This is a genomic window from Botrimarina hoheduenensis (genome assembly GCF_007859815.1).
Classification (GTDB): domain Bacteria; phylum Planctomycetota; class Planctomycetia; order Pirellulales; family Lacipirellulaceae; genus Botrimarina; species Botrimarina hoheduenensis.
The window spans coordinates 1-57,671 of the sequence record NZ_SJPH01000001.1; the positions used below are offsets into that span (position 1 = coordinate 1).

45 protein-coding genes and 3 tRNA genes (1 of these 48 running past the window's edge) are annotated in these 57,671 nt (G+C 62.9%); 25 read left to right on the forward strand and 23 right to left on the reverse strand.

The window, feature by feature from the left end; genetic code table 11:
* The 5 genes from Pla111_RS00005 to Pla111_RS00025 all read right to left on the reverse strand — a co-directional run.
* The coding region (locus tag Pla111_RS00005; RefSeq protein ID WP_146570183.1) for a pentapeptide repeat-containing protein at positions 1 to 515 on the reverse strand (515 nt) is incomplete at its 3' end.
* A 428-nt stretch (positions 516 to 943) separates the two neighbouring features.
* Positions 944 to 1,017 (reverse strand) — tRNA-Arg (locus Pla111_RS00010).
* Between the two features lie 28 nt (positions 1,018 to 1,045).
* Positions 1,046 to 1,234 carry a hypothetical protein gene (locus Pla111_RS00015; RefSeq protein WP_146570185.1) on the reverse strand — a complete coding sequence of 63 codons (189 nt, stop codon included), beginning with the start codon at positions 1,232 to 1,234 and terminating at the stop codon, positions 1,046 to 1,048.
* A gap of 128 nt (positions 1,235 to 1,362) precedes the next feature.
* Positions 1,363 to 1,995, reverse strand: a complete 633-nt coding sequence (locus Pla111_RS00020; protein WP_146570187.1) for a DUF6677 family protein — start codon at positions 1,993 to 1,995, stop codon at positions 1,363 to 1,365.
* A 92-nt stretch (positions 1,996 to 2,087) separates the two neighbouring features.
* Complete coding sequence (locus Pla111_RS00025; protein WP_146570189.1) at positions 2,088 to 3,134, reverse strand: NAD-dependent epimerase/dehydratase family protein; 1,047 nt, start codon at positions 3,132 to 3,134, stop codon at positions 2,088 to 2,090.
* 169 nt (positions 3,135 to 3,303) lie between these two features.
* Here Pla111_RS00025 and Pla111_RS00030 point away from each other — a divergent pair, with 169 nt between their 5' ends.
* Entirely contained in the window at positions 3,304 to 4,437 is a 1,134-nt protein-coding gene (locus tag Pla111_RS00030) for an N-acetyltransferase (protein ID WP_231930497.1), read from the forward strand.
* On the opposite strand, the gene Pla111_RS00035 is transcribed toward Pla111_RS00030, so the two are convergent.
* On the reverse strand, positions 4,434 to 5,480 hold the full coding sequence (locus Pla111_RS00035) for a fatty acid desaturase family protein (protein ID WP_197524619.1): 1,047 nt from the start codon (positions 5,478 to 5,480) through the stop codon (positions 4,434 to 4,436). The genes Pla111_RS00030 and Pla111_RS00035 overlap by 4 nt on opposite strands.
* 413 nt (positions 5,481 to 5,893) lie before the next feature.
* Between Pla111_RS00035 and Pla111_RS00040 the strand changes: the two genes are divergently transcribed.
* Positions 5,894 to 7,162, forward strand: coding sequence for a beta-ketoacyl-[acyl-carrier-protein] synthase family protein (locus Pla111_RS00040; protein WP_146570193.1), 1,269 nt, complete (start codon positions 5,894 to 5,896; stop codon positions 7,160 to 7,162).
* 64 nt (positions 7,163 to 7,226) lie between these two features.
* Here Pla111_RS00040 and Pla111_RS00045 read toward each other — a convergent pair whose 3' ends face one another.
* Positions 7,227 to 7,649, reverse strand: a complete 423-nt coding sequence (locus Pla111_RS00045) for an RrF2 family transcriptional regulator (protein WP_146570195.1) — start codon at positions 7,647 to 7,649, stop codon at positions 7,227 to 7,229.
* A gap of 51 nt (positions 7,650 to 7,700) precedes the next feature.
* Positions 7,701 to 8,480, reverse strand: coding sequence for a phosphoadenylyl-sulfate reductase (locus tag Pla111_RS00050; RefSeq protein ID WP_146570197.1), 780 nt, complete (start codon positions 8,478 to 8,480; stop codon positions 7,701 to 7,703).
* Positions 8,481 to 8,830: 350 nt separating this feature from the next.
* Between Pla111_RS00050 and Pla111_RS00055 the strand changes: the two genes are divergently transcribed.
* The 12 genes from Pla111_RS00055 (at position 8,831) to Pla111_RS00110 (ending at position 25,090) form a co-directional block, all read left to right on the forward strand.
* Positions 8,831 to 8,915: transfer RNA gene (locus Pla111_RS00055), tRNA-Leu, on the forward strand.
* A 441-nt stretch (positions 8,916 to 9,356) separates the two neighbouring features.
* On the forward strand, positions 9,357 to 10,571 hold the full coding sequence (locus Pla111_RS00060; protein WP_146570198.1) for an argininosuccinate synthase: 1,215 nt from the start codon (positions 9,357 to 9,359) through the stop codon (positions 10,569 to 10,571).
* Between the two features lie 196 nt (positions 10,572 to 10,767).
* Positions 10,768 to 12,420, forward strand: a complete 1,653-nt coding sequence (locus tag Pla111_RS00065) for an ABC transporter permease (protein ID WP_146570200.1) — start codon at positions 10,768 to 10,770, stop codon at positions 12,418 to 12,420.
* Positions 12,421 to 12,549: 129 nt separating this feature from the next.
* Entirely contained in the window at positions 12,550 to 13,338 is a 789-nt protein-coding gene (gene yaaA, locus Pla111_RS00070; RefSeq protein ID WP_146570202.1) for a peroxide stress protein YaaA, read from the forward strand.
* A gap of 126 nt (positions 13,339 to 13,464) precedes the next feature.
* Positions 13,465 to 14,892 (forward strand): matrixin family metalloprotease, encoded by a 1,428-nt coding sequence (locus tag Pla111_RS00075; protein WP_146570204.1) that lies wholly within the window; start codon positions 13,465 to 13,467, stop codon positions 14,890 to 14,892.
* Between the two features lie 80 nt (positions 14,893 to 14,972).
* On the forward strand, positions 14,973 to 16,241 hold the full coding sequence (locus tag Pla111_RS00080; protein ID WP_197524620.1) for an aspartate/ornithine carbamoyltransferase family protein: 1,269 nt from the start codon (positions 14,973 to 14,975) through the stop codon (positions 16,239 to 16,241).
* A gap of 36 nt (positions 16,242 to 16,277) precedes the next feature.
* A complete protein-coding gene (locus tag Pla111_RS00085; RefSeq protein WP_146570206.1) occupies positions 16,278 to 17,108 on the forward strand; it encodes an NYN domain-containing protein in 831 nt (276 codons plus the stop codon).
* 296 nt (positions 17,109 to 17,404) lie between these two features.
* Positions 17,405 to 20,116 (forward strand): hybrid sensor histidine kinase/response regulator, encoded by a 2,712-nt coding sequence (locus Pla111_RS00090; RefSeq protein WP_197524621.1) that lies wholly within the window; start codon positions 17,405 to 17,407, stop codon positions 20,114 to 20,116.
* Positions 20,117 to 20,141: 25 nt separating this feature from the next.
* Positions 20,142 to 20,615, forward strand: a complete 474-nt coding sequence (locus tag Pla111_RS00095) for a chemotaxis protein CheW (protein ID WP_197524622.1) — start codon at positions 20,142 to 20,144, stop codon at positions 20,613 to 20,615.
* Between the two features lie 96 nt (positions 20,616 to 20,711).
* Entirely contained in the window at positions 20,712 to 23,060 is a 2,349-nt protein-coding gene (locus Pla111_RS00100) for a methyl-accepting chemotaxis protein (RefSeq protein WP_146570210.1), read from the forward strand.
* 54 nt (positions 23,061 to 23,114) lie between these two features.
* Complete coding sequence (locus Pla111_RS00105) at positions 23,115 to 24,242, forward strand: protein-glutamate methylesterase/protein-glutamine glutaminase (protein WP_146570212.1); 1,128 nt, start codon at positions 23,115 to 23,117, stop codon at positions 24,240 to 24,242.
* Positions 24,239 to 25,090, forward strand: coding sequence for a CheR family methyltransferase (locus Pla111_RS00110; protein ID WP_146570214.1), 852 nt, complete (start codon positions 24,239 to 24,241; stop codon positions 25,088 to 25,090). Before Pla111_RS00105 ends, Pla111_RS00110 begins: the two co-directional genes overlap by 4 nt.
* Positions 25,091 to 25,098: 8 nt before the next feature.
* On the opposite strand, the gene Pla111_RS00115 is transcribed toward Pla111_RS00110, so the two are convergent.
* The 4 genes from Pla111_RS00115 to mnmG all read right to left on the reverse strand — a co-directional run bounded on the left by Pla111_RS00115 (position 25,099) and on the right by mnmG (position 29,535).
* Positions 25,099 to 25,701 carry a hypothetical protein gene (locus tag Pla111_RS00115; protein ID WP_146570216.1) on the reverse strand — a complete coding sequence of 201 codons (603 nt, stop codon included), beginning with the start codon at positions 25,699 to 25,701 and terminating at the stop codon, positions 25,099 to 25,101.
* Complete coding sequence (locus Pla111_RS00120; protein ID WP_197524623.1) at positions 25,698 to 26,459, reverse strand: sensor histidine kinase; 762 nt, start codon at positions 26,457 to 26,459, stop codon at positions 25,698 to 25,700. The genes Pla111_RS00115 and Pla111_RS00120 overlap by 4 nt, the downstream gene beginning before the upstream one ends.
* A gap of 135 nt (positions 26,460 to 26,594) precedes the next feature.
* Entirely contained in the window at positions 26,595 to 27,176 is a 582-nt protein-coding gene (locus tag Pla111_RS00125) for a response regulator (RefSeq protein ID WP_197524624.1), read from the reverse strand.
* Positions 27,177 to 27,621: 445 nt separating this feature from the next.
* Complete coding sequence (gene mnmG / locus Pla111_RS00130) at positions 27,622 to 29,535, reverse strand: tRNA uridine-5-carboxymethylaminomethyl(34) synthesis enzyme MnmG (RefSeq protein WP_146570222.1); 1,914 nt, start codon at positions 29,533 to 29,535, stop codon at positions 27,622 to 27,624.
* Between the two features lie 154 nt (positions 29,536 to 29,689).
* Here mnmG and Pla111_RS00135 point away from each other — a divergent pair, with 154 nt between their 5' ends.
* Positions 29,690 to 30,268: a DNA-3-methyladenine glycosylase I gene (locus tag Pla111_RS00135; protein WP_146570224.1), complete on the forward strand. Its 579-nt coding sequence runs from the start codon at positions 29,690 to 29,692 to the stop codon at positions 30,266 to 30,268.
* Positions 30,269 to 30,358: 90 nt separating this feature from the next.
* On the opposite strand, the gene hisC is transcribed toward Pla111_RS00135, so the two are convergent.
* The 3 genes from hisC to Pla111_RS00150 all read right to left on the reverse strand — a co-directional run bounded on the left by hisC (position 30,359) and on the right by Pla111_RS00150 (position 34,390).
* Positions 30,359 to 31,438 (reverse strand): histidinol-phosphate transaminase, encoded by a 1,080-nt coding sequence (hisC, locus tag Pla111_RS00140; RefSeq protein ID WP_146570226.1) that lies wholly within the window; start codon positions 31,436 to 31,438, stop codon positions 30,359 to 30,361.
* A 144-nt stretch (positions 31,439 to 31,582) separates the two neighbouring features.
* Positions 31,583 to 32,938, reverse strand: coding sequence for a histidinol dehydrogenase (gene hisD, locus Pla111_RS00145; protein WP_146570228.1), 1,356 nt, complete (start codon positions 32,936 to 32,938; stop codon positions 31,583 to 31,585).
* 216 nt (positions 32,939 to 33,154) lie between these two features.
* On the reverse strand, positions 33,155 to 34,390 hold the full coding sequence (locus tag Pla111_RS00150) for a Glu/Leu/Phe/Val family dehydrogenase (RefSeq protein WP_146570230.1): 1,236 nt from the start codon (positions 34,388 to 34,390) through the stop codon (positions 33,155 to 33,157).
* A gap of 327 nt (positions 34,391 to 34,717) precedes the next feature.
* On the opposite strand from Pla111_RS00150, the gene Pla111_RS00155 reads away from it, so the two are divergent.
* Together Pla111_RS00155 and Pla111_RS00160 are read left to right on the forward strand one after the other, a co-directional pair.
* Entirely contained in the window at positions 34,718 to 35,944 is a 1,227-nt protein-coding gene (locus Pla111_RS00155; protein WP_146570232.1) for a hypothetical protein, read from the forward strand.
* Positions 35,945 to 36,046: 102 nt separating this feature from the next.
* Positions 36,047 to 38,128, forward strand: coding sequence for a hypothetical protein (locus tag Pla111_RS00160; protein WP_146570234.1), 2,082 nt, complete (start codon positions 36,047 to 36,049; stop codon positions 38,126 to 38,128).
* Positions 38,129 to 38,163: 35 nt separating this feature from the next.
* Here Pla111_RS00160 and aroF read toward each other — a convergent pair whose 3' ends face one another.
* Positions 38,164 to 39,165 (reverse strand): 3-deoxy-7-phosphoheptulonate synthase, encoded by a 1,002-nt coding sequence (gene aroF / locus Pla111_RS00165; RefSeq protein WP_231930501.1) that lies wholly within the window; start codon positions 39,163 to 39,165, stop codon positions 38,164 to 38,166.
* A 464-nt stretch (positions 39,166 to 39,629) separates the two neighbouring features.
* Here aroF and msrA point away from each other — a divergent pair, with 464 nt between their 5' ends.
* Both msrA and msrB read left to right on the forward strand, forming a co-directional pair.
* Complete coding sequence (msrA, locus tag Pla111_RS00170) at positions 39,630 to 40,226, forward strand: peptide-methionine (S)-S-oxide reductase MsrA (protein ID WP_146570238.1); 597 nt, start codon at positions 39,630 to 39,632, stop codon at positions 40,224 to 40,226.
* 80 nt (positions 40,227 to 40,306) lie between these two features.
* A complete protein-coding gene (gene msrB, locus Pla111_RS00175) occupies positions 40,307 to 40,810 on the forward strand; it encodes a peptide-methionine (R)-S-oxide reductase MsrB (RefSeq protein WP_146570240.1) in 504 nt (167 codons plus the stop codon).
* Between the two features lie 150 nt (positions 40,811 to 40,960).
* Here the strand turns inward: msrB and Pla111_RS00180 are convergent, their stop codons facing one another.
* The 5 genes from Pla111_RS00180 to Pla111_RS00200 all read right to left on the reverse strand — a co-directional run bounded on the left by Pla111_RS00180 (position 40,961) and on the right by Pla111_RS00200 (position 46,959).
* Entirely contained in the window at positions 40,961 to 41,164 is a 204-nt protein-coding gene (locus Pla111_RS00180) for a dodecin family protein (RefSeq protein ID WP_146570242.1), read from the reverse strand.
* Positions 41,165 to 41,241: 77 nt separating this feature from the next.
* A complete protein-coding gene (locus Pla111_RS00185; protein WP_146570244.1) occupies positions 41,242 to 41,967 on the reverse strand; it encodes a heme-binding protein in 726 nt (241 codons plus the stop codon).
* Positions 41,968 to 42,117: 150 nt separating this feature from the next.
* On the reverse strand, positions 42,118 to 45,873 hold the full coding sequence (gene metH, locus Pla111_RS00190; RefSeq protein WP_449240183.1) for a methionine synthase: 3,756 nt from the start codon (positions 45,871 to 45,873) through the stop codon (positions 42,118 to 42,120).
* Positions 45,874 to 46,123: 250 nt separating this feature from the next.
* Complete coding sequence (locus Pla111_RS00195; protein WP_146570248.1) at positions 46,124 to 46,570, reverse strand: SET domain-containing protein-lysine N-methyltransferase; 447 nt, start codon at positions 46,568 to 46,570, stop codon at positions 46,124 to 46,126.
* Positions 46,567 to 46,959, reverse strand: a complete 393-nt coding sequence (locus Pla111_RS00200; RefSeq protein ID WP_146570250.1) for an S-adenosylmethionine decarboxylase — start codon at positions 46,957 to 46,959, stop codon at positions 46,567 to 46,569. Before Pla111_RS00200 ends, Pla111_RS00195 begins: the two co-directional genes overlap by 4 nt.
* A 570-nt stretch (positions 46,960 to 47,529) precedes the next feature.
* Between Pla111_RS00200 and Pla111_RS00205 the strand changes: the two genes are divergently transcribed.
* The 6 genes from Pla111_RS00205 to Pla111_RS00230 all read left to right on the forward strand — a co-directional run bounded on the left by Pla111_RS00205 (position 47,530) and on the right by Pla111_RS00230 (position 55,510).
* Positions 47,530 to 47,603, forward strand: a tRNA-Thr gene (locus Pla111_RS00205).
* A gap of 196 nt (positions 47,604 to 47,799) precedes the next feature.
* The gene (locus tag Pla111_RS00210; RefSeq protein WP_146570252.1) at positions 47,800 to 49,128 is read left to right on the forward strand and encodes a DNA-directed RNA polymerase subunit alpha C-terminal domain-containing protein; all 1,329 of its coding nucleotides are present in this window, start codon (positions 47,800 to 47,802) and stop codon (positions 49,126 to 49,128) included.
* A 166-nt stretch (positions 49,129 to 49,294) separates the two neighbouring features.
* Positions 49,295 to 50,419 carry a tRNA guanosine(34) transglycosylase Tgt gene (tgt, locus tag Pla111_RS00215; protein WP_146570254.1) on the forward strand — a complete coding sequence of 375 codons (1,125 nt, stop codon included), beginning with the start codon at positions 49,295 to 49,297 and terminating at the stop codon, positions 50,417 to 50,419.
* A 75-nt stretch (positions 50,420 to 50,494) separates the two neighbouring features.
* Positions 50,495 to 50,935, forward strand: a complete 441-nt coding sequence (yajC, locus tag Pla111_RS00220; RefSeq protein ID WP_146570255.1) for a preprotein translocase subunit YajC — start codon at positions 50,495 to 50,497, stop codon at positions 50,933 to 50,935.
* Between the two features lie 191 nt (positions 50,936 to 51,126).
* On the forward strand, positions 51,127 to 54,339 hold the full coding sequence (secD, locus tag Pla111_RS00225; protein WP_146570257.1) for a protein translocase subunit SecD: 3,213 nt from the start codon (positions 51,127 to 51,129) through the stop codon (positions 54,337 to 54,339).
* A 124-nt stretch (positions 54,340 to 54,463) separates the two neighbouring features.
* Entirely contained in the window at positions 54,464 to 55,510 is a 1,047-nt protein-coding gene (locus tag Pla111_RS00230; RefSeq protein WP_146570259.1) for a tyrosine-protein phosphatase, read from the forward strand.
* Positions 55,511 to 55,546: 36 nt separating this feature from the next.
* Here the strand turns inward: Pla111_RS00230 and Pla111_RS00235 are convergent, their stop codons facing one another.
* Together Pla111_RS00235 and Pla111_RS00240 are read right to left on the reverse strand one after the other, a co-directional pair.
* On the reverse strand, positions 55,547 to 56,683 hold the full coding sequence (locus tag Pla111_RS00235) for a glycoside hydrolase family 10 protein (RefSeq protein WP_146570261.1): 1,137 nt from the start codon (positions 56,681 to 56,683) through the stop codon (positions 55,547 to 55,549).
* Positions 56,680 to 57,671, reverse strand: the 3' portion of a protein-coding gene (locus tag Pla111_RS00240; RefSeq protein WP_197524625.1) for a family 10 glycosylhydrolase. 652 nt of this gene lie beyond the right edge of the window; the window shows 992 of its 1,644 coding nt (coding positions 653-1,644); the start codon falls outside the window, past its right edge; its stop codon occupies positions 56,680 to 56,682. The genes Pla111_RS00235 and Pla111_RS00240 overlap by 4 nt, the downstream gene beginning before the upstream one ends.

Genomic DNA, 57,671 nt, shown 5'->3' on the forward strand with positions numbered 1-57,671 from the left:
AGGTGGATCCCGGTCGCGTCGAAGTTCTTGCCGAGCTCCGCTTGACGGAAGAGCACGTTGCCCAAGCTGCCTGCGCGCTTGAGCATCGTCTCCCCCGCCACGTGCAGACGGACGGCGTACACCGCCGCCGCGGGGTAGTCGTCCTCCAATCCGTAGCGAACGAGGTCTTCTCGGGGGGTGAGTCCCGGACGCCGGAACCACGAAGCCCCCAGGTCGAGGGGCCCCTCGACGCGCGCGTCGGACAGATCGAGCCCGCGACGGAAGTAGCAGCCGCGCAGCACCAGGACCCCTTCGATCCGGGTCCGCGCGAGTCGCACCGGCTGGTAGAAGCGACAACGCGTGAAGCGGAGTCCGGCGGTCGCGCGCAGACCGGTCAGATCAACGGCTACCGTAAACCGGCAGCGGTCGATCTCGATCGGGTTGCCCGCCGCGGCGGCTGCCTCCACATCGTCAACGAACCGCTCAATGTTGGCGGCACCGATCTCTTGCTGCTCAAAAGAAACGGGGCGGGGCATCGGCGTCTCCGGGAGGCACGGGCGGGCGTCTGCACGCGGAGAGTCGACCTTGGGACCGCAGACGACCCTGGGACCGCAGACGACCCTGGGCAGCAGTCACCCAGGGCAGCAGAGTAGTCGCCGCCCCCGCGGGAAGCAATCAACAACGCATGCCGGCGGCAGCCCGCAAGAAGCCGTGCTGCGGGGCAAGCATGGAGGCGGTTGCGAGCGGGTCGCACCAACGTGTCGCGTCAGCAGCGTTGAGCATCACGACCGTTGAGCATCAGGACCAGTGTACCGCGATAAAGACGCGACGGCTCTCGGAAGCGTGCGGGCTGGGCTCAAGCAGCCTGCCGGGATCGACCGACGGTGGCCCGACCAACCCCCAACGGCCAACTGCCTCCACACGATCGGCAAGCACCCTACGAAGAAAGCCTGAATTCTCTGAGCGCCCCGGGCAGGACTCGAACCTGCAACCCTCGGTTTCGAAGACCGATATTCTATCCAATTGAACTACCGGGGCGTGCTTCGCGCGTTGCGTGTCGCGCTCGCTACTGCAAATAAGCTAACACCTCCAGCACCGCCGCTACAGCGCCCATGATCAGCACCAAGGTAACGGCACACGTTGTCGTGTGACGCAGGATCGACCGCAGGTCTTCGTGACGGGTGCCCGCGTAAACGACGCTCACGCCCACGATCAACAGCGGCGCGAACCACAGCCGATTGATCGCGGACAGCACAAGCAGCGAGGTGATAAACGGTTCGATCGTGAAGCCTCGCTAGTGGGATCGGGTGAGGAACAGGGGCGATGGGGGCAAGCGGTTTGTTAAGACAACTTCCGGGACGCTGCCGGCGTTGAGGGCCCGCATCACGCCAGCTTGTTACTTGCCGAATCGTGGGGGGGATCGTTATCGGGCCCGTTATCGGACTGGTCGCGAGGCGGCGTGAGCTGCACAAGGGGCCCTGAATACGCGTCGTACACCACGAGCAGGTTCAGCAGTCCGGCGACCACGGTATAGATCGTACCAAGTTCAAAGTAGTAGCCGTATTCGTAATGCCACTGAGCCAGTTCGTCGGGGTGGGTGACCGTGTTGCCTGCGGTGTCACGCGATTCGATCTTGGGTCCGCGGGCGGCCCGTTCACCGGTGCGCGGCGGATAAAAGGCCCCGCCCAGCAGAGGGCCTTCGCCAGCGTTGTAGCGTGCGCGCTCCATCAGCGCGGGGATCGCCACCGCACCGATGCCTGCCTGACACGGAAACGGCCAGCGCTCCATGACGAACCGAACAGGCGACGGCAGCACGGGGCCGGTGGCGGCATACGCGACCCGTCCGCCGCCGACGACAAAGCCGAAGACAAACAGCGCGACAATCGCCACGCCAAAGAGCACCCCTTTGGCGATTCGGCCTTGGTACAGGTGCCCCAGCCCCGGGAACAACCACGCCAGCAGAGCCGCCCGGCCCGGATTCTTGAGCTGCAGCGGCGAGAGGGGGTCGGGGTTCATGCGGGGGGCGACTGAGGTCGGCGTCGATCGAGCGGGGGACAGGGCGGCACCGGTCGGGGCGTTCACTATGGTACCGCGCGGGCGTAACGGAGCTAGAGCCAGCCCGCTTCGCGATACCATTGGGCGGTTTCTCGGTAGCGCTGCGCAGCGGGGGCTGCTGGGGCCCATCCGAGCATGCTGACGATTTTCTCGCTCCGACAAAGCCACCCGCTTGCCGAGGCTTCGCGTAGCTTGTCGCTGCCGAGAACGACGGGCTTACCGGTGAACCAGCCGTAAAAATCGCCGGCAAGCGCCGCGGGCAGCAGCGGATACTTGCGGCGGCAGAGCACCCAGACGCGGCGCTCGAGCGCCGCAGCCGCCATCCGGCCGATCTGGGCATAAGAAGAATCGACGGGATCGGCGGCGAAGTAGACGCCGCGGGAGTCGTTCGGCGCGCTCTGGGGGTCCGCGGCAACACTGTCCCTACAGCGTTCTCCCCGCTCCGCGACGGCCAGAAGCGCTGCGACAAGATCGTCGGCATAAATGAGCGATAGCGGCAGACCCTGCAGCTGTGGCACAAAGTGGATCCCCAGCGCGCGGATCGCTTTGAACAGCATCAGTCCGTCGCGATCGCCCGGTCCAAAGACCAGCGGCGGACGGACAATCGAGATCGGAGCTTTTCCGGCCCAGCGACGCGCCGCCCGCTCAGCGGCGAGCTTGCTCTGTCCGTACAGCGAGATGGGCCGACAGGTCGTAGTCTCGTCATGGGGCATACCGGGGGCCGACGGGCCAACCGCGGCGAGCGAGCTAACCACGATGACAACCGGCGGTGTCGGAAGTGCTGTGGCGGCTTCGCAGACGGCGGCGGTCCCCCGCTCGTTGACCGCCAGGAACTCAGCAAGCGTGCGGCCATGGACCCGACCTGCCAGATGGTGAACCACCTCGACCGGGTTGCCGTCGAAAGCAGCGCGGTAGGCCTGCAGTAGCCCGGTCGCTTCTTCCAGCGGTGCCCGCACGAGTCGCACGCCAAGCCGCTCCAGAGCCACGGTTTGCGAGGAACTACGCACCACGCAGGCTACGTCATCGCCCCGGGCGACAAGCCGCTCCACGAGCCGCTGGCCGATAAAGCCTGTCGCGCCAGTAACCAAGGTACGAGCCAAGACGGGGCCGCAAAAAACGGGGGAACGGGCAGCGGGACGGGGGCGGTACGGTTGGGCGTGCTCGCCCGATCGCGTTAGACTCTCAGCCTACGCGAAACGGAGCAAGCCACGTTCGGAGGGCCGCTTCTTTGATCGCCCGCTGTCGCCGCCCTTTTTTCCCCGTCACGCCGTGTCTGTGCTACGTATCGAACCGGTCCGCACCCGCCGGCAGCAGAAGGTCTGGCTCTCGCTGCCGTGGCAGATGAACGCCGGCGATCCGTGCTGGATGCCCCCGCTGAGACACTCGCAGAAGCTGCTAGCAGGCTTTGGGAAGCACCCCGTTTATGAGTACGCGGATGCCGAACAGTGGCTCGCGACACGCAACGGCAAGCCTGTGGGCCGGATCGCCGCGATTCACAATCGGGCCCACAACGAGTGCCATCGCGAGAATCTGGGGTTCTTCGGCTTCTTCGAGTCCGAGAACCAGCCCGAGACCGCGGCGGCACTACTGGGCGCCGCCGAGGCGTGGCTTGCGGAGCGGGGGCTCAGCGCGTGTCGCGGACCGGTCAGCCCCACGATCAACTACGAGCTGGGGACGCTCATCGATGGTTTCGAGACGCCCCCCTACATGCTCCTGCCTCATAACCCGCCGTACTATCAGGCGCTGATCGAAGGGTGTGGCTACGGCAAATCTCAAGACCTGTATGCGTATCGGGCCGACACGTCGCACCTGGGGGACATGAAGCGCGACACGAAGATGGAATCGCTCGACAACATGGTCCGCGAGCGTTTCGGGGTCACCGTGCGTCCGATGAACCGTTCGCGGTTCAAAGAGGAAGTGGCGATGTTCCTGGACATCTACAACCTGGCGCTCACCAAAACCTGGGGCTACGTGCCGATGTCGCCGGCCGAGGTGCAGGCCATGGCGAGCGACCTGAAAGAACTGATAGTTCCTGAACTGGCACGCATCGCCGAGGTCGAAGGCAAGCCGGTCGGCGTGGTCTTCGGCTTGCTGGATTTCAACCCCCGCATCAAAGCCATCGATGGCCGCTTGTTCCCGTTCGGATTCATCCGGCTGCTGTGGAACAAGCGGGCGATCAACCGCATTCGCATCGTGAGCACCAACGTGCTGCCCGAGTACCAGAGCTGGGGCGTCGGGGTCTCGCTGGCGCGGAGCTTGCTCCAGCCGGCGCTCGATCACGGCGTTACCGCTTGCGAGTTTAGCTGGGTGCTCGAGACGAACACCCTCTCACGCAAGACGGTCGAGAAGGGAGGTGCCAAGCGTTACAAGACGTGGCGCGTCTTCGAGAAATCGCTGGTCTAGCCCCCCGGCTGCTCGGCACGCCGGCCCGCGTGGCGCAGCAGTTGGCCAACCTCGTGCAACAAGCTCTGCCCCGTAGTTTTCCGATACGGAGAGTCCGCCGGCAGCCCCGCCATCAACCGCCGATGAGCTGTTTCCAGCGCATGGTACGGCAGCGAGGGGAACAGATGATGCAGCGCGTGATAACGCGTACCGATCGGTCCCCACAGGATCGAAGCCCACGCGTGGTTCGGATAGTTGACCGAATCAAGCAACTGCTCGACGAACGTCATCGGACGGTCGTGGTTGGCGTCGGCGTCGTTGACGTAGCGATGGGCCCCCAGCGTTCGCACGGCATTAAGCGTCACGATCGCCACCGCGGTCGCGTACAGCTGCGGCAAAAACCAAGGATCAAGGAATCCTTGACCGTACAGGCTACGAACCACGCCGAACGTCATCGCGGCGAGAAACAGAAAGCAGCCAAGCTCTTGGTAACGGATACCGCGTAGCGCTTTCCTGCTCGGCAAGGGTCGCAAGTAGCGCGGGTCAATAATCATGGACGACGCGTGCCGATGCACCCAGTCGCGCGTCGGGCCGCTGATCCAAGTCAGCGGCGTCAACAGCCCAAAGCGGATAATCGCGAGCAGCGGAATCACCAGGCTCTGCGCAACGTAGCCGATCGCATGCCACACGGGTCGATTCAGCAGGGGCAGATACTCACCGTCGTGGTTGGTTCCATAGTGCTTGCGGCGGTGATGATCCAGGTGCGTCTGATAGACAAACGTGGGGATCAACATCGGGATGCCGCACAGCAGATTCCACACGAACCGGAACGCCCGGAACTCGCGCTGTGGCAGGTGCGCCAGCTCGTGGATAAACAGCGCGCACCGGTACAGCAGCAGACAGCTGACAACAAACGCCAGAACGCGCAGCGGCACCCCCAGCGAGCCAATCTGCACCGCCTTGAAGGTCACCATGGCCCCCGACCAGCTCAGCACGAGATCGGTCCAGTAGACCCAGGGCTTCGGACGCAGGTCGTCTCCCAACAGCGCCCGGGCTTCGCGCAACGAAAATTCGGGGCGGGGAACTTTTTTGGGGCTCTTTTTGCCCGGGACGGGTTCCGCCGGCCTGGTCAAACGCGGGGAGCGCGGTAGCTGAGGTCCCGGCGAAAAAGCCCCGTTCTCCAGGACGGTCCCTGTCGCGGCGGCGGGCAAGCTGGTCGTCGTATCGAACGGCATGGGGCCTCCAGAGCGGGGGCCACCTGCTGGCCCTTGCTTGGATCGGCCCGAATTAGGTGCCGACATCGGCATGTCCCTCGGGAGGCGCTCTTGCGCGGCGTACTGAAAAAGGCTCAAGCCCACGACGCCGATCGCCGAGGACCGCAGCGGACGCCGCTGTCTGGGGTTACACTTGGTACTTCGCTAACACAAGAATAGTTCGTCCGCCCGCCATAGAAACCTTCCTCCGCCTTGCTGCGCGAATGCAAGATGTGCTGATCACCGGTATCGGGATCGTCTCGCCGATCGGCATCGGTGTTGACGAGGTCGCGGCGTCGCTCCACGGGCGCCGTACGGGTATCCACGCCGTTGAGGAACTCGAGCGAATCGGCTGGATCGCCCCGTTCGGGGGGCAGGTCGCCGATTTTGACCCCAAACAATACGTCACGCCGCGTAAGAGCCTTAAGGTCATGGCTCGCGAGATCCAGTTGGGCTTTGCCGCGGCCGAGCTCGCCTGGTCCGAAGCGCGCCTGGACGATTTTGAGGTCGAGCCGTCACGGCTGGGCGTGGTGGGGGCCGCGGCCATGCAGTACTGCCCGCTCGACGAACTGGCCCCGCCGTTTGCTGCGTGCGGTGCCGGGCAGGCCTCGGAGCGCGCCTGGGCCGAACGCGGCATGAGCGAACTCTTTCCGCTCTGGATGCTCAAGTACCTGCCCAATATGGGTTCTTGCCATGTCGGCATCCGCCGTGATGCCCACGGTCCAACCAACACAATCTCATTGGGCGACGTGTCGGGCCTGATCGCCCTGGGCGAGGCCGCCTCGATCATCCGGCGCGGTGCCGCGGACATCATGCTGTGCGGCGGGGCGAGCTCAAAAATCGACCTCACCGATCTGCTCTGGCATGCCGGTGCCGGGCTCTCACGCCGCGCCGCCGATCCCGAACGTGCCTGCCGACCGTTTGATGCCGATCGAGACGGTGCCGTGATGAGCGAAGCCGCCACTTATCTGGTTATCGAGAGTCGAGATCACGCCGAACGCCGCGGGTTCTTCCGCCGGGGAGGGACCGCCTGGGGCACTGTCGAGGCAGTCGTCTGCCGCAGCGAGCCCGCCATCGGCCCGTTGCTGGCTACCGGCCGCGCGATCGGCCAAGCCGCCCAAACCGCGTTGAAACAAGCCGGTCTCAAAGCCTCCGATCTCGCGCTGGTCAAACCGCACGGCGAGTCGCGCAAGGACCTCGACGCGATCGAAGCCCAGGCACTGCAAGCGGTTGTCGGTGACGTGCCCGCCACGGCACCCACTAGCTACTTGGGCTCGAGCGGCGCGGCGCGGGGCTTGGTCGAGCTCGCCGCAACGCTCATCGGTTGGCGCAACGGTGTCGTCAACGCCACGCTCAACTACGACACGCCCGATCCCGCTTGCCCGCTGAACCTTTCCGCCGTCGAGCGGCCCGCGAAGGGATCGTCGCTACTGGCGCTCAACCACTCCCCCAGCGGACAGGCGGTCGCCGCGATCCTCAACGCCCCCGATTGACCTCGAAGGACAGCCGGACGAGCGCTCGATGGCGGGCGCATGACTGCCAAGCGGGACGGATCCTTCAGATGTAATACATGCCGGCATGCTCCGGCGCGGCCCGGTCGGCCAGCTCGGCGAGCGTCACGCTTTCGAACATCGCCCGCTGGGCTTGCTGCGCCTCGTCGCACAGGTCGGTCAGCACGCAGGCGAGGGGCGTTGGCGTGGCCAACCGACTCGGCTTGTCCGCCGGCCCTTCGAGCATTTCTAGAAGCTCGCCAACGGTGATTTCTTCCGGCGGCGAGGTGAGCCGATAGCCCCCAGCCGCTCCGCGGACGCTGGTCACCAAACCGCAACGCTTGAGTTGCTGCAAGATCTGCGTCAGGAAACCCTCGGGGATGCCCTCCTCAGCGGCCAGACGACGCCCTTGCAGCGGTAACCCTCCTGCGTACTCCACCGCCAGTCTGAGCAGCGCGAGACAAGCGTACTCGGTTTTCGCGGAGAACATCGAAACAAGCTTGTTGGAGAGGATTGAAGTAAACGGGCGCAGGGGTGCCGTTCAGATACCGCTGCCGTCAGCTTCGAGCGTGTGCAAACCGCACTCGGTCTTCTGCTTGCCGACCCACCGTCCGGCACGCTCGTCTCCCTCGCCATCGGCTTTCTGCGTGCAGGGCCAGCAGCCGACGCTCGGGTACCCTTCATCGTGCAACGGGTTGTAAGGGACTTCTTCGCGAAGGATGCGTGTCCACACGCTCTGCTTGGTGGCGTTCGCGAGTGGGCTGATCTTCACCAGGCCGAACTTCCGATCCCAAGCAACAATCGGCTGCTTCGCGCGCACCGGGCTCTGATCGCGGCGGATGCCGCTCATCCACGCCGTGCGTCCGACCGCAGCGCGCTGCAGAACCTTGATCTTCCGATCATGGCAGCATTGATCCGGGTTGCTCGTGTACAGCGGCCCGCCATGCTTGGCTTCGTACTCAGGCACGCTCAGTTCGGGCTGGAGCATCTCGACTTCGACGCCGTACTTGGCAGCGATGCGGTCCCGCAGATCGAGTGTCTGCTGAAATTGGTACCCGGTATCCAGATTGAACACGTAGGTCGTCGGTGCGAGTGTGGGCAGCAGCGACAGCATCAGGCAGCCTTCCGGTCCGAAGGCGGTTCCCATCGCCAGCCCGGGGGCAAAGCACTGGTGGGCCCACGCGACGATCTCATCGGGAGTTGCGGACTCCAGCCGCTGACTCTCGGCAGCGAGGTGGGCCAGCAACTCGGCCGAAGGGGCTTGGCCGGCGGCGGGCAAGGCCGGGAAGGGTTGGGGCGAGAGCGGCAGGGCGGCAGACATCGGCAGGCGCGAGGTCGGAGGTTATAAGTGGCGGAATGCCCGAATTATTACCAATTAAGTCAGCATAGTCAATTATCGGTCGTCTGGCAGTCCGGTCCAAAGCCAAAAGGGCCGCATTATCGCGCCAAAGCGAAGCCCCCCCAACGAGGGAGAAGCACTGGGTGCCGCACTTCTTCGCTGTGCCAGCTGTGGATCCCCCCTGCCCCGTACCACAGCAGTCGGGCCGCGAGCAGACTCATCGTCGCAAGAAGGATTACTCACGAACGAGGGGCGGACCGGTTGCTCGCTGCGCGTTGGCCCCTACCCGAACCGCCGGAATTCGACGTAAGTTCTGGTCGGAAAAGCAACCAGGCCGAGTGGCGGAATGGCAGACGCTGCGGACTTAAAATCCGCTGGGGGGCAACCCCCGTGGGGGTTCGAATCCCCCCTCGGCTATTAAGTTTGGGGCGTAGCACTGGGTTTAGGGCGTAGCACTAGCGGTGGTTTTGACCGCGTGACCGCGGAGAAGCTTGATCGGCTGTCGCTCTGGCATGTTTATGTGCGCTGGGTCGTGGTTGAAGAAACGCACAAATGCCATGCGTGGGCGATGTCGATGAGGAGGCTCCTCTGTGTAGCGCCGCCCAGTTCTCACCAGCATTGCTCAGCTTCTCAAATCGCAGCTCTGTTTATCTAGCGTTATCGAAACCGAGATGTTCGGCTCGGGCGTGATGGGCTTCGAGATCTGTGTTCGCTACGCGCGACACGCCGAGCACCGCGCCGGGCCCGCTTCGTCGGCAGTAAAAACCCCTGCTTGCCCCGGGGGGGGCTGGCAGCGAGAATCGGCAGATTCACGGCTAACGCCTCCGCCATTTTCCTCTTGCGCCCCTCCCCTTCCCCATGCCTAGCTGCGTTCTCGCCTACTCGGGCGGTTTGGATACCTCGGTCATTCTCGGTTGGCTCCAGGACCAGGGGTACGACTGCCACTGCGTGTATGTCGATGTCGGCCAGCCGTGCGAAGATCGTCAGGCGATCCTCAAGAAGGCCCACGATTGCGGTGCCAAGAGCGCACGGATTGTCGATGTGCAAGAGGAAATGTGCCGCGACTTCGCCTTCCCCGTCGTGCAGTGGCAGGCGAAGTACGAGGGCATTTATCTGCTGGGCACCTCGATCGCCCGGCCGATCATCGCCAAGGCGTGCCTGCAAGTGGCCCGCGAAGTGGGTGCCGAGGCGTTCGCGCACGGTGCCACCGGCAAGGGGAACGATCAGTGCCGCTTCCAATTGGCAGCCGAGGCGCTCGACCCAACGGTGAAGATCATCGCCCCCTGGCGGATGGCCAACTTCCGCGCGACCTTCCCCGGCCGCACGGAGATGATCGCCTACTGCGCCGAGAAGAACATTCCGGTCAAGGCCTCGACCAGCAAGCCGTACAGCTCGGACGAGAACTGCTTGCACATCAGCTACGAGGCGGGCGAGCTCGAAGAAGTGGACAACTGCGGCGTAACGATCCCCGACTTCGGCATGACCGTCTCGCCGCAAGCGGCCCCCGACAAGACCGAGCAGGTGACGATCGGCTTCGAGGCGGGCCTGCCGGTGAGCGTGAACGGCAAGAAGCTTTCGTCGCTGGCGATCGTGCAGAAGCTGAACGAGATCGCGGGCCGCAACGGTGTGGGACGGATCGACATTGTCGAGAACCGCTTTGTCGGCATGAAGAGCCGCGGCGTGTACGAGGCACCGGGCATCACCGTGCTGTACGCCGCGCATCTGCAGCTGGAGCAGCTCACCCTTGACCGCGACCTGGTGAACCTGCGCGACCGGATCGCCCCTGAAGTGGCGCGCGACGTTTACTACGGCTTTTGGTACACGGCCAAGATGGACGCGCTGTTGGCGTTCATCCGCGAAGCGCAGCAACCGGTAACGGGCGAGGTAACGCTCGGCCTGTACAAGGGGACGATCGAGGTCCACGGCCGCAAGAGCCCCAACAGCCTGTACGACGCGGCGATCGCCAGCATGGAAGGGGGCGGCAGCTACGATCAAACCGACGCCGAGGGCTTCCTCCGCCTGCAAGGCCTCCCCGGCCGGGTGCAGGGCACCGTGCGCCCGCGCAAGTATTGAACGCAGAGGTAGAGGGAGATGAGGGGATCCTTGGAGAAAAGGTGATAGTCGCTCGGTAGCTTCAATCCTTGTTGCGCACGCTTATCGAGACTACGTATCGAGCATCTATACCAAGTGACATAACACCAAGAGTTGTCATCCGCCTATCTCCCAATCATCCCCTCATCTCCCTTCCTAACGCCCGCTAGCCTCGCCCGTGTACCTAACGCAGAATCCCGTCTTGCAGCATGAGCTGCTCGCCAATTTGCGGCGGCCGCGGGCGTTCTTGTTGTTGGCGGCCTACGTGGCGCTGCTGGGGCTGGTAGTGCTGCTCGCGTGGCCGCAGCAGTCGATGCTGGACATGGCCCAGCCCGTCGCCGCCAAGCGGCTGGTGAACCTGTTCTTCTTCGGCCAGTACCTGCTGGCGAGCCTCATGGCACCGAGCTTCGCCGCCGGGGCGATCACCGGAGAGAAGGAGCGGCTCAGCTTTGAGATGCTGCTGGCCAGCCCGTTGCGGCCCGGTGCGATCGTGCTCGGCAAGCTGGTGGCGTCGCTGACACACCTGGGCGTGTTGGTCATGGCGTCGCTGCCGATCGTCATGTTGTGCCTGCCACTGGGCGGCGTGCAGGTGTATGAGGTGCTCGCGGCTTACACGGCAATGATCGCAACCGTGGGGCTGTTCGGCATGATCAGCCTGTGGGCGAGCAGTTTCTTCGGACGCACAGCGGCGGCGCTGGTGGTGTCGTACCTGCTGATCCTGCCGCTGGCGCTGGCGGCGGTGCTGGCCTGGGGTGTTCTTGAAACGCAGGGCGGTCTGCGAGTGCTGCTGGCGACGACCGTCGTGCCGATCGGCTGCCTTGCGGCAGCGATCGTGCTGTGGCGACAGGCCGCGCAACGCCTGCTCTACCCGGCCGATCTGGGCTCGGGGGGCAAGGAGGCGATCGACCTCGAGACCGAGGCCGAGCAGTCGGTGGGTCTGTACCTGCAACGGAACGAGTTTCCGGATCGGCTGTTCGCGCCGCCCAAGCGGACCGACTTTTTGCCGGAGGGGGCCAACCCGATCTACGACAAGGAGATGCGTTCGGAGATCTTCAGCGGCGGCACGCTGATGCTGCGGATCGTGATCCAGGTATCGATGTTGCTGGTGCTGGGGGTGATGGCGGTCTGTCTGTTCTTTTTCCCCTGGTTGGCGGCGTGGCACATTGCTTATGTGCTGCTGTTCAATCTGCTCTGCGGGCCGGTGTTCTCCGCGGGCAGCGTCTCCAGCGAGCGCGAACGGCAAACGCTCGACCTGCTGCTCGTAACGCTGATCACGCCCACGCAGATGCTGTGGGGCAAGCTGCTCAGCGGCCTGCGGGTGGCCACGGTGCTGACCGGCTTCTTGATGTGGCCCGTGCTGCTGGCGTGTGTCATGCCGCACGAATACTGGTCCAACGGCTGGAACATTGTCACGATGGTCGGCTACTTTGCGATCGTCGGCATGTCGTGCGTAACGACTTCGCTGACGGCGCTAGTCTGCTCGACTTTGTTCAGCAAAACCTCGACCAGCCTGATCGCCAGCTATCTGGTGATCGGGACGATGTATCTGACACCGCTGGCCGGGCGTTACTTTGCCGAGACTTTCTACTCGCAGGCAACCGCCGATACGGTCTCGGCCCTGGGGGCGTTTAGTCCCTTCTCCGCAACCTTTGCGTTGCCGCTGGATATCGATCGCTTGCAGCAGTACGACAATCCGAGTGCTGAAGCCGCACAAGCCCGGGGCGAGCCGCTCCTCTTTTGGGCCCACCTGCTGTGGACGCTGGCCTACAACGGTGTCTTGCTCTTGCTGCTACATTGGCTGTTCCGCAATCGCTGGCGTGTGGCGGACTGACGGGGTCGCTCCGCGATCAGGTCGCAATCGGGAAATGCCCCCCATGGGAGATCGCGCCCTGTCGGCCGGCCGTTGAGCGCCTAGGATGCTCAAAACTACCTCGCAGCCTTGCCGAGACCGCGTTGACTCATGCTGATCGTACTCTCACCGGCCAAGACGCTCGACTTTTCTCCCACCCCGCGCAAGCTCGGTTTAACCAAGCCGGTCTTGCACGCCGAGGCAAAGCAGCTGGCCGCTGTGGCGCAGCAGCTTTCGCAGCCGGAGATCGCTCAGCTCATGGAGCTGAGCGAGCGCCTCGCCGAAACGGCACACGGTTATCTACAGAATTGGAAGGGCAAGTGGGATGCCAAGGGCACCAAGCCCGCCCTCCTCGCTTTTCAGGGGGATGTCTATCAGGGATTGCAGGCCGACTCGCTCACCGACAAGCAGCTCGACTTGGCGCAAAAGCGTTTGCGGATTCTCAGCGGGCTCTACGGCGTGCTGCGTCCGCTGGATCTGATACAGCCGTACCGGCTGGAGATGGGCCGACGGCTGAAGACCCCGCGTGGCGCTTCGCTCTACGACTGGTGGAAAAACCAGGTGAGCGACTCGATAAATCGTGATCTGGCCGAAGCGACGCCCCGCGGCGCTGAGCCGTTGGTAGTTAATCTGGCGTCGAACGAATACTGGTCCGTCGTGCAGCCCGAGCGCCTCGACGCACGCGTGGTTACCCCCGTTTTTAAAGAGCGCAAGGGGGAAGGCTTCCGGATCGTGAGTTTCTTTGCCAAGCGCGCCCGGGGGGCCATGGCCCGCCACCTGCTGACCTGCCGACAGCGGGGCGAGGCGGCGATCCACGCTTTCTCCAAAGAGGGATACGGTCTCAATGCCGAACTCTCTCAGCCGGGGGCACCGGTTTTCACCCGCGATTCGAGCGGCTGAACCGCCGCTAAAAGGGTGCACCAATCGCTCCGACGGAGTATTGTAATAGTCACCCGGATAGCCTGACCTGTGACGATCGCAGGGACGGACTAACTGACACTGACTGTAGCCGCCGAGAAGTTCTCCATGCCGTCCTGTTGTCGCTCACCTCGCCAGTTGCTGGCGACATGGCTCTGCTGCGCGACATTGTTGGCGGCTTGGATCGATTCGGCAGGGGCCGGCTGCAACTGCCCCCTATGCAGCGTGGGGGTCTCGTGCATCGCAACGCCCAGCACGCCCAACGAGGGTCTCACCTTCGTTGCCCACCCGCTGTACGACAGCCCCGGGATCGACCCCGACGCCACTGCGCCGCACGACGAGTTTCGTATCGCCAACCGCTGGAGCACCACTTCGGTCGATTTCACGAACTTCCGCCGTGGCGACCCGCTCCACCTGACCTGGGGCATTGTTGCCGACGGGACTACCATCGCGGGCAGCGAAGGAACCTCGGGCAGCGATCTCATCGAGACGATGAACCGCCTATATGGAACCGGCCCTACGGGCGTCACCTCGGCTCGGTGGTTCTCTCACTTCGCTCAATCATTCGATCGCTGGAGCCAGCTCTCGGGGCTCAGCTTTTCATTCGAGCCCAACGATCTGGGCGCCGCGATCGACAATACTATCTCGCCCGCCGGTTCATCAGGGCGGTACGCGGACCTACGGATCGGCGGGCACTCGATCGATGGCCAGTCGGGTAGCAACACGCTGGCCTACAACTACTTCCCACCGCATGGCGACATGGTGCTCGACACCGACAACGAAGCCTTCTTCGGCAACACCTTCAACAACTCCGTCCGCTTAAGAAACGTGCTGATGCACGAGATCGGTCACGGGCTGGGCTTTCGTCACCTGGAGTCGTCGAGCGCCTCGTTCCTTATGGAACCGTTCATCACGGCCTCGTTTGACGGCCCGCAGTTTGATGACATCTTGGCTGCCCACCGCAACTACGGCGACAAGCTGGAAAAAAGCGGCGGTAATGACTCGTCGGCAACCGCGACCCTGGCCGGGCACTTCGGCGACGGTGACTTCTGGCAGATCGGCGGCGACGCCGACGGCACGCGTGTTGAAGCCAATGAAACCGACTTTGTCAGCATCGATGGCATCACGGACTCGGATTGGTTCCGGTTCACGGTGGACGAGCGCTCGACGTTCGGAGCGATTCTTGCTCCGCGGGGTCCCTCCTATCAAGAAGGCCCGCAAGATGGGGCGCAGGTGACGCTGGACACCGCGCGTCTGGCCGACCTCACCCTAGGATTCTACGAGCATGACAACTCGACAAATAACATTGCGCAGCTTGCCGAAGTCAATCAATCATTCTCAGGCGGTAGCGAGCAGCTAGGAGACTTTTTGCTCACGCCCGGCACGGACTACTATCTGCGGATCGGCGCGCTCACCGACAATGTGCAGATGTACCAGCTGCTGCTAGCATTCATTGCTTCCCCCGTGCCAGAACCGACGACAATCGCCCTGGCTTTGTGCGGGCTTTGCTTGGCGGGACCGCGTCGCGACGGTTGACTCACGCCGAGCGTGTGTGCCATAACGCGGCGTCGCGATCGCGCGACGGTATTGCCGCCTTCGCACGCTGGGTTGCCGCCGTGTCCGAGCCTCTCCCCGCCCCGGAATCGCCAGGACCGCCTGCTTCGCAGGACGAGCGAGACCTAAGCCTGTACGCCGATCGGCTGGCTCGGCCGGTGATCGCCAAGACCGCCGAGTTGCAGCTCAACGGCCGCCTTCGGCATGTGATCTTCTCGGGGCAATTCAGCGCCGCGACGCTGGACGACCTAGCGGAAACTGCCAACCAGATCCGCGTGCTCAGCAAGCATCGGGCCGGGCAAGATTTTCTGCGTAACCTGCTCTCGCATCGCCGCGCGATGCTGTATTTCACGCAGCCCTCGACGCGTACGTTTCTGTCCTTCATGGCCGCGTGTCAGATTCTCGGGCTCACGTGCAACGAGGTGCGCGATCCGCAGACCTCGTCCGAGACCAAGGGCGAGACCCGATTCGACTCGATCCGGATGTTTTCGAGCTACTTTGACCTGATCATCATGCGTTCGCCGATTGCGCGGCTGGCCGAGTCGTGTGCGTATCTGATGAACGATCTGAGCGTTCACGGCCAGCGGAGCGTGCCGATCATCAACGCCGGTTCGGGAGCCGATGAGCACCCAACTCAGGCACTGCTGGATGTGTACACACTGCAGCGGACTTTTGCTCGCGAAGAGCCCGCCGACACCCCGCTGGGGGCCTCTCCTGGTTTTCGCCCGGGCGTAGCCTTTGGCTCGGCAAGCAATGGGCTGGCCGGAAAAACTTATGGCTTCTGCGGCGATATTGGCCGCGGCCGAACGGTCCGCTCGCTCGCCATGTTGCTCGCCGAGTATCCGGGCAATCGGTTGGTGTTCGTCACCCCCGACCACGACAAGCTGCGGATGCGTGATGACCTGCGCCGCCGGCTGGCCGACCGCAACGTCACCGTGCTAGAAGTTGACTCGCTCGAGGCCCAGATCGACGGAGTGCCGGCGATCGAAGCCTTCGACGCGCTCTACATGACGCGGGTCCAGAAAGAACACGACACCCCCGAAGACGCCGAATCGTTCGCCGCGATCGACTACAGCGCGTACCGCTTAACACCGGCACTGGTTGCGCGGATGAAGGCTCACGCACCGATCCTGCACCCGTTCCCGCGCGATCAGCACTTTGGGGAGATCCCTCCCGAAATTGACGCCGATCCCCGTGCGATGTACTTCCGTCAGGCACGCAACGGCATGTGGATTCGGGCTGCCTTGCTGGCTCATGTGCTGGACGCCGACGGAGCGATTGCACGTCACTTCCACCATACCTACCGCGAGCAGCACGAGTACAGCAGCTAAACCGGCGGCTGCAAGCCAGCAGCTGCGTTGAGCAGCATGGCGATCGCTCTTGCGTTTTGCGGCAACGGCCCCGCCATGCGTCTGCTGATCGACGGCTACAATCTGTTGCACGCCAGCGATCGATTCGGCGTTGGCGAACTCGCCGGGACCCTCCAGGGTGCGCGGGAGTCGCTGCTCGACTGGCTCGCGCAGCACCTCACCGAGAAAGAACGCCGGACAACTGTGATTGTGTTCGACGCGCGTGACGCGCCGCCCGGCCTTCCCGATCGAGTTGAGTTTCAAGCGATCCGGATCCGCTTCGCACGCGGGTACGAAGACGCCGACGCCCTGCTGGAAGAGATCATCGAGAAGGCCAAGGGCACCAAACAGTTGGTCGTCGTGTCGGCCGATCACCGCGTACAGCGGGCGGCCCGCTCGCGTGGTGCCAAGCCGATCGATTCGCAGGACTGGATCCGCGAAGTTGGCAATCGCGTTCACGAGGCTTCCGAGCCAAGCGTCCAGCGTTACTCGGTTGGATCGGCGAAGGAATGGCTCGAAGCGTTTTCGGATCCAGAACTGCTAGAGCAGATCGAACGCGAGGCGCAGGCAGCACCGCCCCCCCGGCGACGCGTTCCGCTGGATCCCACGCCGCCAGATTCTCTGCCGGCCGATTCCTCCGTCGATACTCCCGGCGCAGCCCCTGCCGAGTCCCTCCCCCGCGCCCGCAGAAAGCACCGCCACACCGAATTCCCCCCGGCAGACAGCAAGGCTGACTTCGGTGCCGGTCTTCTCGATCCCTTCCCGCCCGGATACGCGGCGGACCTTGCTCAAGAAGCCGAACGTCTGCTGCGTCCGCGCAAGCCGCATGATCCGAACGAGTCGACCTAGGGCGAGCCCCGCGGAGCGCACCCACCCCCGCTGCCGGGCCTGTCTCAACCCCCTTCTTGCCGCCCGGCATAACCGGCCCGATCGGTGCCACTTGTCGATTTCCTGGCAATTTCACTGGCTCGTTGGGCTGAAGGTTTGCGCTATTGGCAAGAAACGGTCTCGGTTTGCCACCGCGATCCCTCTTGCGCATTCAACGTGACTTACGTTTCTCCGATTGCTGGATCTTCTCCATTCGCTAACTGGCGGGAGGGAGGTCGTTAGCCGGGTAGCTGCACCCAATCGCAACGGAGAACAACGTGGAAGACACCGATCTGCTCACCGACTTTGTGGTCGAAGCCAAAGAGCACCTCGCCGACATCGAGAACCAATTTCTCGCCATCGAAGAGATGGCGCCCGCGATCGACACCGATCTGGTCAACGAGGTGTTTCGTGCCATCCACTCGATCAAGGGTGCGGCCGGCTTCTTAGGACTGCGTACGGTCAACGACCTGTCGCACCATCTAGAAAACGTCCTGAACATGATGCGCAACGGCGAGTTGGCTCCCAACTCGGTGATCGTGGATCAGATGCTCAAGGGGGCCGACAAACTAAAAGGCCTGATCGAAGACGTCGAGAATTCAAACGAAGTTGACGTCAGCAGCCATATCGCGGCGCTCGAGAAAATCGCTAACGAGGCGGCCGGCACCGGCGAAGCGGAGGAAGCCGCTTCGGAAGCAACTGCCGAAGCTCCCGCCGAAGATCTGGCCGATATCGACCTCGACGCGGCCATTGAGGCCAAGCTGGCTGAGGCGCAAGCGGCCTTGGCAGCGGCCCGAGCCACCGAACCGGCCCCGCAGCCGGCTGCCGCCCCCGCTCCCAAACCGACACCGGCCCCCGCTGCCTCTGAAGCCGCCGAGGACAACAAGCCCAAGGCGTCAGCGCCGGTCGAGGGCAACATCCGCGTGGCGGTGGGCGTGCTGGATAGCCTCATGAATCTGGCCGGTGAGCTGGTTCTCAGCCGCAACCAGCTGCTGCAGGCGGTCTCGACCGAAGAGAAGGCGGGGCTCGACACGATCTCGGCTCGGCTCGATCAGATCACCAGCGAGCTGCAAGAAGCGATCATGCAGACGCGGATGCAGCAGATCGGTTCCGTCTTCGGTCGCTTCCCGCGCGTTGTCCGCGACCTGAGCAGCAAACTCGGCAAGCAGTGCGACTTGAACGTCGAGGGCAAAGAGGTCGAGGTCGACAAGACGATCGTCGAAGCGATTGGCGACCCGCTGACCCACCTTGTTCGCAACTCGATCGACCACGGTGTCGAGATGCCTGATCGCCGGGTTGCCGCTGGCAAGCCCGCCAAGGGGACGATCAACCTGCGGGCCTGCTACCAGGCCGGCAAGGTTCGTATCGAGATCCAAGACGACGGCGGCGGCATTGATCCCAACAAGCTCAAAGAGAAAGCCGTTGCCAAGGGAGTTATCACGGCCGAGCGAGCCGAACAGATGAGCGATCGCGATGCGATCCGGCTGATCTTCGCCCCCGGCTTCTCAACCGCTGCCGAAGTGACCGATATCTCGGGCCGTGGCGTCGGCATGGACGTGGTGCGGACCAACATCTCGAAGCTGGGCGGCACGGTCGATGTGGAATCGACACTGGGTGTCGGCACCAACATTGTTGTCACTCTGCCGCTGACACTGGCGATCATCCCCTCGCTGATTGTCCAAGTGGGCGCCGATCGGTTTGCGATCCCGCAGGTCAACATCGCCGAGCTGGTCCGAGTCCGTGAGAACGAACGCAAGGAACGGTTGGGACGCGTCAAAGACGCGGAAGTGCTGCGGCTGCGTGGCCAGTTGCTGCCGCTGGTTCGCCTGGAAAAAACCCTGGGCTGCAATCAGGCCGAGGGACCTATCCACGGCAACTCAACCGGTGCCACGAACATCATCGTTGTCGATACGGGACAAACCCGTTTTGGCTTGGTGGTCGACGCACTGCACGACTCGGAAGAGATCGTCGTCAAGCCTCTGGGACGTCACCACAAAGACTGCCGCACTCTTGCCGGTGCCACCATCCTGGGCGATGGACACGTAGCATTGATCCTTGACATCGCCGGAATCGCTGCTGACGTCGATCTGAGCGGTGACGAGGAAGCGCGTGGCAAAAAGGGCAAACAGAGTGTTGATCAGGAATCCGTCGATACGCAGTCGCTCCTGCTCTTCAAGAACAACGACTTGGACTACTTCGCGGTTCCGATGGACATCATCGCCCGCATTGAACGGGTGCGTTCCGATCAGATCGATAGCGTCGCGGGCCAAGAGGTGCTGCAGTATCGCAACACCACCTTGCCGCTGATGCGAGTCGAAAGCTGTGTGTCGGCTCGCCCGTCGGAACCGCTGGATCGACTCTATGTCGTGGTCTACGAGGTGCGTGGTCGCGAAGTTGGCCTGGTGGCTCCGATCCTGCAAGATATCCGCGAAGTGCCAATGGCCGTCGATACGGTCACGTTCCGCGAGGCGGGAGTGATCGGCTCGATGGTCCTGGATGGCCACACCACGCGACTGATCGATCTGTTTGAGCTAACCCAGCTGTCGCATCCCGAGTGGTTTGTGGGAGACGATGGACCGTCAAACGACGACGCCGGTCAGCCGCCGTTGATTCTGCTCGCCGAAGACTCGGGTTTCTTCCGGAACCAAGTCAAGGCGGTCTTCGAGTCCGCCGGTTATCGCGTCTCGGATCACGAAGACGGTCAGCTCGCTTGGGAGTATCTGGATAGCGATGCCGAGCGTTTCCAGGTGGTGGTGACCGACATCGAGATGCCGCGCATGAACGGCTTCGAGCTGTGCCAGCGCGTGAAGGCGGATCCACGCTTCGTCGGCGTGCCGGTAATCGCTCTCACGTCGCTGGCTGGTGCCGCGGATATCCAGCGCGGCCTGGATGTGGGCATCGACGACTACCAGATCAAGATGGACCGAGACAAGCTGCTCAACTCACTCAAGAATTTTGTCGGCGCGGCTACCGCGACGCAACTCGCCTAACTATTCCGCACGAGAGAACTTCATCATGTCCGCAACCCTCCAAGCTCGCGCCAACGCTAATACAGCGCCGGTGGGTGTTCAGCAGTACGCGACTTTTTACGTCGGCGAGCTGCTGTTGGGTGTCGACATTCGGCTGGTGCAAGAGATTAACCGTCAGCTGGATATCACTCCTGTCCCTAACGCACCGCGGCACGTCCGTGGCGTGATCAATCTGCGTGGCGACGTCGCCACGGTGATCGATTTACGACAAGTGCTCGGCCTCTCACCCGCCGAAGAGACCCGCGACACCCGCAACCTGATTGTTCACTCACAAGGTGAGTCGATCGGTTTGCTCGTGGATCGGATCTCCGACATTCTGACCCTCCGTGCGGATGAGATTGCCTTACCGCCTTCCAACATCAAAGGCATCGACAGCCGCTATTTCCGCGGAGTGCATAACCACGGCGATCAGATCGCCGTGCTGATCGATGTCGAACAAGTGCTCGCGGATCGCGATTAAACCAATCCGTCCAACCACCATTCCTACAGCGGCAAGACTGATTGCCGCCTCTACCTTCCACTTGATAAATCGCTTTCAATTCTAGGAAACTTGTCCATGAAGATTCGCACGCGGCTCACCCTTGGCTTCCTGGCTTGTGGCATCGCCCCGCTACTAGTAGCCGGATTAATTAGCTACTTTGCCGCGCAGGGAGGGCTGGAAAAGCTCAACCGACACGCCTCGAACGATCTGGTTAAGAAGGCCGAGTCGCTGCTAGAGGTTCAGCGCGATCTTAAGGCAACGCAGATCGAGTCCTACTTCACGCGGATTCGCGATCAAGCCACAACGCTGGCCGACAACCGCATGGTTGTCGAAGCGATGCGTCACCTGCCCGGTTTTTTCACCGGCTACGCCGCCCAAGAGTCGTTTGACAAGCAGCGGATCGCCGAGCTGCGGGCCGAACTTGCTACCTACTACACCGATCAGTTCGGCACGGAGTACTCGACCCAGAACAGCGGTGCCAAGGCACCTGTCGATCAGCTCGTTGCCACTCTCGACGACGAGTCGGTTGTCCTGCAACATGCTTACATCTTCGCTAACAGCAACCCTCTCGGCTCGAAGCACAATCTAGACACCGCCGACCGCACGACCGACTACGGCAAGTTGCACGGCGTGATCCACCCGGTGCTGCGTAACTTCCTGAACACGTTTGGCTACTACGACATCTTCCTGATCGACGACGCGTCGGGGGATATCGTTTACTCCGTCTTCAAGGAACTGGACTACACCACCTCGCTACGCGATGGTGCCTATGCCGACACCAACTTCGCAGAAGCCTTCCGGCAAGCCACAAAGCTGGCCAAGGGCGAGACCGCGTTTGTTGACTTCGCGCGTTATTTGCCCTCGTACGAGGCACCTGCCAGTTTCATCGCCACGCCGATTTTCGACGGCGATAAGCGTCTCGGAGTGCTCGTTTTCCAGATGCCCGTTGACCGGATCACCGACATGATGGCCGCGCGACCGGGCCTGGGCGAATCGGGCGAGACCCTCTTGGTGGGCCCAGACTACGCGATGCGTAGCAACTCCTATCTCCTCCCCGAGACGCACAACTTGGTGCCCTCGTTCCGCAACCCGGAGAAGGGATCGTTCCGCAACGAAGCCGTCGACAAGTCGCTCGCTGGCGAGTCAGGCGTGATGACCACGAATGACTATCGCGATGCCGAAAACTTGATCGCCTACCGTTCGGTCGATGTGCTTGGCAAGCGTTGGGCGCTGCTAGCCAAAATGGATACGAGCGAAGCGTTTGCCGCTTCGAGTCAGATGGAGAAAGAGGCCGACCGCGTCGCTTCCAGACTCCTGTTGACCAACCTGGGCGTCGGTGTTGCCGCAATCGCCGCGGTCCTCGGGCTTGCCTGGATCATCACCCGCTCGATCGCCAAGCCGCTCAGTTCCGTTGTCGAGCGCGTCAAATCGATCGCCGAGGGCGAGGCTGACCTGACTAAGCGTCTGCCGATCAATTCGAACGACGAGATCGGCGAACTCTCGCGCTGGTTCAATCGCTTTGTCGAGCGGATGCAGGAAATTCTCCGCGAGGTATCCGAAACAAGCCTGACGCTGGCGGGGGCCTCGGAAGAGCTTTCGGCAACGTCCAAGGCGCTGTCGGACGGAGCCGCTGAAACCGGCCGGCAGTCGGCAACCGTCTCTACCGCCGCGTCGACCATGGAGTCTTCCATGGGCAGCATGGCCGCCACGAGTGAGCAGATGTCGAACAACGTCCGTGCGGTTGCCGCGGCTACCGAGCAGATGACTTCGACGATTGTTGAGATCGCAAAGAATGCTGAGCAATCGGCTGCTGTTGCTGACAAAGCCGCTCAACTCGCTCAGATCAGCAACGAGCGCGTCGGGGGACTGGGTGCCGCGGCCGACGAGATTGGCAAAGTGATCGAGGTGATCCAGGACATCGCCGAGCAGACCAACCTGCTGGCGTTGAACGCCACGATCGAGGCGGCTCGGGCCGGTGAGGCCGGTAAGGGCTTTGCGGTGGTTGCTTCGGAGGTCAAGGAACTCGCCAAAGAAACCGGCAAGGCGACCGACATCATCCGCCAGCGGATCGAGGGCATCCAGGGATCGACGGGCGAAGCTGTCGAGTCGATCCGCGAGATTACCTCGGTGATCACGAACGTGAACGAGGTGGCACGCACGATTGCCGCCGCCGTTGAGGAGCAGAGCATCACGACCCGCGAGATCTCGCAGAGCGTGTCTCAAACGTCCGACGCCGCGGAGACAGTCGCCATGACTATCACCGAGACCGCCGGATCGAGCCGCTCGATCACTCAGAGCATCGCCGGTGTCGATACCGGAGTGCAGCATACCGCCATCGCCGCCAACGAAACCCAACGGGCCGGACAAGAAGTGTCTCGCCTGGCGGATCAGTTGCGGGTGCTGGTCAGCCAGTTTGAGCTGTGATCGCTGCCGATCCACTTTTGATCTGCCCCTTCTGAAAAGCGTTTCACTAAAAAGATGTCTGGTTCCTCACCACTAAAATGCTTAGTCGTCGATGATTCAGCGCTCTACCGTAAGATCGTCCGCGATGTCTTGGCAGGGATGCCAGACGTGGAGGTGGTGGGGATCGCTTCAGACGGCCAGCAAGCTCTCACTCAGATCGAAGCGTTACGACCGGATGTCGTGACGCTCGATCTGGAGATGCCCCGCCTTGATGGCATCGGGGTGCTCCGCGAGTTGCAGGCGCGTGGCTTAGACGTGGCGGCCATTATGGTTAGCGCGTTCACCGCCCGTGGTGCCAAGGCAACGACGCAAGCGCTACAGCTAGGGGCGTTTGACTTTATCCTGAAGCCGGCGACCAATTCGCTGGAAGAAAGCATCGCCCAGCTACGGCAAGACCTTGGGCCTAAGCTGCGGGCTTGCCTGTTGCGTCGGGCGGGGAAGCAGGCAAAATCCGTTGCACGGGTGGCCCCAACGGCCGCGCTGCCGGCATCGGCCGTGTCAGCCGCTCGCATCGTTCAGCCACGCCCTCCGCAACGCCCGGCGAGATTTCTGGCCCGCCATCCTGAAATTGTTGCGATCGGTGTCTCGACCGGGGGGCCCCAGGCTCTGACTCAGTTGCTGCCTCTGCTGCCGGCTAACTTTCCGGCTCCGGTGCTGCTCGTGCAGCACATGCCCCCCATGTTCACTAAGAGCCTTGCCGATGATCTCGATCGTCGGTGCAGCCTGAGGGTGATGGAAGCTTCTCATGGTCAGCCGGTGCGGGTGGGAGAGATCCTGATCGCTCCGGGCGGCAAGCACATGCGAGTCGCGAGGCTCGCGACCGGTCTGGTTGTTCAGCTGACCGACGATCCGCCCGAACGCAACTGTCGGCCAGCTGTGGATTATCTGTTCCGTTCGGTCGCGCAGCACTACGGTGGGGCAACGCTGGCGGCCGTGCTCACCGGCATGGGAGACGACGGCACCCTCGGTGCCAAGGCGATCAAACAGGCTGGAGGCCTTGTGCTCGCCCAGGATGAAGCGAGTTGTGTTGTTTACGGCATGCCCAAGAGCGTTGTCGAAAATCAATTGGCAGACATCGTTGCACCTTTGAACCGACTACACGAGCACCTCCTGAAACCTTTCGCCGGGAGGATCGCCATATGAAACCTACTGCTGCTGATATCGACGCCGTCTGCAATCTGGTCAACGAGCTGTGCGGGATTTATCTCGACACAAGCAAAGACTATCTGATTGAGGGACGCCTCGCACGCTTGCTGAAAACTCACGGCTGCAAAGACTACGTTGAGCTCTCACGCAAGGCACGTCTCACTCCGGCGCTGCAAACCGACGTAGTCAATGCGATCACGACAAATGAAACACTCTGGTTCCGTGACACGACCCCGTTTGAGGCACTAAAAAACAAGATCTTCCCCGAGCTGATTGATGCCAAGGCGGGGTCCGCGTTTCCCAAGCGATTTCGCATTTGGTCAGCGGCATGCAGCACCGGGCAGGAAGCGTACAGCCTCGCGATGGCGTTTGCCGACACCGTGCCCAACTTCGAGTCGTGGGATCTTGAGATCTACGGCACCGATATCTCACCTTCCGCCGTTCAGCACGCCCAGCAAGCCGTGTACTCTGAGCTGGAACTCAGCCGGGGTCTAAGCCAGCAGCACCGCGGGGCTTATTTCGTCCACAAAGGCAACGGCTGGGGCGTCAATGACACCCTCAAGCGGCGCTGCAAGTTCGAGGTGCGTAATCTGCTCAAGCCGCTTACCGGCGTCGGCAAGTTCGACCTAATCTTCTGCCGCAACGTCGCGATTTATTTCACCCCCGCCGATCGCAAGCGTCTATTTATTGGCCTAGCCGAGACGCTCAACCGGGGCGGCTGGTTGTTCAGTGGATCAGGCGAATCACTGGCCGATCTGGGACCCAACTGGGCCCCCAAGCAGCACTGCCGTGCGGTCTGCTATCAGCCCAACGGGTGCAACGGCGTCGCCACACTGTTGCGTTAGCCTAGACCTTAAAGCAATCGCTCAAGCGACGCCGCGATCCGCTGGTCGAGCGCATGCCGATCGGCTTGCGGATCGCGGTGCCAGCGCTGGGCGAGCTTGGCACGCAACGCGCCGTACCAATTGCCGGCGCGGCGGGCCCAGGTTTCTCGCCCCGCGACCTGTCTACCCGCTGACCTAGCCACCGTAATAAGGGTCAGCTCAATTCCTTGACGCTGGGCCGCGGCGGCCAACGCAACGATCCATTCGGCTGTCCCGGGTCCGTTCGCGTCAGCCGGATCGACCAGCGTAGCCAGCGGCGGCGGCGATCCTGTGGCCGACGTCTCCGTGCCATGGCCTTCGATCGGCAGCGTTTCAGCGGCGAAGCCGACCGCAAAAAACCGCCGGGGCTGATGCGTGTCGCGGATCGCTCGCAGTCGCTGGCCGGGTGGCAACGCGACTCCCGGCAACGGCCGGACGATCACTACCCGGCGATTGTCGAGTAACCCCCTCACGGCTTCGAGCGATGCGCTCCGCTGGGTTTTTGGCTGGTCGAGCCGCTTTCGCAGGCCGTTCAGCACTCCCGGCGAGACCTCCCAGAAGGCCAGCTCACACGCCGTCTGTGAAACGCTCACGGACGAAAACTCTCCCGCGGGGCCGTCGCCTCGGCGGGCAGCCGCAGACACGCCGAGACACCGCCAAGCGGGGATTCGGAGAGGACCACCTCGCCGCCGTGATCGGTCACAATCCGCCAGCATTTGGAAAGACCGAAGCCGAGCCCCCGACCCGCCTCGCGACCGCTAAAAAAAGGGTCAAACACATGGGGCCGAATAGCAGACGGGATACCGGGGCCGTCGTCATCGATGCGTATCTCAACTCCGCTAAGAGCCTCAACACGGCAAACAACCTCAACTTGCCCCCCCTGCCCGACTGCTTCCAGCGCGTTGTCGATCACGGCGCGAACGGCTACGGCCATCTGCTCCGGATCGGCTGTGACCTCAAGAGGTCGTCGCGCGGGATCGCGCAGGATGAGCTTTGCCCCGAGACGTTCGGCTACAGGATGGAGCTCGTTGATTACCTCACGCACGATTCCCAGCAGATCGATGCTCTGCCGGTTCAGCCGCGGCGGGCGGGCGAACAGCATCAAGTCGGAGATCATCTCGTGAGCGCGCATCGCACCGCGATGCATGGCCTCGAGCGCACGCCGCTTATCAGGATCCTCTTCGCGTTTCAGCAGCGCCTGCGCACGCAGAGCGATGTTCGCGAGCGGATTATTAATCTCATGACTAGCACCGTAGGCCAGTTCCTTCAGCGAGTCGAGCTTAGCGCGTTCTAATGCCTCGGCGAAGCGCCGACCTTCGTCGGGCGTTTCGCCCGGGATGGCCGAAGCCACGACATTTGTAGTTACAGGTGCGCTAGCTTCCGATAGGACGCTGCTAGCCGTACGGCGACCGATTGGCGTGCGATGACGCGCCAACAGCATCCGACGCCTAGCCGACCCGACAAACATTATGCGACGCTCGCCCGATTAGTTCGAGGCGACGGGCTCAACGTCCAGCAGTTGGCAAACCCGCTGCGTGAGACGGTCAACGTCGAAAGGCTTTTTCAAGAAGTCGTCCGCCCCGGCGTCGCGCAACTGCTGGATTCGGTCCTCTTCGACCATGCCCGAAATGCAGATGATTTTGACGCTGTCCATCGTCGAGTCGCTACGCACCAGTTGGCAGACTTCCATGCCGTTGATATCCGGCAGCATGATATCCAGGACAACCAGGTCGGGACGGAACTCTTTGATGAGCATGCCCGCGCCAAAGCCGTTGTTGACGCTGCGCAGGTCAAACCGGCCGTCGCGCTCGAAGTGATCGACGAGCAGATCAACCAGATCTTGATCGTCATCAACGATCAACAGCTTCCGCCGACCGCTATCGAGCGCGTCGGTCGGGATGCCGTTGTCACGCATGAACGCATAAAGCTGTTCACGCGGAATGCGGCGGAACTTGCTGCCGGGGACCCGGAAGCCCTTGAGTTGGCCGGAGTCGAAGCACCGGATGATGGTTTGCTGGCTGACCTTGCAGATCTTAGCCGCTTCGCCTGTGGTGAAGACGGTTTTCATGGACTCGACCACCCCTCTCCCTAGTTGATGGTGTAAGGCCCAACGGCTCCGCGACTCACGAAAAGCCCGCCCGGTCTGGGGGAATCCTTTCGCAAAGCCGGGGCCACTCGTACGAGTGCCTCTTCCAAGGCCATCGACGAACGGCCAAGTGAGCCGGCCGGCTAATCTTCGCTAAATTTGCACTCGCCCGGCCGCGTCGCGGCGGGGCGGTTGCCGGCTTCTCTGGCCGACTGGCGTAGCTTTGCAAATTCTCGTTGTTCTGCAAACGCCAATCTCAACCACAGACCCCCGGGTTGCCCGGTTTACCGTCTGAGGGCCGATTATAGGGCTCTGGAGCTAGCGGTCAACGCCGCGAAAATCGCCTTAACTTGTTTGCCAAAAACGCTTAACGCCAAATTGCCAGCATAAAAGTTTCGCCGGCCGCTAAACCTCATGCCAAGGTGGCTCAAATTGCGGAGCCGGGGGCGGCGGGGTTCGGGTCGATTGCGCGGCTTGCCTTAAGATGGGCCATTAGCAACGAAATGTCCGCCGGGGTGATCCCGCTGATGCGGCTTGCTTGAGCCAGATCGCGCGGACGAATCCGAAGCAGCTTCTCACGCGCCTCGTGTCGCAAATGAACAAGCCGTCCGTAATCGAACTCGGCCGGAATCGGCTTCGAGGCCAGGCGCTGCTGGCGCTCGACTTCAAAATTTTGACGGGCAATGTAGCCCGCGTACTTGATGTCGTTTACCACCTGTTCAACCGCCGCAGGCCCTGCCTCGGCAAGTTCGCGGGCGGTGTCGGGCGGAGCCATCTGCACCACCGCCGGCCAGTCAACCTCAGGCCGTCGCATTCGCTCGGCAAGGGAAAGCCCCTCGTACCGCGTTGCATCGAGCAGTGTGGTTAACCGGAGAATCTCGGCTTGCTTTGCGCGAAGCTTCTCGGCCCGGCGTGAGTCAACCAGTCCGAGCTGCTCGGCGAGGGGCGTCAACCTTCGATCGGCGTTGTCTTGTCGCAACAGCAGGCGATACTCGGCTCGGCTGGTAAACATGCGATAGGGCTCGTCGACTCCGCGTGTGACGAGGTCATCGACGAGCACGCCCAGGTAAGCTTGCTCGCGTCCCAGCACCAGTGGTTCGCGATTGGCAACCTTAAGCGCGGCGTTGGTGCCGGCGATCAGGCCCTGGCCACCGGCCTCCTCGTAACCGGTTGTGCCGTTGATTTGACCGGCAAAATAAAGCCCGTCGATTTGCTTGGTCTCGAGTGTCGCGCGGAGCTGTTCAGGGGGAGCGTAGTCATACTCGACGGCGTACCCGTAACGCATGATCTGGGCGTGTTCACAGCCCGGTATCATGCGAAAGAGCGCGTCCTGCACGTCGCGCGGCAGGCTGGTAGAAACCCCGTTGACGTACACCTCAAGCGTGTTGCGGCCCTCGGGCTCGAGGTACAGCTGGTGCTGATTCTTCTCTGCGAACCGCACGATCTTGTCCTCGATCGAGGGGCAGTAGCGCGGACCGCTGGTCTCGATCTGACCGGAGTACATCGGGGCACGGTGCAGATTCGCCCGGATCAACTCGTGCGACGCTGCGGTGGTGTGCGTGATGTAACAGGGGACTTGCGCTTGGGTGATACGCTCGGTGAGAAACGAGAACGGCTGAGGCTGCTCATCGCCCGGCTGGATCTCGCAAGCGCTGTAGTCGATGGTGCGTCCGTTTAGCCGCGGGGGGGTACCCGTCTTGAAACGCTCAAGCCTAATACCAAGCGTCTGGAGCGATTGGCTGACCCCGCTTGTGGTTCCTTCGCCGGCACGCCCGCCAGCGGTCTTGGCTTCGCCCGTGTGCATCAGGGCTTGCAGGAAGGTACCGGTGGTCAGCACGACCGCGGCCGCTCGATACTCAGCACCGCCGCGCACACGCACGCCCGTCATGCGCACGACGGGTCCTTCGGCGAGGGGCGATTGAGCGTGAGACGCCTTAGCAGCGGGCTCGGTGAGCAAGTCTTCGACGCCCTCCTGCCGCAGACTCAGGTTTTCTTGCTCCTCAACGAGCCGCTTTATCTCGGCCTGATAGGCCCGCTTGTCCGCCTGGGCGCGGGGGCCGTGCATCGCGGCCCCTTTGCGCAAGTTGAGCATCCGAAACTGGATACCAGTGGCATCGATCGCTTGGCCCATCGCACCGCCGAGGGCGTCGATCTCGCGGACGATCTGCCCTTTGCCAACGCCGCCGATCGCCGGGTTGCAGCTCATCTGACCGACCGTGTCGAGATTTGTCGTCAGCAGCGCGGTCTTTGCACCGACGCGGGCGGCCGCCAGCGCGGCTTCCGTCCCGGCATGGCCGGCACCGATCACAAGAACATCAAAGTGGTACACGTTGGAAGACATGGCGATAGTGTAAGTTGCTTCACGAGGCGTCGCGAGTCTCTTGGGCGGTGGAGGGTTTGCCTGAGAGACCCCGTGGCTGGCCAGCGTGGCAAGGAGCGGGCGATCTTGGCCGAAATCTTATTGTCCTGCGGACTTTCAACCGAAGTGTGTCGCCATGCCGCGCTGCCCCTGGGCCGAAGCCTCTGCAAGCGAACGCCTGTACCACGACAACGAATGGGGCGTGCCGTCTTACGACAACCAGCATCTCTTCGAGATGCTTACGCTCGAAGGGGCGCAAGCCGGGCTATCGTGGAGCACAATCCTCAATAAACGCGACGGGTATCGGCGGCGCTTTGCCGACTTTGACGCCGCCAAAGTCGCCCGCTTCACACCGCATAAGATCGAGCAGATCCTTACCGACCCCGGCGTCGTGCGGCATCGTGGCAAGATCGAGGCGACCGTGTCTAACGCCCGAGCGGTGATCGCGTTGCAAGAATCGGAAACAACGCTCGCCGAGTTACTGTGGTCCTTTGTCGATGGCAAGCCGATCGTCAACCGCCACCGGCGGACGGAAGACGTGCCTGCCGAAAGCTTCCGATCGCTAGCGATGAGCAAGGAACTGAAGCGGCGTGGCTTCCGGTTTGTCGGCCCGACGACCTGCTACGCCTTCATGCAAGCGGTCGGTATGGTCAATGACCACCTCGTAAGCTGCCCGCGCTATGGCGAAGTGAGTGCGTTCCGCAAGGCCGAGTAGGGTCAGCGGCGATCTGAGTCGCGGTCGTTACCGTGTAAAAGAGGGGACAGCCACCAAAGGCCCCCTCAAGCAGCGGAGCAGCCCCTCGGTTTAGCGTTTCATGACCGCGTCGAGCGTTGTTAGCAGTGCATCGGTCTGGGCGGGCGTGCCGACCGTTATCCGCAGGCCGTCATACCCGGCGGGCCAGCCCTCGTAGGCCATGTAACGCACTAAGACCCCCCCATCGCGGAGTCGCTGATAAAGGGCCATGTGCTCGTTACTAGGATGCGTACACCAGAGGAAGTTCGCGTCGGAAGGTGTGACGACAAATCCGCGATCGGCAACCGCTTGAGCGAGTCGTTTGCGCTCGGCACGGACCTTTGCGACGTTTGCCGCGAGCCATGCCTGGTCATCGATCGCCGCGGTGGCACCGGCGATGGCTAGCGTATCGCAGTTGTAGCTGTCTTTGACTTTGCCCAATTGCTCGATGACCTGGGGCTGAGCCACGACGTAACCAAAGCGCAAACCGGCCAGAGCGTAGCTCTTCGACAGGGTGCGACTAACCAAGACACGTTCGTTCGTGCGCACCAGGTCGAGACAACTGGTCTCCGCGAAATCGACATAGGCCTCGTCCACTAGCAGCGGACAAGTCAGCGTATCGGCCAGCGCCGCCACCTCGCCGGGTGCCATCCGCGTACCCGAGGGGCTGTTCGGGTTTGCGAGGTAGGCCAGTCGCACCGGCCTGCCCTCGTCGTTGGCTTGCGCGAATCGGTAGCCAAGCGACCAATCCGCCTCGTAAGGCGCAACGTCTTGCCCGACACCTTGGATCTCGGCAAGTGTCTTGTAGAGCGAGTAGCTTGGCGTTGCGTAGCGCACCGCCTGTCCCGGCGCGACGAACGACCGGGTGACGATGGTCAAGATGTCGTCGCTGCCGTTGCCGCATAGTATCCAATCGGGCGTGATGGCCGCGCAATCGGCGGCTAGCACCTCGGCGGCGCGGCGGCGGAAAGCGGTAGCAGCCGGATCGGGGTAGCGTTGCAGCCCGGCCTCAGCGGCCACCTTGATCGCCGCCACGACTTTTGCCGAAGGAGGGTACGGGTTCTCGTTGGTGTTGAGCTTGACGAGCTTGCGCCCCTGCGGCTGTTCGCCGGGAACGTAACCGCTCATCCGCAGGATGTCTTCTCGAAACATGTTGGGAGGGTGCCGTCTTAAGGAACGCTGGGACGCTTGAGTGACGCCGCTGGAGAACGGACCACGGGGGCCCCGAAAAGCGGGCGGGGGGCAAAGCCGTGTGGCAACGGGGAGTTCCACAGCGTGCGATGATCTTAGCGAGACTTACGGTTCCGCACGAATGGTCACCGCACGGGCGTGGCCGGTGAGACCCTCTTTGTGCGCTACCCGAACGATATCATCGGTGTGGGCGGCAAGCGTCTGGGCCGTAAACTGAATCACGCTGTTGGATCGCAAGAAGTCGTTGCTCGACAGGCCGCTGGCAAAGCGGGCGGTGGCCCCGGTGGGCAACACGTGCGAAGGCCCCGCCGCGTAGTCGCCAACCGGAACCGGCGAAAACGGCCCCAAGAACACCGCGCCAGCGCAGCGCACTTTGTCGAGCAAGCCCTCGGGATCAGCGCATGCTAGGTGCAGATGCTCGGTCGCCAGCTCATCGCAGAGCCGCGCCGCGGCTTCCCGGCCAGCGACGGTAATCAGGGCTCCAAAGTCTTCGAGCGAACGCCGTGTCAGTTCGTTCCGCTCCAACGTCGCGAGCTGCGTTTCGAGGGCCTCGAGTACCTGCTCCACGAGCGGCTCGTGCCAGGTGATGAGCACCGCCGAACCGGGAGAGTGCTCCGCTTGGGCAATCAGATCCGCTGCCACGAACTCCGGCGGCGTTGTTTCATCGGCAACGACGATGACCTCGCTCGGGCCCGCGATCGAGTCGATATCGACTTCGCCGAAGACATGCCGCTTAGCGAGCGCAACAAACAGATTGCCAGGGCCGACAATCTTGTCCACTTTGGCGACCCCTTCACAGCCGTACGCCAGCGCAGCCACCGCCTGGGCACCGCCCATGCGATAGACCTCGGTAATGCCCAACTCGTGACAGGTCGCCAGCAGATCGTCGTTCTCGCTGCCGAACCGTGTGGGAGGGGCGACGACAGCTAGCTGCTGGACCCCCGCTGCCTGAGCCGGAACGGCCGTCATCAGCACCGTCGAAGGGTAAGCCGCCGCGCCGCCGGGAACGCAAAGACCAACGCGTTCAAGCGGCAGATAGCGTTGACGCAGAGCGCCGCCGCCTTCGATCTCAACCCGCACGTCGCGGTGCAGGATGGCGGTCTGAAACCGGAGCAGGTTTTTGCGGATGCGTCGGATCGTCGCGAGAAACTCCGGATCGGCGGCGGCGTGCGCCGCAGCGAGCCGTTCGGCTGGCACGCGTAGCTGGTCGGCATCGAACGCCGCTCCATCGAGCTGTGCGGTGTAGCGCAAGACGGCGCTGATGCCCTGCGTGCGGACTTCGTTGCAGATCCGCTCGACGACCTCAACCGGCGTTAGCGGTTCGCCAAAGACCTCGATCGTCTTTTTCCGCCCCGCTTCCGAAACGACGTTCCCGCTCGGAGCCAGCTTGTCTCGCAGGGCCCGGATCGCGACCTGGGCTTCGGCACGGCGGGCATCGATTTGGGAAATTGACAGAGTCATTACTTACTACTGAAGCGATCGCTAATCGAACATCCGCTGCGTGGAAAAACGCGGACACCCTGCGGGGCGTAAACCGAAACTTGAAAATCAACGGCGTTCCGGGCCCCCGATCATAGTCGATGACGAACCAGACGGCGACGCAACGGCGGGCAGCCGCGCGATCGACCGATTGCTGCCGCTCAGCCAAGCTCCCGGCCAACTGCGTGGCCTTGCCGCTCAGCCAAGCCCGGCCAACTGCGTGGCCTTGGCAACGCGTTCGATACCGACCGTAAAGGCCGTTGTGCGGAGCGACCGATCCCGCTCTTTCGCCCGGTCCCAGATGCTGTCAAAGGCGTGCGTCAGGGTGCGGTCCAGTTCCCCCCGGACCCGATCGAGAGTCCATCGGTAGAACTGTCGGTTCTGAGCCCATTCGAAGTAGCTAACCGTCACGCCACCAGCGTTGGCGAGCACATCGGGCAGGACGACAATGCCCCGTTCGTAAAGCAACTCGTCCGCTTCGGGTTCAACCGGGGCGTTGGCCGCCTCGATCACGATCGGTGCCTTGATACGGTTGGCGTTGCCCGAGTGAATCACGCCGCCCACGGCCGCGGGGATCAGCACGTCAACCTCCAGTTCTAGCAGTTCCTCGGCAGGGATCGCTTCGCCCCCGGCAAAGTTGTTAACAAAGCTGCTCGCTTCGCCGGTGTGTCGCCACAGCGCCATCACGTCGAGCCCGGCCGGATCACGCCGCGCGCCGGTGTGGTCGCTGACCGCGACAATCTTGCAGCCGGCTTCGGTAAGGAACTTAGCTGTGTGCGAGCCGACGTTGCCGAACCCCTGCAGCGCGACCGTGGCCCCGTCCGCTTTGCGTCCTAAGCGTGAGAGGGTTTTCAGCGTTAGCAGCCCGACGCCACGGCCAGTGGCTTCTTCGCGGCCCGGTATGCCGTAATGCTCGACCGGCTTGCCGGTCACCACACCGGGGTTAAAGCCGTGGTACTTGGCGTACTGGTTCATGAACCAAGCCATTTCCTCATGGCCCGTTCCCATGTCGGGTGCGGGGATGTCGAGGTCGGGGCCGATAACCACACAGATGGCGTCGACAAACTTGCGCGTGACGCGTTCTTTTTCTTCTTTGCTCAGGTCGCGGGCGTTGACGGTCACGCCCCCCTTCGCTCCGCCATAAGGCAGGTTCACGATCGCGGTCTTCCAGGTCATGAGCGACGCCAGACCCCGCACCTCGTCCAGGTCCACATGGTGGTGGTAGCGCAAACCCCCCTTGTAGGGGCCGCGGGCACTGTTGTGCTGCACACGGTAAGCAATCAGCGTTTCAAGCGTGCCATCGTCTCGCTTCAGGGGGATCTGCACGGTCAGCTCGCGTTCGGGCTGAACGAGCAGTTTGCGCAGCGAGGCATCAAGCCCTAGCTCGTCGGCGCCCTTATTAAAGTAGTGCTGAACCGCTTCGAAGGCTTGCATTAAGGGGGGCGCCGCTGTGGTTACGGGAAGATACGATGGGCTAGAGAAGAATTTGACTGTAGGAAAGCCTTCCTCCGTCCGCAACGCCGCGTCATGCTCGTGCCCCCCCCCGGAACACTCGTACTGACGCCATCCCTAGCCTCGCGGCTAGGGATTTTGATCCTGATTTTCACCGGAGCTTCGGCGTTAGGGTGTGGCGATACGGCACCGCCGATTCGCTCGGCTCCCGCCCCGCAGGGTGGGTCCCCGGCCCCCGGCGCAAGCCAAGCCCCGAGCGTTGTCGCGCCGTCGGACCAAACCTCAGCGAGAGAACCAGGCACAAACCCCGTGCCCGACGACGGCCGCATACTGTGGCGTCGTCCCACGCCCGAGGCTCCCCCAATTGATTCGCGTCTGGTTCCCGAAAACAGCGAGCTGGTGGTGCTCGCCCGCCCCGCCAAGCTGCTAGCCGATACGGAAGGGGCAAAAGCCTGGACCGCCGCGGGGGCCCTCGGCCAACACGCCATGAGCGCAATCGCCCGGGCGGCGGCGGGCCGCCCTGCTGAAGTCGGGCGCGTCGTTGTCGGCGTGGCAAGCGGGCCGAGCTATGGGCAATTCAAGACCACGCTGATCGTCGAGCCCCAAGCGAGCGCAACGCCGCCACTGCTGCCGTCGGCGTTCGATCGGCTGCTCGCCACTTCCTCTGCTGACAGTCAGCTGAGCGTGCTGGTCTCGCTCCCATGGCTGCTGGGCGAAGGGGCTGCGCTCTTTGAGGCCCAAGCGACACCGGCGCTTGAGACGCTGCGCCAGGAGATCGACGAGGAATGGCGTTGCGCGCTGCTGAGCGTGCAGCTAGTCGGAGTGGACGGCCCCCTGTACTGGGAAGTGCGACTCGTCGGCGGGGCCGGCGTGCCCGAGCGGCTCCGTGGTAAAGGGCTTGCCGAGCGTGCCTCGAAGTGGGCCGATGAACTGGAGCAAACACTCAGCGTGCAACCGGTCACGCCGCACTCCGCGAAGCTGCTGTCAGCCGCTCCGGCGATGCTGCGGGCAGCCGGACGATTGGCTCGGGTCGGAGCCGACGACGGCCAAACCGTGATCAACGGCTACCTGCCGCGCAACGCGCTGCACAATCTGGTGCTGGTCGCGGAGCTGCTGGTTGCTGAACATCTTGAAACAAGCCCCTCAACAACCCCTGAGCCCGCTAGCACGCTGACGCTGCAGCAACGGCTCGACCGACCAATCTCCCTGCAATTGAACCGAGAATCACTTGTAACGGCCGTAACGATTCTCGCGGAGACGATCGGCGTACCAATCACGATCAACGGGCGTGACTTACAATTACAGGGCATCACCCGGAATCAGATGGTCTCGCTCGACGCCCGGCAGCAAACCGCCGCCGAGACGCTGGTTGAGGTCCTTCGCCGGGCCAATCCTGATCGCGAAGCGGCCGGTGCCAGCGACCCTCGGCAGCAGCTTGTGTACGTGATCCGCGATTCGCCGCCAGCGATTATCCTCACCACCCGCGCCGCGGCACGGGAGCGGGGCGAGCCCCTGCCCGCCGTGTTTATCGAGTAAGTCGGGCCCGCAAACTGAAATCGTCAGGGCCCCCACCAACGAATCGTTCCTCGCCCGCTGTCTGTTCTCCCGCTTTCGCTCCTCGCCGATCCGCTGGCCGTTTTGACACCCTTCCGCATCCACTGCGAAACCTGCCAAACGCCCCTTCGGGTGCGCGATCCGGGCTTCATCGGCGAGGTACACGCGTGCCCTAAGTGCGGGAGCATGGTGCAGATTGTGCCGCCCGATACCGCCGAGCAAAGCGCCGCTCAAGAAACTCCGGTGCCGGGATCCGGACCAACAACGCTGGTCCTTGGTTCGACGCTGGAAACGCTCGACACCGACCAAACACTAGCGGACGCAGGCAACGCATCGATCGACGAGCAGCTGGCGGCCAGCGCGAAGCTCGCCGATGACGTCGCCGCAGCGACCGCCCCCCCTGCCCCCGCGGTTCCAACCCCCAAGTTCTGGAGGCACCCGGGACTAATGGCAGCCGGGGGCATCGGCTTCTTCACGATCGGAGTGACCCTGACCTTATGGCTCCGGCAATTAGGCCCCTCCGCGCCCGAGCCCTCCCCGAATCGCCCCCTCGCCACCGCGGCGTCAGAGGCTCCGCTATTTCACGCCGGCGAACAGCCGCCTATCGAACCCTCAACCCCCCAATCCTTGCCAAGTTCCGCGGGGCAAGCACCGATCGAAGAACCGGCAGGGGATGCCGAACTGGTGTCGATCGGCACCGCTAACCTTCCCTCGGTAGAGAGCCCGTCGATCGAGAACCCGTCGGAAGCCGTTGAAGCAGAGCCGGCAGCGGGGTCAGCCACCGCTGATGCCGAAACTCGGTCGTTACCGAGCCCGCCGCCCGACGAAGCCGATTCCGATCTTCTAGCGAGCACGGCCACAACGCCCTTTGAAGCGACGGCCTCGCTGACTCCGCCAGCTGACTTTGATCCGCTGGAGTACGACCCGGCAACCATCGAACTGGTACTGCGAAGCCCCTCGGCGACCGACTCGCTGGACGCCCCCCACGCCGATTCCGAGGGGTCGCCCCTCGATCCGCTGCCCGACGAGTCTTCGGCTCCCCCAACGGCCGAGGCCCTACTTGACCAGCAGCTTGCCGAAAAGGCTCGGCACAATGGCGTGCTGGTGGTGCGTGGCCCAACGTCAGATCCCGACAACCAACCACCAACCCTCTCTGCCGAGCGGCTGCTCGCGGTCACGCTGCCCGAATCCGATCTGACCGAAGCGCCGCTCTCAGCAGCGATCGACTTTTTCTCGGCGCTCTCCGGGACACCAATCAGCCTGACCCCAGCGGCCTTACGCAGAGCAGGGATCGATCCGCGTACGACGATCTCGTTCGTCGGGCTTAACGCATCGATCAGCGAGGTGCTTAGCGAAGGGCTAGCGTCGCGCCGGCTGATGCTGCGCACCGAAGGCGCTCAAGCGATTATCGAACGCCTCGGGGCCAGCGAACAACGCCGTGTAACCCATCGGCTGGAAGACTTGGCAGGGGACGGAGTTGAAGACTTAGAACAACTGCTACGCCGCTTCGGTCCGCCGAGCGTTGCGAGCGCAACAATCGAATCCAACGGACTCCTGACGATCGAGGCCCGCCAAGCCGAGCAGTATGACTTGCTCGTCTTTTGCGAGCGCTTGCGCGTTGCGCGGGGACTGCCACCGCAGACACGTTATCCGCGGTCGCGGCTGGTGTCAGAGCCGGCGTTAAAACTCCTCGACAAACCACTTTCACGACGAACCACTTTTAGCTTTGTCGAGCCAACGCCGTTGCGCGACATCTTTGAGCACGTGGCGAACCTCACCCGGCTGACGATTCTCATCGACTGGCCTTCACTCGCCGAAGACGCGGGCCTGGGACCGCGTTCAACGCTCAGCGCTGCCACCACGAATCGCCGGTGGTCTGACGCGCTCGAGGGTTTGCTCGAAGCGCTGGATCTCGGCTGGGTGCCGATCGATGGCCGGACCGTTTGGATCGCCAGCCGCCAGAAGCTGGCAGCGGAGCCGGTAATCGATTTCTACCCGGCTTCGCCCGCCGCGGGGCCGGGGCTGGCCGAACGGCTCGCACCAGCCCACCCGCAAGCAGAGATCGTTTACGATCCCCGCTCGCGGTGCGTGCTGGTCCGTGGCAATCTGGCTGCGCACCGGGCCGTCTGGCAAGCCGTTTCAACGGCCACGTCACGCGAAGGCTGAGAAATCGCAGCCCCCCGTACGCAAAAGCAAGCGGGCTAGAGCGTGCGATCGACCGCCTCAGCGATCCGACGACACTCGGCCATCATCTGCGCGAACCCCTCGCACGAGAGAGTTTGGTAGCCATCGCTCTTGGCGTTCTCAGGGTCGGGATGCACCTCGACGATAACACCGTCGGCACCCGCGGCGATTGCCGCCTTGGCCATGGCGGGAACGAGGCTTGTGTGGCCGGTGCCGTGGCTCGGATCGATCACCACCGGCAGGTGCGTCTTCTGCTGCAGGTACGGCACGGTTGCCAGCGGAAGCGTGAAGCGGGTGTGCGCCTCGAAGGTGCGGATGCCGCGTTCGCAAAGCATTACGCGTGCATTCCCGCCATCGAGGATGTACTCGGCGGCGAGCAACATCTCGTCGATCGTCGCACTAGGGCCACGCTTCAGCAGTACCGCAGCATCGGCCTTGCCGCACGCTTCGAGCAAGCGGTAGTTTTGCATGTTGCGGGCACCGATCTGTAGCACCTCGGCGTAGCCGGCAACCAGATCGACATCCTCGGGGGAAACCACTTCCGTGACGATCGCCAACCCGGTCTCTTGCCGCGCAGTCGCGAGCAGCTTGAGTCCTTCCTCCTTCATCCCTTGGAAGCTGTAGGGGCTGGTACGAGGCTTGAAGGCACCGCCGCGAAGAGCCGTGGCACCCGCGGCCTTAACCGCCTTGGCGGTCTCGACAATCTGCTCCTCGCTTTCCACGCTGCACGGCCCGGCGATCATGCCGATCGCTTTCCCTCCCACTTCGAGCGTGCCGGCCTTCACCAGCGAGGTTTCGTGATGGGCCTCACGGCTGGCGAGCTTGTAGGGGGCGAGCACCCGCATGACGGTGTCTACGCCGGGAACGCTTTCTAACGCCGAAACACCGATGACGCGCTCGTCGCCGATCGCGGCGACGACGGTCCGTTCGGTACCGCGGAGCACGTTGGCCTTCAAGCCAAGCTGCTCGACGTGCTTGACCAGGTGTTGCAGGTTTTCCTCAGTGGCAGAGGTTTTCATGACGACGATCATCGGTCGAGAGTCCAGGGACGAGGGGAGAGTGGCGGAGCGGGTGGCAGGAAACTTGGCAGGCGTGTGTGAGACGCTTCACGCAAGATGGGAAGAACTCGTGCGCCGCGAATCGATGGTAAGGCTACGAAAAAAGCCCCGGGGACCGCTCTGGTTCCCGGGGCTTTCGCTGTTTTGTTAGCGATCTGGCGGCGTTATGCACGACCTCCGGCCCCGGGACCCGTAAAAAACGGGCCGGTAAAGGAAAACCAGAAGCCATAACGATACGCACAGTTCATATCCGCAGTATCGACTCGAAAGCACCGCGGGGCAAGCAGAAATCATCGGCTCGCCCCCGGCAGATTGCGATCTACACTACTAAGGACCTAATTCACCGGATAAAAAACGCTATGAGATTCCCCTGCTGCCATGCCCGCTTGGCCCTCATCGGCGTTCTTACAGGAGCCCTGATCGGTATGACGACACCTGCTAACGCCGCCCCAGAGGGGGCCTCCGACCCGGCTCCCGCCCCTGTCGCAAGCCACCTTGCTCACGCCACGGTGGGGGGCGGCTGCTTCTGGTGCACCGAAGCGGTCTTTGAAGCAACGACCGGGGTCGTGTCGGTCGTCAGCGGCTACGCCGGCGGCCCCCGACCCAACCCCACCTACGAGGCGGTCTGTACGGGATCAACGGGGCACGCTGAGGTCGTCCAGATCGCCTACGATCCCGCGCAGGTCAGCTTCGCCAAGTTGCTCGAGATCTTCTTCAAGACCCACGACCCCACCACACTCAACCGACAAGGCGTCGACAGCGGCACCCAGTATCGCTCGGTCATCTTCTACCACGACGAAGAGCAGCGCCGCACGGCCGAGGCAATCAAGGAAAAGCTCGACGCATCAGGTGCCTACAGCGGACCGATTGTTACGGAGATCAGCCCGCTGCCCGCGTTCTTCGAGGCCGAAGCGTATCACCAGGACTACTTCGCCAAGAATCCGTATCAGGGCTACTGCCGAGCGGTGATCGCGCCCAAGATGGAAAAATTCCGGCAGGCTTTTGCTGACGCGCTAAAGTGAAACTCGCTTCGGCCGGCTGCGACTGAGAAGGCAAGCAAACCAAAACAATCGGGAGTCGTTAAACAACGAGAGGTGAGGCTATGCAAAAGTACTTCGTCTTTGGCTTGGCGGCGGCCGGACTGGTCGCGGTAACGGGACTGACCTTGGTGGCGGTCGCCCAAGAATCGGTCACGGCGACGACCGATTGGACGGCGATCGATTGGAAGTCGCGCCTGACACCCGACCAGTACTACGTGACGCGTCAGTCCGGCACGGAACGCCCGTTCAAGAATGCCTATTGGGATAACACTGAGCCGGGCGACTATCACTGCGTCTGCTGCGACCTGCCGCTGTATTCCTCTGATAGCAAGTACAAATCGGGAACCGGGTGGCCCAGTTTCTTTCAGCCGATCGCCTCCGGGGCAGTTGCCGAGCACGAGGATCGCGGCTGGCTGATGGTACGCATCGAGACCCGCTGCGCCCGGTGCGATGCTCACCTGGGGCACGTCTTCGACGACGGACCTCAGCCAACCGGCAAGCGCTACTGCATGAACTCGGCAGCACTACGGTTTGTGCCCGCCGAAACCGCAGCGGCTGCCGAATAGGCAAGCCCCGCGGATCAATGCCGCTAGCGGTATCCGGGTTGGTCCGAGTTGGTGGGGCAACTCGTTGAGAAATAAGTAGAACTAGCCTGCTCCGATCCCTAGCGTTTGGAGCAACCCTGCCTACGCATGCGAATTGCCGCGCTGAAGGATTCAGTCCTTCAGCACGAACGTTACCATCAGGGTCACCCGATAAGCGGTGATCTTGCCTTCCGAGACCTCAACCTTCTGGTCCTTGACCCAGGCACTCTTAACGTTCTCAAGCGTCTTGCACGAACGGCTCACGCCTTTCTCGATAGCGTCTTCAAAGCTCTTCTTGCTCGAGGCGATAATCTCGGTAACGCGGGCGACCGACATGGTGTCAGCTCCAATCGATTGAAAAGAAAAAAGACGCGGGCGGTAATTTCCTCCGCACTGTGTGCGGGGCGGCCACTTTACTTGGCGGGTTCCAGCAGAAGCTGGACCTCCCAGTACTTCTCGCGATCAGGGACCATTGGGCTGTTGTAACCGAAGACCCTGAACGAGGCTTCCCCCGTCCCCTGCCGACGATACTCGCTCTGCGTGGCGAGCCAGTCTTCCAGTCGCTTGGCGGCGTCAGCGGCGGTCGCTTCGTTCATGCGACCCCGCATGCCCAGCGAGGCGACGATTGTCGCGGCCGTATCCGTGACTTCCACACGGTCGATCGCTCCGGGCGAACCCACCTTAGTGTTCTGGTACAGGAACGCCATCTGGCCATCGCCCTTGACGCTGTCGGCCCGATTCATCTCGACCGGGGCCGTCATGGGGATGCCCTGCGTTTGGATATGGCTAAACAGCGGCCAGAAGCTCGCACCAACCGCTTTTCGGTAGGACGGGTAGGTTTTCAGCTCGATCACGCCGACCGGCGTATAGGCGGGGAAGCCTTCGGGAATGGGTGCCTCGGCCCGCGGCCGAAACGACAGCATCTCGTGGGCCGATTCGAGCTCGCCCGACTCGATCGCCTCACGGGCGGGGCTGTGTGGGGCGAGCCGCTCAGCCGCCGCGGGCAGGTCGGCAAGCAACTCAGCCACATAGGGGGGTGCCGTCATTCGCTCTACCGACGCGACCGCGGCGTAGGCAATGCCGCCGAGGGTGGCGATCGCCCCCGTAACCACCAACCAAGCCTTTCGTGTCCAGCGCATCGCTTCGGTCTCCCAGAACAAAGAATTCAACCCCGATCGCGAGAGGCTTCGCTCATGCCACCTACGCGGATGCAGCCAAGCCTTGATTAGCGTGACAGAATCGCGGGGGCTCGTGCAACTCAGCGCGTGATCAATTTCCGCGGACGCTAGCTACGCGCGGGCAGGTTCATAGCCCAGGTTGGGCGACAACCAGCGCTCGACCTCCGCCAGCGGCATTCCCTTACGACGGGCGTAGTCTTCCACCTGTTCGCGGCTGAGCCGATCAACGGCAAAGTAACGCGCCTCGGGATGGGCGAAGTACAGCCCGCTCACGCTCGCCGCCGGATGCATCGCGTAGCTTTCGGTGAGCCGGATGTTGATCGCTTTCTCTACACCTAGCAGATCGAACAGGGTGCGCTTCTCCGTGTGATCCGGTTGAGCCGGGTACCCGGGAGCCGGGCGGATGCCCCGATAGCGTTCCTTGATGAGATCTTCGCTCGTATAAGCTTCATCCAAGCCGTAGCGCCACTCCTTGCGGACCCGCTCGTGCAGGCACTCGGCAAAGGCTTCGGCGAAGCGGTCTGCCAGGGCTTTCACGAGGATCGAGTTGTAGTCGTCGTGATCGGCGTCGTACCGAGCGGAAAGCTCATCGCAGCCGATGCCCGTCGTGACCGCAAACCCGCCGACATGGTCGGCCAAGCGAGCGTCGATCGGCGCGATGTAGTCGGCCAGGGAGCGATACTCTCGCTGGTCTTTGCGCTGCCATTGCTGCCGCAGGCAGTGCAGTCGGCAGCGTTCCGCCGACCGGCTTTCGTCCGTGTAGACAACAATGTCTTCACCGTCCGTCGCGGCGGGGAAGAAACCGTAAACCCCCTTGGCGGTTAGGAGTTTCTCCTCGATCAGCTTGTCGAGCATCGCCTGGGCATCGTCAAAGAGGCGTTTGGCCTCTTCGCCGACCACCTCATCCTCAAAGATGCGAGGGTACTTGCCGCGCAGCTCCCAGGTAAGAAAGAACGGACTCCAGTCGATATAGTCCCGCAGTGTCGCGAGCGGAAAATCTTCCAGCACGCGCACGCCGGTAAACTCCGGCTGAGGAATATCGACCGTCGACCAGTCGGTTGGAAAACGGCGGAGCTTGGCTTCCTCGAACGGAGCGAGTGTCACCTGCTGACGCTGGTGATAGCTCTTCACAAGGTCGGCCTGCAGCCGCCGATTTTCGGCCTGGAAGGTCTCGCGCGATTCGGGATTGATCAGCTTCTCGACCACGCCGACCGACCGCGACGCGTCGAGCACGTGCGTGACGCCTCCGCCGGCGCTCGTCGCTTCGTAGTGGGGAGCGATCTTGACGGCGGTGTGCTTGGCACTGGTGGTAGCCCCGCCGATGAGCAGCGGCGTGGTCATCCCACGACGCTGCATCTCGCGGGCGACATGCACCATCTCGTCGAGACTCGGCGTGATCAGCCCCGACAGGCCGATGACATCGACCCCCTCTTTCTCGGCGGTTTCGAGAATCGTTTCGGCAGAGCACATGACGCCGGTGTCAATCACTTCAAAGTTGTTGCACCCGAGCACCACGCCAACGATGTTCTTGCCGATGTCGTGGACGTCTCCCTTGACGGTTGCCATGAGGATCTTGCCGCGTGCTTTCCCGGCCGTGCCCGCCTCTTCTTTCTCGGCTTCCATGTAGGGGGTCAGGTAAGCGACCGCCTTTTTCATGACGCGCGCGGATTTGACGACCTGCGGCAAGAACATCTTGCCGGCACCGAAGAGATCGCCGACGGTGCTCATGCCGTCCATCAGCGGCCCCTCAATCACGTTCAGGCAGCGCGGGTACTTCTGACGGGCCTCCTCAGCATCTTCTTCGATGTGCTTGACGATGCCCTTGATGAGCGCGTGCCGGAGACGTTCCTCGACCGGGCCTGCACGCCAGGCATCGTCCACCACAGCCTGGGCCCCCTCTTGTCCGCGAACCGTCTCCGCAAATTCGACGAGTCGCTCGGTCGCGTCGTCGCGCCGATTGAGCAGAACATCTTCCACAAGTTCCTTGAGGCGTGGCTCGATCTCGTCGTACACCGCCAACTGGCCGGCGTTGACGATCCCCATATCGAGGCCCGCCTTGATCGCGTGGTACAGAAACGCCGAGTGCATGGCCTCGCGTACCACGTCGTTGCCCCGGAAGCTGAAGCTGATGTTCGAGACGCCGCCCGAGATCTTCACGCCGGGGCACTCGCGCTTGATTCGCGACGTGGCGTTGATGAAATCGAGCGCGTAGTTGTTGTGTTCCTCGATGCCCGTAGCGACGGTCAAGATATTGGGGTCAAAGATAATGTCTTCAGCCGGGAAACCCGCTCCGCCTTCAGCTTCCGGCTTGACGAGCAGTTCGTACGCCCGCTGACAGATCCGTACCTTGTCGTCTTCCGTGGCGGCTTGCCCCTGTTCGTCGAACGCCATCACTACCGCCGCGGCACCAAAGTCGCGGCACAGCCGCGCCCGGCGGAGGAACTCTTCTTGGCCGTCTTTCAGGCTGATCGAGTTGACGATGGACTTGCCCTGTACCGCGCGCAGCCCTGCCTCGAGGACCGACCACTTGCTGCTGTCGATCATGACCGGCACCGCGGCGATGTCGCCCTCGCCGGCGATCAGCCGGAGGAACTTGGTCATGACCGCCTCGGAGTCGAGCAGCCCCTCGTCCATATTGACGTCGATCACGTTGGCACCGTTCTGCACCTGCTCGCGCGCGACCTCGATCGCCTCTTCGTAGTTCTCCTCCTTGATTAGACGCGCAAACTTTCGGCTGCCCGTGACGTTGGTCCGCTCGCCGATCATCAAAAAGTTGGCATCGGGACGCAGCTCCATCGGCTGCGTACCGCTGAGCCGCAAACGGCTGGGAACGGTGGTGCGCTGATGCGGCTTGCTGTTCTGCAGCCGTTCGGCCATCGCGGCGATGTGATCGGGGCTCGTCCCGCAGCAGCCGCCGACGATGTTCACCCAGCCGTTGTCGGCATACTCGCCAACCATGTTGGCCATGGCCCCCGGCCCTAGGTCAAATTGCCCCATCTCGTTGGGCAGGCCCGCGTTGGGGTGACAGCTTATCGGCACGCTCGCGACACGCTGCATCTCTTCCAGATGCGGTCGCATCACGTCTGGTCCGAGCGCGCAGTTCATGCCGACCGACAGCATCGGGAAGTGGGCGATCGCGTTCCAGAAGGCTTCGACACTCTGCCCGGAGACGAACGTGCCACCCCCTTTGTCGAACGTGCCAGAAACCATCACCGGCACGCGCGTTCCGGAGTGGTCAAAGTACCGCTTGAACGCCACCAAGCAGGCCTTAAGGTTGAGCGTGTCGATGACGGTTTCCGCCAACAAGATATCGACGCCCGCCTCAACCATCGCCTTGGTCTGCTGGTAGTAAGAATCGACCATGGTGTCGAACGTCACGTCGCGATGGCTGGGATCCTCGACGCTGGTCGAGATCGCCATCTGCTTGGACGTCGGGCCGATCGATCCTGCACAGAAGCGTGGCTTGTCCGGGTTTTGCTCCGTGAACTCAGCGCACGCCTGCTTGGCCAACCGAATCGCGGCCGTGTTGATCTCGTTGCACAGCGCGAGCGGATCGTGACCGGCTGCCTCGAACTCAAAGTCGAGCATCCCCACCGGGCTCGCCCCGAAGGTGTTGGTCTCGATGATGTCCGAACCAGCCTTCAGATAGCGCCGATGGATCTCGAGGATCGCGTCGGGCTTGGTGATACAGAGCAGATCGCCAAAGTTCTTGAGGTCTTTGTGGTGCTCGGCAAACCGCTCGCCGCGGACCTCGGCCTCACCGATTCCCAGGGCTTGGATCTGTGTGCCGGTAGCCCCGTCCAGGAGCAGGATCCGCTCCTTCAGTAGGTGCTCTAGCTGTTCGGTCTTGTTCTCAGCAGCGGTCAGCAGCATCGCTTCTTGGTCCCGTTGGGTTGTTCCCTGGCGCAAGCCATCGGCAGCAGAGCCCGCAGTATCGCTGGCGTGCGATCCAAAGCCAAGCGGCAAAACGGCTTACGCAGCTGCGCACGACACCCCTCTCCCACTGGCCCGCCCTTGTAAGAGCTAACCAACGAGACCGAGTTACCGGACCAAATTTCACGAGCGAGGCAGCCCGCCAGCCCACGAACCGCTCTGCTGACGAGGGGCCTCGGGCTACTTACTTGTTACTTGCTGCCGGAACAGAAACCTTGCGGCCCCCCACATAGCCGCGACAGCTCGGGCCGCCACAGTGGCACTCGAACGCCCGAAACAGGACATCTTCGGTGTGATCGTAATCCATCGTCAGCAGTTCCCCCGGAAGGATATCTCGGACCGCGGTGAACAGCAGGGTCTCGACCTCGAGTTCTGAATTAGGATCGCAACTATGGAGCGTTTTTCCCGCAAACCAAGGATCGTCCAAATGCAGTTCGGGACCAACCTGTAGCGAGTGCAGGGTCATCTGCTTGGTGAGCTGGCCGTTCATTCGGAAGAGAATCTCCCCCCGCTGAAACGCCCGCAGCACAAGAATCCCCTGCCCCCGTTGATCGTCCACATCGATTACTTTGAACGCTTCGGCCGACGGCTCATCGGCCACCATCGGCAGATGATCCGGATAGATTCTCATTTGCGAAAGAAGACCTCGCAGCTCAAGGAAGTTGGCGAAAGGAACTCCTCAACCACGCTTCGAACGGTTTCCTCAGCGAACGATTTACAGCTGAAAACATCCAGGTACATGTCGCGGTGGGCGTCGTTCGTGTGGATCGTTATCGAGCTGGTCTGGATGAGTTGCACGCCCGAGATACCAACTTCATGCCCCTCACCGAACCTCGCGACGATCGGGGGTCCGTAACGGACCATATCGATGTCATCCGCCAAGCGTTGCAAGAAATCGTACAGCCGTTCGATCGAGAGGATGCCTTCGTTGCACGATAAGGCAGTCGCGATCAGATGTTGACCGTAGTGCGGCTCGCCGTTGTGTTGGAGTCGGCGATACTCGGTTAGAGCTTGTGTCATCTGCGGCGGGGGTTTCCAGTGTTCAGGCGCGGTTAGCTCGGGCGAGGGGCAGCGTGGCCCATCGGCTAACCGTCCTCGACGGGACAAAAAGTGAACGCGAACGGCTAACAGGCAGGATCAGAACAGCCCAGCGCGACGCGGGGCGCTCGGTGGGAACGACAACGTGAAGACACACGCGGTCAGCGTTGCAGTGCGAGTCGTCGGAGGCCGGCCTATCGCGATCGTGAGCGATGCCGACCTGAGTCGCGTTCAGAAAATGGTGTTATCGAACGACCCGTAAGACCGAATGTGGGTGATGTCTCTCGATCTTGCAAGGCGCTGGCCGGCGAGATTCTGCGGAACCAAGCGTCGAGGTCTCGCATAAGGATCAAAGGGGCAGCTCTCATCGCTGCCCCTGGGCAGCAGTCTCGCCTCAAGGCTCCAGACGGCAGCGGGTGAGGGCCTCAACCCCATCAGCAGCCGCGGGAGCCCGAATCGGCCTGCCAACTGCCCCGTTTACAAGGCGAACTAGGGTGCTAGTGGGCCTTGCCCTTAACCCCTCTAGGGCACTATTCTTAGGGGCTTACGACCGCCAGCGTAGCTTCAATTGGCAGAGCACCGCATTCGTAATGCGGGGGTTGCGGGTTCGACTCCCGCCGCTGGCTTTACGACCCGGCCGCTACAGATTTCACGCCCGATCGCTACAAATCCGGCCGCTACCCAACCTTTCACGACAATGCGGCTGCATATCGGGTCGTCTGGCTTAATCAGCCGGCTGAAGTCCCGCTGTTTGCTGCTTTGCCACCGACCGTTCCGCCGTTCGGACGCCCGAGCGCCCACAACCCGAGCGTTTTAACTCCCATGTCTATCGGTCTCGACCTCGATATCCGTCAGTCAATCGTTTCAACCGCCGCCTTTGGTCCGCGGGAGATTGACGAGATCACCGCAGCGATCGCCGCCAATTACGCCCGCTATGGCGACCTGCGCGACGCCGTGCAGGAACTTGAGAGCCAGCCCGGCCGCTCGCCGGCCACCTCTGCCAAGCTGGGGGTGTGCCAGTATCTGCTCGGCCGCTATCGCGACGCCATCGAGGTGCTGACCAAGGCCGACGGCGGAGCCCTGACGCACTTTTATCTGGGCAAAGCCTACCTCGCCCTGGACCGCTACGAAGAGGCGTTCACCGCCTACGAGTCGGCCGGCAAGGCGGGCTACGACAAAGACATCATCGCCCTCGCTAAGGCCGAAGCAAAGCGCTACGCGGGCGACGCGACAGCCGCTCTCAAGCTGCTGGACGATCTGAGCGGGGCCGTCGAGCAGACCGCCGAGTACCTCTACCAGCGTTCGATGACCGTTCAGGCCTTGTCCGGCAACCCGGAAGAAGTCGTGGCGCTTCTGGAACGGGCCGTCGCCTCGCGTGCCTCGCACGCCGGTGCCCTGTTCGGCTTGGCGCTGCAGAACGATCGCTCGGGCAACGACGATTACGCCCGCGAGCTGTACGAGCGGGCAGCTCAGCAATTCCCAACCCACGTCGGCACGCTGCTGAACCTCGGCATTCTTTACGAGGACCTGGAGCAGTACGAGCGTGCCAAGGGCTGCTACCAGCGGATCCTTGACGCCTACCCCGCCCATCCGCGTGCCCGGCTGTTCTTCCGCGATGCGGACGGCAGCCGCGACATGTTCTACGACGAAGAGGCCCGCCGTCAGCAGGATCGCCTGTCGCAGGTGCTCTCGGTCCCCGTGACCGACTACGAGCTGAGCGTTCGGAGCAGAAATTGCCTGCAAAAGATGGGCATCATGACCCTCGGGGACCTGACCGAGACCACCGAGCAAGAGCTGCTGCAGAGCAAGAACTTTGGCGAGACCTCGCTAATCGAGATCCGCGAGATGCTCCACTCCAAGGGCTTGGAGCTCGGCCAGTTCGCCCATCAGAAGCGCGAAGAAGAACCGCTCTACTCGCCGGACAGCATGTCGGCCGACGAACGCGCCCTGATGGATCGCCCGATTTCGGATCTGAGCCTCTCCGTACGGGCACGCAAGTGCATGGTCCGCCTAGGACTTACGACCGTCGGCGAACTCCTGCGTCGCACCCCCGACGACCTGCTCGAGTGCAAGAACTTCGGCGTGACCAGCCTCAACGAGGTGCGTGAAAAGCTCACGGCACATGGCCTTAAGCTCCGCGGCGAGGCGTGAGCTTAACCATCGGTCGGCGTGCGAAAGACCGGCTTGAAATGCGGGCTTGCCACTCATTTGGGCGGGCTTGCAGGCCAACAATCTTTTGCTCGGCGACTACCTTTGGTGATGCCCGCGGCTGCCAGATCGTGCCGGGCCGGCAATCTCTTTGGGGGCCTAAAACCTAATGGCCTCGCCCGCCGTTCGCTACGAATTGTTGAGCGTCGATCCGTCGGGAGCCCGCCGCGGTCGACTGCACACCCCGCACGGGACAGTCGAGCTGCCCACGTTTATGCCGGTCGGCACCCTCGGCACGGTCAAAGGGGTCGATATCGAGCGCCTGGCCGACACCGGCGCACAGATCGTGCTGGGCAACACCTATCACCTAGCGCTGCGACCGGGCGAAGAGGCGGTCCGTTCGCTCGGCGGCCTGCACCGTTTTTCCGGCTGGGAAGGCCCCATGCTGACCGACTCGGGCGGCTTCCAAGTCTTTAGTTTGGCTCACAAACGCAAAGTCACGGAGCAAGGGGCCCGCTTTCAATCACACATTGATGGCTCGCTGATTGATCTGACCCCCGAACGATCGATCGCGATTCAGGAAGCGCTCGGGGCCGACATCGCGATGGTGTTTGACGAGGTCGTCGAGCTGCCCGCCCCACCCGAAGCCGTACGTTCGGCAATGCTTCGCAGCCTGCGGTGGGCCCGCCGCTGTGTGGATGCCGCGAAGCGAACCGACGACCAATCGCTGTTTGGCATCGTCCAAGGCGGTCTCGACGCCGAATTGCGGGCCGAGTCGGCGGCCGGTTTGACCGAGATCGGGTTTGCGGGTTACGCAATCGGCGGGCTGAGCGTCGGCGAGCCCCCTGCCGACATGTACCGGGCGATCGGTTTCACGACGCCCCACCTGCCAGCCGACAGGCCCCGCTACCTGATGGGGGTCGGTACCCCCCGCGACCTGCTGGAGGGGATTGAACGCGGCGTGGATATGTTCGACTGTGTGATGCCGACACGCAACGGACGCAACGCCCTCGCGTTTACCGACACGGGGACAATCCGCCTTCGCAACGCCTGCCACACGCTTGACGAGCGTCCGCTGGACGAAGGGTGCCCCTGCCTAGCCTGCCGTCGCCACAGCCGCGGCTACCTGCGACACCTCTTTCGGGCGGGGGAGATGCTGGGCCCGATGCTGGTCTCGGTCCATAACCTGACCCACTATCAGCGGCTGATGGAGGCCGCCCGGGCAGCGATCGAGGCGGGCCACTACGCGAGCTTCAAGCAGCGGCGTCTGGCGGAATGGGGATTCGCGGCGTAACCCTCAGCGGCGCAAGGCGTTTCCCCTTTCGCGCTTGCGGCACTCCCCGTATGATTCTCGATTCGGCTCGCCCGGATGCGGCAGAAAACTGCGGCAGAAGGCCGAACCCTCCGTGTCCGCCGAGACGCCGCCGCCCGCTCAAGAACCGTCGCCGTGCTGATTTCCTCGCTGCTCACTGTCATCCCGCTCCTCGCCGAAGGGGGTGCCGCCGCTCCAGGTGCCGCCAACCCTTGGTTGCAGTTCGCCCCGTTCGTGCTCATCGCAACGATGGCGTACTTTGTGTTTGTCGTCCCGCAGCGGGCCAAACAACGGCGCTTCGAACAGATGATCGCCGGCCTGAAAGAGAATGACCACGTCGTCACCTCGGGGGGCATCCACGGGGTAGTGACCAACGTCCAGCGCGATGCCGGCCGACTCACGATTCGCATCGACGACACCACCGGTGCCAAGCTACGCGTCAGCCTCTGGGCCATCGACAGCGTGGTTGGCGATGACCCCCCGGAGAAGACCGCTTAACCACACCTGGTAACTCGACCAAGCTCTTGACCGCTCCAGCGGGCTGATGGGGGTGCCCACCAGCACGCTCCTTAGGCCGACTCAGTGCCAGACGCTCAGATCCTTAACCCCTTTCACAACGCTCCTGTCGTCGCCCGATCGTTCACAAGATTTCCCCTCGGCGCGGCGAACTGAAATACGGCTCGTTTCTCATGGCGATTACGCAAACCTCGTTCGATTCTGCACGCACCGCGCTGGTGCGACTGTTCTTGGTTGCCGCGCTTCTGGGCGCAGTTGCTCCCACGCAGCTGCTGGCTCAGGCCGACACGGCCGAAGCAACGGCTACGCAAACCGCGGAGACAGCGGTAGCGTCGCCCGACGAACCGGAGGCCGAGAAACCTGCTGACCAGCAGGCCCCCGCCACGACATCGTCGACCGACGCGGCTACGCCCGCTGCTGACGATGCCCCGACTAAAGCCACCGAAGCGGCAGCCGAAGCTGACGCACCGGTCGCCCCCCCCACCAATTGGGGCATGGTTGCCGCGTGGCTTGGTGCCCTAGTGCTGCCGATCTTGATCGGCCGCTCGATGAGCAAGTCGCTGCGGATGCCCGACTACGCCTGGAAGATCAGCTTGATCCTGGCCGCGGTAGCGTTCTCTTCGATCATTGTGGCCACAGGTGAATTCAAGGGCGGCCCCGACCTGTCGGGCGGAATCACATTGGTTTACGAGCTCGCTGGCGACGCCGAGGGGGCCGCCATCGCGGCGGCCGCTGACGAGGCCCAAAAGCAGGCTGACGACGAAGCCGCCGATGCGGATTCCGAGGAAGAAGCCACCACCGACAACGACGCCGAAGCGCGTCCCCGCGTGGATATCGATCGCCTGATCGACGCTTTGCAGCAACGTGTTGACCCAACCGGTGCCAAAGAAGTTTCGATCCGCAACTACGGCGGTGCGATCGAGATCATCATCCCCAAGGCGAGCGGTGACGATCTTGACTACATCAAGCGGCGTATCACCGACCTGGGCCAACTCGAGTTCCGCATCCCCGCCGACCCCCGGCGCAGCGAAGACGAGCGGATCATCGAGAAATCACTCGCCCTCAGCCCCAGCGAGAAGCTGCTCGTTGAGAACGGCACACCCCGCGCGGAGTGGGTTGAGTACGTCGAGGAAGAATTCCCCGATGACGATCCGCGGATCGTCCGCCGTCAGGCGGGCAACCGCCGCGAGGCCCTCATGCTCCGCGACCGTTACGACGTGACCGGCGAGTATCTGACCCTGGCGGCGATGGGCCGTGACGACGTCGGCCGTCCGACCGTCGATTTCACTTTCAACAACAGCGGCGCACGCCGTTTCGGCAAGCTCACCGGCGACAACCTGCCGAACGAAGCCACCGGCGCGTTCCGCCACTTGGGAATCTTGCTCGATAAGCGATTGATCTCCGCGCCGCGGCTTAACGACCGGATCACGAGTCGCGGAACGATCTCCGGTGCCTCGATGACCGAAGATGAGGTCGCTTACACGATCAGCATCTTGAACGCGGGTAGCCTGCCCGCGGCCCTGAACAAGACGCCGATCAGCGAAGAAACGATCAGCCCGACACTTGGAGCGACGACGATCGAGAAGGGCAAGTGGGCCATCGGCTCGTCACTCGTCGCGGTGCTCGCCTTTATGCTGCTCTACTACCGGTTTGCGGGCTTTGTGGCCTGCTTAGCGCTCGCCGGCACACTGCTCTTGCTGCTGGCGGCGATGGTCCAGCTCCAGGCGGCGTTCACCCTGCCCGGTCTGGCGGGCATCGTGCTAACGGTTGGCATGAGCGTTGACGCCAACGTGCTGATCTTTGAGCGGATCCGCGAGGAATTAAAGAAGGGCGCCAGCCTCCGCATGGCGATCCGCAACGGCTTCGACCGAGCCACCACCACCATTATCGACTCGAACGTCACGACGCTCATCGCCGGTCTGCTGCTGTACGCCGTCGGCACGGGCCCCATTAAAGGCTTCGGCGTGACGCTCATCTTGGGCATCCTGATGAGTATGTTCACCGCGATCTTCTGCAGTCGCGTGATCTTCGATGTCGCCGAGCGCAAGGGTTGGTTGCGGGGCTTGGCGTTCGCCAGTGCGGTCAGCAACACCAACATCGACTTCCTCGGCAAGCGTTACCTCGCCGCAGCGGCGAGTCTCGCCCTGATCGGCCTCGGGCTGGCGGGTGTCTTTGGTCGGGGTGAGAATCTTCTCAATATCGACTTCACCGGGGGGTCGAGCGTCACCATGGTGCTCAAAAAGGACGCCTCGGCACCGATCGCCGAGATTCGCAAAACCCTCGAAACGACCGAACTGGCTGACAAGAATCTGCTTGTGGTCGAACTGGGCGAGTCGGACGCTGACGCCCCCAGCACGCGCTACACGATCAGCAGCAGTCTGGATGACGTCGATGCGGCTGAAGATTTGATCGCCGAGACCTTCGGCGACAAGCTGCAGACCTATTCGGTCAAGCTAGGGTCGGTGAAATCCTTCACCGAGACCGGAGGATTCTCGGGCCACGAGATTCCCCTGGAGTTCAACAAGGATGCCGCCTTTGGCGAAACCGACGGTGTATCGCACGACACGGTAATCGAGCGCGTGCAGCAGATCCTGACGCAGCAAGGTGCCGCGGGGGAACTGCCGCAGCTCGTCAACGACAACTACACGCCGGGCAGCAGCCAGCGGTTCCGCGACTGGACGCTGCGGCTGGGACTGGACGAAGCCAAGACGCTGGCAGTGGGCGAGGCGCTTCGCGATCAGCTCACCGCCGAACCGGTCTTCCCGCTCGCCAACAAGATCGGCGGCCGCGTTGCCGGTGACATGCAGGTTAAGGCGATCAACGCGATCGTCGTGAGCCTGCTGTGCATCATCGGCTATCTCTGGTTCCGCTTCCAGAACGTCTCGTTCGGCTTGGCGGCCGTGGTCGCGCTGGTGCACGACGTGCTGGTGACCCTTGGTGCCATCGCGCTGAGCTCGTACATCGTCTCCAGCGTGCCGGCGCTGGCCAAGGCCTTGCAGATCGACGCCTTCCAGTTGAGCCTGCCGATGATCGCGGCGTTCATCACGATCATCGGTTACTCCTTGAACGACACGATTGTCATCTTTGACCGCATCCGCGAGGTCCGCGGCAAGAGCCCGCGTCTAACGGCCGAGATGGTCAACAAAAGTGTCAACCAAACGCTGGCACGTACGTTGCTGACCTCGCTAACGACATTGATCGTGGTGGTGATCCTCTACTTCTACGGCGGGGCAGGCATTCACGACTTTGCCTTCGCGCTGGTCGTCGGTGTGATCGCGGGAACGTACAGCACGGTCTTCGTGGCGAACCCGGTGCTGCTGTGGCTGCTCAATCGCAACGGCGACGGCACGACCGTCGGCGGCGGTGCCATGAAATCGGCAGCCTGACTTCTTCCGGTGCGCTAACAGGATTTTGTCGGTATGCTGATGGTTGAGGGGGCCGGCACCGGGCCAGCCCCCCCCGCCAGCGTCCGGCACCCCCCCTGTCATCGTCCGGCAAGGTCAAGCCTCCGTGAACACACGATCCTGCGAGGGTGTTCTGGCGGTACTTTTGGCCGTCATGCTCGCTGTCGGCTCAGTTGGCTCGGCCGGCTCAGTCGGCTCGGCCGATCCGGGGGAAACCGCGGGCAAAGACCATACGCAGCGCTTCGGGCGGCTTGTGTCCAAGCACTTGCCTAACGCGATACGCCTCAACGATCGGGTGTTCTCGGGCGGGCTGCCCGAGGGTGACGCCGCTTTCGCTGAGCTCGCCGTGCTGGGCGTGCGGACGGTAATCAGCGTCGATGGCATGCGGCCCGATGTTGCCGCTGCCGAGCGTCACGGACTCCGCTACGTGCATCTGCCGCACGGGTACGACGGTATTCCCGTTGCGCGGACACGCGAATTGGCCAAGGCGGTCCGTGATCTTCCTGGCCCGATCTACTTGCATTGTCATCACGGCAAGCATCGCAGCCCCGCGGCGGCGGGCGTGGCCTGCATCGCCCTCGGGCTGCTGCCCGTCGAGCAGGGCATCGATCTGCTCGAATTCGCCGGCACGAGCCCGCACTACGCGGGGCTCTATGAATCGGTTCAACAAGCCGAGCAGGTCGCAGACCGTGTGCTCGACGACATGACCGTCGAATTCTCGGCGAGCGTCGAGCCGCCGCTGATGGTTGAAGCCATGGTGCAGATCGAGCAACGCTACCGCCACCTAGAGATGTTCGCGGCGGCAGGCTGGCGCTCCCCCGCCGATCATCCGGATCTCAGTCCGGCGCACGAGGCCTTGCTGCTGCACGAGCAGTACAGCGAACTAATTCGGGCCGAACTGGTCACCGCCGCCCTACCCTGTCGGGGCCCCTCCGCCGCTAATCAAGCGGCGTTTGTAGAGCTGCTCCGTGCGAACGAAGCAGACGCGTTGGCACTGGAACAGGCTTTGCGATCTTCCACTCCTGCAGACGCGGCGCGCACAGCGAATCTTGACCAGCAATTACGAGCGATCGGGGCGCGATGCGACCAGTGTCACCACCGCTTCCGCGACGTACCGCTCGACCGCAAAGATGGGCGGGCACAAGACCCGTGAACAGCGGCGCTCCACCGCGATCACCGAGTCACTTGCTCACTTCGTGTAAAGCTCTTGGAACAGCTCGGCGTGCTGCTTGAGGCCGTCGTAGTAGAAGAAAACCTCGCCCTCGAAACCGGCTTCGCGGTTCGCCCGCAGCATGGCGGCAAGGTCTTCGGTCGGCAATTGGTACCCGTCCGCGAGAGACATCAGCACCCCCGGTGCCACCTTCACACGATCGGCAGGAGCAACCTGCGACGCCGCGATCGGCTTGAGCGTCTCGGCGTACCGCTGCGGGGTCTTGCGGTAGACCTGCGGACAGAAGAGGTCTCCCCACCCTTCACGCAACCAGCGGGGCCAGTCCTGCAGATAGTTCTGCAAGCTCCACGGGTAAACGCTCGGAGCCCACGACACGCACAAATCAGGGTCGAGCTGCTTCAGCTCGCTATAAGATCGTTCAACGAATCGGCTGAGCCGATCGGCACGCCACTGTGTCCAATCGCGATCATAAGCGTTCGTCGGCGGGTCGGCACCACCGTGCTCGGCTTGGTAGAGCGATACGGTCAACGGGTCGTAGCCGGCCGTGTTGGGCAGCGCTGGCAGGCGATCGTCTCCCTGCACGCCATCAAGGTCGTAATTCTGGACCGCCTCTTTAAGCATCTCTAGCAGGAACTCTTGTACCGCGGGGTCGAAGGCGTTCATCCATTGAAAGCCATTGCGGCTCACGAGCCGCCCCTGGCGGTCCAGCGCGGCCCACTCCGGATGCTTCTTGAGCAGCGGGCCACCGTCGGGCTTTTGATACGAGCATGAGAAGCCAAACTCAAACCACGCCACCACGCGTAGCCCCTCGGCGTGGGCCGCTTCAATCAGTTCGGCAAGCGGATCACGCCCCTCAAGCCGCGGGTCGATTGTCACGCCAAACTCCCGCCGCATCACCTCGCTCGGATAAAGCGTGTAGCCACGATTCCAGGTGACCACAAAGAGCGTGTTGATCCCCGCCGCCTTGCAGGTCGCAACGGTTCGCTGAGCGTCTTCGACCGAATCGAGCGATTCACTGCCGACATTCGCGACCCACACGCCGCGGATCGGCTGGGCGAGCCACCAGGGCGTCGGCTCCTCGGCCGCCGCGAAGGCGGCACTAAGCAAGAACAACGTCGCCAGCAGCGGTCGTATACGGCAGACTCGCAGATTCATCGGTGCCGTTGCTCCACAGTACGGTTGCGCGCTGTCCCGCCGACCGCGACGAGCAAGCAGCCGAGCAGGCCAAACGCCGTCGGCTCGGGGATGGTGGTTGCTAAAGATAGCGTGGATCGGCCGAAGGCGGCGTTCCACAGGTCGTAATCCAGTTGATTCACAACGCGGTCGCCGTTGGCGTCGGCACGCAGGTCGGTGCTCGAAAAGAGTGTGTCGCGCCACAAGGTGTAGTCCGCCACATCGACCTCGCCATTGCCGTTGAAGTCGGGGAGATCTGCCTCGCGGTGATCGACGAGCAGCTCGACCCCGGACGCGCCGAACAGCGTTAGCTCTCGTGGTCCGGCCGGGAGCCAGCCGCCCGAGACCTCGATCCACCGACTGCCGTTATTGACCAGGATCCGATAGTTGCCGTCCGCCGGCACATCAACCGACCAGCGATTGAAGCCGGACGCGGTGGCGACCGTCGGTGCCGGTCGGTGGTTCGGACCGAAAAAAGGATTGTCGGCCTGCCCCTCTCCCGCGACATCGTAAAAGGCCGTCAGTTGCGTTCGATAATCGTCGCGTACCGCTTTGCTGTAGAAGATGGCATGCCCGGCTGCGCCTGCGTTGCGTGAGCCTTCAATCATGTCTTCGAGGTCGGCGTAAGGCGTGTTGGCCCCCGTTCCGTTGCCGCGCAGGCCGACTACGAACTGGTCCAGATCGCCACCGGAAAATTGCGCAACCTGCGCCGGCATCGTGGCGTTGAATGAACCAATGTTGTCGCGGTAGACCTGGACGGCGTACTCGTCAAAGATCCCCAGGTTCTGCCAAAGGGGCCACTCGGCGTTGTAGTTGACGTCGGAGAAGCTGGTCACCGAGGGACTCACCGACAGGTGCAGGTCGGGGCGCACGGCCCTTACGGCAGCGCTCAGCTCAGCGGCGAACAGTGTCACTTTGTCCTGACGCCAGTTGCGGAAGTTCGAGTCGTCGATGTTGCTCGGCAGCGCGC

Bases quoted from the DNA above. Each gene is read 5' to 3' on its own strand.
- Pla111_RS00180 (WP_146570242.1), bottom strand. From the start codon at position 41,164: ATGTCGGTCGCCCGCGTTACCGAGATTATCGCCTCGAGCAAGAAGAGC.
- Pla111_RS00050 (WP_146570197.1), bottom strand. From the start codon at position 8,480: ATGTCTGCCGCCCTGCCGCTCTCGCCCCAACCCTTCCCGGCCTTGCCC.
- Pla111_RS00075 (WP_146570204.1), top strand. From the start codon at position 13,465: ATGCCGTCCTGTTGTCGCTCACCTCGCCAGTTGCTGGCGACATGGCTC.
- Pla111_RS00020 (WP_146570187.1), bottom strand. From the start codon at position 1,995: ATGAACCCCGACCCCCTCTCGCCGCTGCAGCTCAAGAATCCGGGCCGG.
- Pla111_RS00045 (WP_146570195.1), bottom strand. From the start codon at position 7,649: ATGTTCTCCGCGAAAACCGAGTACGCTTGTCTCGCGCTGCTCAGACTG.
- aroF (WP_231930501.1), bottom strand. From the start codon at position 39,165: ATGAAAACCTCTGCCACTGAGGAAAACCTGCAACACCTGGTCAAGCAC.
- Pla111_RS00235 (WP_146570261.1), bottom strand. From the start codon at position 56,683: ATGAATCTGCGAGTCTGCCGTATACGACCGCTGCTGGCGACGTTGTTC.
- Pla111_RS00210 (WP_146570252.1), top strand. From the start codon at position 47,800: ATGTCTATCGGTCTCGACCTCGATATCCGTCAGTCAATCGTTTCAACC.
- Pla111_RS00040 (WP_146570193.1), top strand. From the start codon at position 5,894: ATGCAAGATGTGCTGATCACCGGTATCGGGATCGTCTCGCCGATCGGC.
- yajC (WP_146570255.1), top strand. From the start codon at position 50,495: ATGCGGCAGAAAACTGCGGCAGAAGGCCGAACCCTCCGTGTCCGCCGA.
- hisC (WP_146570226.1), bottom strand. From the start codon at position 31,438: ATGTTTCGAGAAGACATCCTGCGGATGAGCGGTTACGTTCCCGGCGAA.
- Pla111_RS00195 (WP_146570248.1), bottom strand. From the start codon at position 46,570: ATGAGAATCTATCCGGATCATCTGCCGATGGTGGCCGATGAGCCGTCG.
- Pla111_RS00125 (WP_197524624.1), bottom strand. From the start codon at position 27,176: ATGAAAACCGTCTTCACCACAGGCGAAGCGGCTAAGATCTGCAAGGTC.
- Pla111_RS00085 (WP_146570206.1), top strand. From the start codon at position 16,278: ATGGCGATCGCTCTTGCGTTTTGCGGCAACGGCCCCGCCATGCGTCTG.
- Pla111_RS00060 (WP_146570198.1), top strand. From the start codon at position 9,357: ATGCCTAGCTGCGTTCTCGCCTACTCGGGCGGTTTGGATACCTCGGTC.
- Pla111_RS00200 (WP_146570250.1), bottom strand. From the start codon at position 46,959: ATGACACAAGCTCTAACCGAGTATCGCCGACTCCAACACAACGGCGAG.
- secD (WP_146570257.1), top strand. From the start codon at position 51,127: ATGGCGATTACGCAAACCTCGTTCGATTCTGCACGCACCGCGCTGGTG.
- mnmG (WP_146570222.1), bottom strand. From the start codon at position 29,535: ATGTCTTCCAACGTGTACCACTTTGATGTTCTTGTGATCGGTGCCGGC.
- msrB (WP_146570240.1), top strand. From the start codon at position 40,307: ATGCAAAAGTACTTCGTCTTTGGCTTGGCGGCGGCCGGACTGGTCGCG.
- Pla111_RS00135 (WP_146570224.1), top strand. From the start codon at position 29,690: ATGCCGCGCTGCCCCTGGGCCGAAGCCTCTGCAAGCGAACGCCTGTAC.
- Pla111_RS00185 (WP_146570244.1), bottom strand. From the start codon at position 41,967: ATGCGCTGGACACGAAAGGCTTGGTTGGTGGTTACGGGGGCGATCGCC.
- Pla111_RS00105 (WP_146570212.1), top strand. From the start codon at position 23,115: ATGTCTGGTTCCTCACCACTAAAATGCTTAGTCGTCGATGATTCAGCG.
- Pla111_RS00095 (WP_197524622.1), top strand. From the start codon at position 20,142: ATGTCCGCAACCCTCCAAGCTCGCGCCAACGCTAATACAGCGCCGGTG.
- yaaA (WP_146570202.1), top strand. From the start codon at position 12,550: ATGCTGATCGTACTCTCACCGGCCAAGACGCTCGACTTTTCTCCCACC.
- tgt (WP_146570254.1), top strand. From the start codon at position 49,295: ATGGCCTCGCCCGCCGTTCGCTACGAATTGTTGAGCGTCGATCCGTCG.
- Pla111_RS00110 (WP_146570214.1), top strand. From the start codon at position 24,239: ATGAAACCTACTGCTGCTGATATCGACGCCGTCTGCAATCTGGTCAAC.
- hisD (WP_146570228.1), bottom strand. From the start codon at position 32,938: ATGACTCTGTCAATTTCCCAAATCGATGCCCGCCGTGCCGAAGCCCAG.
- Pla111_RS00150 (WP_146570230.1), bottom strand. From the start codon at position 34,390: ATGCAAGCCTTCGAAGCGGTTCAGCACTACTTTAATAAGGGCGCCGAC.
- msrA (WP_146570238.1), top strand. From the start codon at position 39,630: ATGACGACACCTGCTAACGCCGCCCCAGAGGGGGCCTCCGACCCGGCT.
- Pla111_RS00100 (WP_146570210.1), top strand. From the start codon at position 20,712: ATGAAGATTCGCACGCGGCTCACCCTTGGCTTCCTGGCTTGTGGCATC.